Here is a 57,671-nt window from a genome sequence, read left to right as displayed (position 1 = left end):
CATAACCATGCGACGTCGGCATCACGATATCCGCGATCGCCGCGCAATCGGATACGACATGGCCCTTGAAGCCCCACCGTCCGCGCACCTGGCTGGCCAGCAGCGGGCTGGCACAGGCCGGCACGCCGTCGATGGCGTTATAGGCGCACATCAGTCCCTGCACCCCGCCCTCGACCACGGCGGCGCGAAATGCCGGCAGATACGTGTCCTCCAGATCGTGGGCGGAGGGATGGACGTCCTCGCGGTGGCGATCCGCCTCCGGGCCACTATGCACCGCGAAATGCTTCACCGCGGCGATCGTGCGGGGCCGGCCGGCGTCCGGCCCCTGCAAGCCGCGGATGAACGCGACGCCCATCCTGCCGGTCAGATACGGGTCCTCGCCGAACGTCTCCTGCCCCCGCCCCCAGCGCGGATCGCGGAAGATGTTGACGTTGGGCGACCAGACGGTGAGCCCGCGGTATTTGTCCGAACTGCCATCGGGATGGCGTGTCGCGAGGTACTTCGCGCGGAATTCGGTCGACACGGTGTCGGCGACCGCCTGCACCAGCGGCGCATCCCATGTCGCAGCCAGGCCGATCGCCTGCGGAAAGACGGTGGCATCGCCTGCCCGCGCGACACCGTGCAGCCCCTCGCTCCACCAGGCATAAGCGGGAATGCCGAGCCGCGGGATCGCCGGTGCATCGTCCTTCAGCTGCGCCGCCTTTTCCGCCAGCGTCAGCCGCGCGACGAGGTCGGCGGCGCGCTGCTCCGCCGGGCGGGCGGCATCCCGGAACGGCAGGTTCTGCGCGACGGCGACATCCGACAGCGCGAGCAGCAGCAGGATGGCGCGTCGTCTCATAGCGCGCGGAACCGGAAGTCGCGGAACCGCGCCTCGCCTGCCCCCGCCGAATACAGGCCGGGGCGCAGCATCAGGAAACCGCCGCGGACATTGTGGTGATAGCCCGACACCTCCATGCCGCGGTCGAAGCGCTGCCATGTCCGCCCGCCGTCGCCGGAGGTGTGGATGGCGACGATGTGCCGCTTGTTTGCGATGCGGATCGACATGCGCCGCCCGTGCGGGTTGGCGGGGCGGCCCCGTTCGATGCCGTATTGGTGGGTGACGAACCGCTTTTCATCGAAGCCGAGGCCGCAATACAATTTGTCGTCGTAGAACAGCACGAGACCGGCGGTGCCGCCGGGTGCGATCTCGACATCGCACTGGAATTCATACGCCTGGTCGCCCGCGATCAGCATTAACGGTGAGGAATCGACCGGTGCCGTGCCGCTCGCCCGCAACACCAGCGCACTCTTGTCGATGCGGACCCGATCGCGCTCGGCCGGGCCGGGGCGGAAGAAATTCCATTTCGCGCCGAGCTTCAGCGGGCTGCGGAAATCGTCGCTGAGCGGTTGGCCGTGCGGCCCTGCCTGCCCGCCCCTGGGTTTGGGCAGCGGCGTCGACAGATCGCCGCCGGTCATCCGGAACCAGCCGTCCGCAGTCCAGCGCACCGGATCGAGCAGCACCTGCCGGCCCAGCGTCCAGAACCCGTTCTCATAACCGTGATACACCGACCACCAGCTGTCGTCGGGCGCCTGCACCAGGCTGGCATGGCCGCGCGACCACCATTTTTCGTCGTTGGAAACGGTGCGGACGATCGGATTGCCGGGATCGTTGACCCATGGCCCGTGGATCGAGCGCGAGCGGGCGACGATCACCATGTGGCCGGTGGGCGGGCCGGCAGTGCCGCCGACCGCGGTGATCATGTAGAACCAGTCGCCGTGACGATGGATCTTGGGGCCTTCGGGGCTGAACCCCTCGACGTCCCAATCGTCGGGATAGCGCCACGGATCGTAGACGTGCTCGACCGCGCCGACCGTCTTCAGACCGTCGGCGGACAGGCGGATACGGTCGCCGCCCGACAGGAACAGCCAGCGCGACCCGTCCTCGCCGACCGCGTGGCACGGATCGATATGGCTGTGCAGGCCGAGGCTGACCGGGTCGGACCACGGACCGTCGATATGGTCGGCATGGATGACGTAGATGTCGTTCTTCGGACTGGCCTTGACCGGAATGTAGAGGAAATAGCGGCCATCGTGCTTTTCCAGGCTGACCGCCCAGACCGAGCCGATGTTGCGGGTCAGCGCCGCGGTGCGCGGCCGCCAGTTGACGAGGTCGCGGCTGTGCCAGATCGTCAGCCCCGGATAGCTGTCGAAGCTGGAAAAGGTCATGTAATAATCCGCGCCGTCCTTCAGAATGGCGGGATCGGGCCGGTCGCCGCCGATCAACGGGTTGAGGAAGCGCCCGTCGCCGAGGTCGGCGATACGCTGGCCGTCAAACCCCTTGCGCCAGCTGGCATCGAACGGGCGGATGCAGTCCTTGCCCGCCGCGGCGGCCTGCGCGGGCGCGCCGGGGATCAGCGCCGCCCCGCCGGCGAGCGCCAGCCCGAATGCGTCGCGCCTGTTGAATTCGGTCATGCTGGCTCCTGGATTCTGAAAGGCTGGTCGCGGTGGACGACGACATGGCCGCGCGCATCGAAATCGATGCGGACGATGCCGGGCTTTTCGCGAAAGTGGCTCGCCTCATCGTTGCCGAAGAAGGTCTGCCACCAGCGGCCCTGCCGGTCGCGGAAGATGTTGCCGCCGCCGCAGCACGGCGCGCCCTCGTGCGGTTCGCGCCATGGCCCGGTGGGCGCGTCGCTCATCCAGATGCGGAACGAATAGCGCCCCTCGTACCGGTCGACGACGCCGAGGTAATAGACGCCGTCGCGGCGGAACATCGTCGCGCCTTCATAACCGAACTTGCGGCACCCCTCCGGCCCGCACGGACTGCGGTGGTGGCGCGGATCATTGTCCCATTCGGTCGCGGTCATCGGCGTCCATGCGCCCGCCAGGCCGGACAGATCGTCCTTCAGCCGGACGATCTCGCTCGCCGAGCCATAGGTCAGCCACACCGCCTCGCCGTCGTCGAACAGCGTCGCATCGATGCTGCGGCGGATCGGCGCGCCTGGCGAAAAGGCGTGGACGTACGGCCCCTCCGCCTTGCCGCTGGTGCTCTTCAGGATGGCGAGGCCGGCGCGGCTGATCGAATGGCAGATATAATAATTGCCCCGGATGAAATGGATTTCCGGCGCCCACAGCGCGCGGAACGGCACGCCGGCGCGCATCCGCCACGCCTTCTCCCACACCCCGTCGCGCTCGATGCTCCAGACGAGGCCGCGATAGTCCCAGCTGTCGAGGTCCTTCGACCGCCACAGCTCGACCCCGTCGTTGACCGCCCAGATGTTGTCCCCGGTCGATCCGGTCATGTAATAATAGCCATCGCCGCCGGGGCAGACGATCGTGTCGCGAATGTGCACGTCGTGCAGGGGGCGGATGCGCGGCAGCAGCCCCGCCGTCACCGCGGTGCCGGCATCGGCGTCGTGCCACGGCGCGACCGGATACGCCGGCCGGCCCGGCCCCTTGTAGCGGACGTCGGGCATGCCGCTGGTCCAGCCGCCGCTCGCGCTCGCCGCCGTGGCGCGACGACCGGGACCGCTCGTTCCGCTGAACCGCCAATAGCCGCGCGGCGGCGGCGGCACGATCCGGCCGCTGTCGTCGGCGTCCACGGCGCGGGTCGTGCCGGGCAGCGGTGCGGGACCGTAAGCCGGTGCCGCCTGCACCAGCGCCCGCGCCACCGTATCGCCCGCCAATGCGAGTCCGCCGATCAGAACATGGCGTCGTTTCATGCCGATCACCCTTTCGAACAAAATAGCCCCGCGTCACGTCGCCGCCGCGCGGGGCCGGAGGAGCCCCCGGGGAGATGGAGGCAGCTAGAAGCTGAAGCGGGCACCGACGCGATAGACGCGCCCCGAACTGCCGTATTGAGACACCGCCTCCTGCCCGTCATAGGCGTAGCGGTTGCTGGTCTGGTTGGTGAGGTTGAGCCCTTCTGCGGAGATCGAGAGCCCCTTCATCAGGTTGACGTTGATCGAGGCATCGACGTTGGTGGTCGACCGGCTGAAGGCGAAATCGTTGATCAGCGGGCTATCGCAGCCGACCGTCTCTACCGTGCCGCTGCCGATCGTGGTGAGGCCGGGGCTGCACGACCCAGCCGCCAGCGGATAGGCCGTGCTGTAGCCGGTGCGCTGCGCTACCGACACGCGGGCGCGGAACGCCTTGTTCTCGTAGAACAGCGTCGCGTTGATCGCATCGGGCGACACGCCCAGGAACGGTCCCTTGCCCAGCACTTGCGGCCGCGTCTGCACGCCGGTGCCGCTGACCGCGCCGGGATCGAGGATGTAGTTCAGCTCCGACTTGATGTGGGTGTAGTTGAACAGCACGCCGAGGTTGCGGAACGCCCAGGGCAGGAAGGTGAGGTTCTGCTGGAAATTGAATTCCAGCCCCTTGATGTACCCGCCGGGCGCATCGCGATACTGGCGCGCGATGAAGGGGTTGTTCGCGTCCAGATACGCCAGCTGGTTGACGTTGGTATATTGCGCGCGGATCGCCTGGCGGGTGGCGTCGTCGACGAATTGCGACAGCGGCGCCGCGAACAGCACCGTCTGCGGGAAGTTGGCGATATCCTTCTTGAACGCGGCGACCGACAACAGGCTGCTGCGCGTGAAATACCATTCCGCGCTGAGGTCGATGTTGCTCGACCGGAACGGCGCCAGCTGCGGGTTGCCGATGGTGAACGAGGCGCCCTGATTGTCGCCGTTGCTGGGGATCGAGATCGAGGTGATCGTCGGCGACAGGTTGCCGAGCAACGGCCGTGCCATCACCTTGGACGCGCCGAGGCGCAGGATCAGGTTCGGGATAATCTCGTAATTGAGGTTCAGCGACGGCAGCCAGTCGGTATAGTCGTTCCTGCCGATGATCGGCCGCCCGGCCTGCGACGTGCCGGTCGACCGGACGCCGGTGAAGGCGACGCGCGTCCCCGCATTGCCGCGCAGCGACCTGCCGAAGATCTCGGTGTTGAAGTCGAACTGCAGGTACAGGCCCTTGTCATATTCATCGACGCCGAAATTCGCCGACCCGCCATTGCGCTTCGTGGTCAGGCGCCAGTCGCCGTATTTGTTGATGCAGTCGCACTGGAAGCCGAGCAGGTTGTTGAACTTGTCGAGGTCGGGGACGAGGAAGCTCGACACGGTGCCGGCGGGGGTTTGCAGCCCCTGCCCGAACGGCACGACCTTGCTGTTCGCCGCCGTGGTCGATCCCGCTTCCAGCAACGTCGGGTTGAGCGTGTCGATGTTGCGTTCGCCCTGCGACGTCGCGAAGCCGAAGCGGCGCAGCGTGCCGCCGAAGCCGATGTTGAACTGGTCGTTCACCCGCCAGTCGAAATCGGCGCGGATCGCCTCATAGGTGTTGCGGACGTAGCGTTCGTAGTGGCGGATCGCCGAAAAGCCCTTCACCGTCTGCCAGTTGGCGGGATCGGCGACGTCGAACCCGAAATCCATCAACGGCATCTGACCACCGGCGCGATCGTCGAAGGTAAAGGTCTGCGGCGAATCCATGCGATTGAATTCGACGAGCAGCCCGGTCGAGTAATTCACCGATTTCGACTGGCCATAGATTGCCGTCATTTTAAAATTGTCGGTGAATTCGTGATCGAGGCGCGCGGTCCCCTGCCAGAACTTGGTGGTGTATTCGCTATAGTCGACGGCAGAGCGCATATCGACGTTGCGCAGCTTCAGGTAATCGGCCAGCCCGTTGGTGACGTTGGCATCGAGCACGTCGACGCCGGGGCGCCCGATCAATTGCCCGCGATAGGCAAGGCCGTTGCTGGACGGGATGTACCCCACCGAATTGGGATTGTTGTAATAATCATAGGGATCGAGGTTGAACGGGTTGGTCGAGAAGATGTTGGCGTTGGTCGGGCTGACCGCGCCCGGGACGACCGCCGCCGACCCCAGCACCGACGACACCAGCCGGCCCTGCGCGTCGAACGCGGTGGCGAAGGCCGGCGTCGTGCCATAGGTCGCCTGTCCGCAATCCTGCGCCACGGTGATCGCGCTGCCGGCCGACGGCGTGCAGAGACCGGGATAGGCGGCCCGCGCCGCCGTCGGCGTCAGGCGGCCGTTGGCGGTGTTATAGGCAGCGTTGGTGTTGTTGCGGTTCAGCCCGACGGGCGACAGCTGGTTGTTCTCGCTTTCGTTGTGGAAGCGCGAATACAGGCCATCGATCGACAGCCGCGTCTTGTCGGTGACATCCCATTGATACGCGCCGGTCAGGCCCAGGCGCTGGTTGCGCACCACCTGGTGGGTAAGCGCTGGCAGCGCCGGAATGCGCACCGTCGAATCGTCGAACCGGCCGGGCGTGTTGTACGGCGCGCCGGGATACAGCTTGGCATAGGCGACCGGGTCTGACCCCGTCTGGAACGCAGTGGCATCTGGATTGGCATAATTGATCGTGCCGACCGGCGCCGAGAAACCGGCGCGCTGCGGCGTGCCTTCGCCGACGAACTGGCTGCTGCGATACAGGTAATCGGACGCCCCGACGCCGCGGTTATACTGGTCGATGACGTTGACCGTCTTGTTATACGCCCCCGAAAACAGGAACCCCATCCGCTTGTCCGCGCCGAAGCGGAACGAGGCGAGCCCGGCGAGGCGTGGATTCGTCTTCTTGCTGTTCTCGTTGTAGCTGGCGGTCGCCGATCCGCCGATCCGCGTCCCCTTGAAGTCGAACGGGCGGCCGGTCTCCAGGTCGATCGTCGCACCGAGCGACCCTTCGTCGGTCTCCGCCGATGGCGTCTTCTGCACCTTCAGCGAACTGAACAATTCCGATGCGAAGGTCGAATAGTCGAACGAGCGGCTGCGGTTGGGACTGGTGCCGGCGTCGTTGGACCCCGCCGTCGACAGCGCCTCGATCCCGTTGAGGCGCGTGCGGTTGAAGTCGCCGCCAAGGCCACGCACGGTGATGCCGCGCCCTTCGCCGTTGTCGCGGTCGATCGACACGCCCGGCAGGCGCTGGAGCGATTCGGCCAGGTTGGCATCGGGAAAGTCGGCGATGTCCTGCGCATTGATCGCATCGATCTGGACATCCGAATAGCGCTTGTCGTTGAGCGAGCTCTGGATCGACGCGCGAAAGCCGGTGACGACGATATCCTGCGCGGAATCCTCGCCATTCGCCTCACCCGCGGTCGCGGCGGTCTGCGTGGTGTCCGGGCCGGTATCGTTGGCGCGCGACGGTCCATCGGGTGCGGGCGTCAGGGTCGGGTTGCCGCTGGTATCCACCGCGGGGTCCGATCCTGGCACCACCGGCTGCTGCTGTTGCTGCGCCGGCACCGCGGCGGCCGGTGCCTGGACCTGCGCGCCCGCCGTGCCCGCGAACAGGCTCGCGAGCGCGATCGCCCCCAGCGAAGCGCCGACCCGTGTCAGCGCCGTCGTCTTGTACGTCATCCCCATCTCCCATGATGTGGCTGGAGAGCTCATGGAACCCAGCCTTGTAGAATTGCGTCGGGCGTGTAGCCGGCGGCCTCTGCATCGCTCAGCATCCGGCGGGTCGGTGCGGCCGGTGCCGCGCCGGGTCCGCGCGATCCCCATTCGAATAGTCGCGCCTCCTGCGGTGTCAGCATCCGGCGGACGCCTGCGGGATCGGTGAACCCCATCTCCGTCCACCCCGCCGCCTTGATATGCCCGTCCAGGCGACAGCGCAGGAAGGCGGCCGTGCCCAGGATCGCCATGTTCCCGCCGGCGCGCCACGGCCGCCCCAGCCAGGTCGATCCATCCGGCACGCCGGCTTCGCGCGTGACGTGGCAACGGTCGAACACCAGGCCGAACCGGTCCGTCGCCAGCGTGCTCGGCGCGGCGATGAAGCCGCTGTCGATCGCGTTCGGCACGTATCGCGTGACGATGTCGCAATGCCGGAACAGCGCCGCGGCATTGCCGAAGATGAAATCGACCCCGCCGACGATCCGGCAGCGCCGGAAGGCCGCACGCGCGTTGACGTACAGCGTGTCCTGATAGCCCTCGATACCGCAATTCTCGACCAGCACCCGGTCGGCCGTCCGCGCGATCATCAGGGCGACGGCCTGGGCGCCGCCGCTGGCCTGGCTGACGGTGTCGGCGATATAGTCGAAGTCGTTGCGGATGGTCAGGCCGCGCAGCGTGACGTCGGGCGCGTCGATCGTCAGCGTCGCCGTCCGCCCGGTGCCCCACGGCCGGCCGTCCGGTGATCGATGCCCCGCCGCCGCACCGTTGACGATCACCACGCCCGGCCGCGTCGCGACGAGCGTCACGCCGGGAACGGTCACGTGCAGCTTTTCGCGGTAGATGCCCGGTTCGACCGCGATCACCACCGGCGCGGGCAGCAACGATGCCTGTCGCAACGCCGCGTCGATTGTCATGATACCGGTATCATTTCCGGTGACATGGAGGCGTGCAGGCACCGCAGCCTCGGCCAGTCCGGGAACGATCGACATCCCTGCCGACATCGCGCCGCCCAGCATAAGTGCTCTGCGTGAAACGGTAACCCGTTGATGTGAGCTGTGGTTGCCTGCCATACCCCCTCCTGTGCACCGGTCCTGTAGGACTCTGATGTTAGCGATAAAGCTAATCGATTCGCCGGAACGCGCAAGCTTTTATTGATACCGGTGTCACCGGGTGTCAGGATGGTATCGCAACAATAACGAACAGAGAGGATCGAGCTATGAGGACCGCGTTCCTGGCATGCGTGATGGCGACCGTCGCGATGCCCGTCGCCGCCGCTGTGGTCGGCCATATGACGCCGCCGCCGTCACTGACCGCCGAACGGTTGAGCGGTCTGGCGCCGACCGCGCGCCGCACCTGGGCGGACTATATCGCACGATCGACCGCAGCGATGGCCCGCGACAAGGCGGCGCTGGCGGCCGAGCGGCGCGGTCTCGCGACGATCCCGCCGCCCCCGCCGGAGGGCAAGACGGCGTCGATGCCGCTCGATCGCGACGCCGGCTGGTACGCCGGCGATGCGGCACGGGAGATCGCCAATAATATCGTCAGCTTCCAGACGCCGACGGGCGGCTGGGGCAAGAATCAGGATCGCAGCGGCCCGTCCCGCGCGCCGGGCCAGATGTACCTGCCCTTCGACAGCAAGGCCGGCACCTACGCCGCCGCCGACCTCGCCGGCGGGTGGAGCTTCGTCGGCACGCTGGACAATGACGCGACCACCACCGAGATGGCGTTCCTGGCGCGTGCGCAGGCCGGCCGGCCGGGCGCCGGTGGCGACCGGTATCGCGCCGCCTTCCTGAAGGGCCTCGACTATCTGTTCGCGGCCGAATTTCCATCGGGCGGCTGGCCTCAGGTCTATCCGTTACAGGGCGGCTATCACGATGCGCTGACCCTCAACGACGATACGATGATCAAGGCGACCGCGCTGCTGCAGCGCGCCGCGGCGGGCACCGGCGACTATGGTTTCGTACCGGCGGCGGTGCGCGCCCGGGCCGGTGAGGCGGCGGCACGGGCGCTCGCGACGTTGCTCACCACACAGGTGATCGTCGATGGCCGGCGGACGATCTGGGCGCAGCAATATGATCCGCTGACCCGCCGCCCGGTGGCGGCGCGCAATTTCGAACCGATCGCCCTTGCGACCGCGGAAAGCGCCGCGGTGCTGCGGTTCCTGATGCAGCAACCCGATCCGTCGCCGGCGGTGCGCCAGGCGATCGTCGATGGTGCCGCCTGGTTCGCCGGCCACGCCGTGCACGATCGCGCGTGGACCGCCGCCAACGCCGCCGACGGGCGCCGCCTGGTCGAACAGCCGGGTGCGCCGCCGCTGTGGGCGCGCTTCTACGATCCGGTCCGGCAGACGCCGGTCTTCGGCGATCGCGACCGTTCGATCCAGGACGACGTCAACGCGGTCAGCCTGGAACGCCGCAACGGCTATTCCTGGTTCAGCGGCACGGGCGCGGGGGTCGCCACCGCTTATGCCAAATGGCGCCGCCGCGACGGCGGATGATCGCCGTCACAGCTCGACACGCACGGAGGCGCGCACGGTGCGCGGCGCACCGGGAAAGACCCAGAGGCGGCTGTACGAACTCGCGGCATAGCGGGCGTCGAACAGATTGTCCGCCTCCAGCCTGACGCGCAGCCGTTCCGTCACTGGCACCTCGATCGCCGCCTTGGCCTTGACGTACGCCGGCAGCACCAGCGGCCGCGCGTCGAGCGATCCGGCGCGATCGCCGACATAGGCGACGCCGCCGCTCACCTGCCAGATGTGCGCGCCGACCGGCAGGCGATGCACGACGAGGAGCGTGCCGGCATGGTCCGGCACGCCGAGCACCGCCGTCGTCGCAAAGCCGGTGTCGTCGTTGCGGGCACGCAGCCAGCTGCAATTGGCCACCACCTGCCACCGGCGGGCGAGGCGCAGCGACACGTCCGCCTCGATCCCGCGGCTGTCGAGCCGCCCGACCGGCGCGTTGAAGCCGGCATCGACGGGGTCCGTGGTCAGGATGTTGCTTTTCGCGATGTCGAACCAGGTGATCCCGACGTCCAGCCCGTCCCAGCGCCCGGCGACGCCCACCTCATAGCCGCGCGCCTCTTCCGGCGCGAAGCCTTCGCCGGTCCGGCCGGTACCCGAATTGAGGAGGAAGGATTCGCCCCAATTGGCGTGGACGGACACGTGGTCGTCCACCGCATAGCGCGCGCCGGCCCGGAACTTGACGGGTTCCTCGACGATGCGGCCGACCCCGCCCGTCGTGTTGTTGACGATCGTCTGGCGATACGGATCGATCCGCGCGCCGCCGACCAATGTCAGGCGATCGGTGACGCTCCACATGTCCTGCACGTACAGGGTGACGGCCCAGCGGCGTTCGTCGTTGTTGGTGAACGGCAGCAGCGGCGCCGCCACCGCGCCATAGCTCGATGCCGGATCGTACAGGTCGACGGCATAGGGCATCGCCGCGGTCGGGTTACGGCGCATCCAGCGTTCGCCGTAACGCAGCCGGTAGCCCTTGAGGCCGATGCTCAGCCGGTGGCGCCCGACCTGTCCGGCCAATTCGATCCGCGCCGCCAGATCGTCGACCGCAAAGTCGCGCGAACGACGCTGGCGCCACACCGAATTGCCGACGATCCGCGACTGATCCGCCGAAAAGCCCTTCAGCGAACCCGTCCGCCACACCACGCCGCCATTCACCGTCCAGCCCTGCCCCAGTTGCGCAAGGCCGTTCAGCTGGTGCCGGTCGTTGCGGAACCGGGTGATGCCGTTGGCCGGTTCGCCATAATAATTCGACCGCGGCAGCGCGTTGGCGTCGTCGCCCACCGCCGGGATGCCGCGATCGAACGGCGTGTCGAACCGCATAACCTCCCCGACATAGGTCAGGCGGACGGCGTCGCTTGGCCGCCAGGTCAGCGACGGCGAAACGATGCGCCGCTGCAACGTCACCGTGTCGCGCCACCCGTCGCTGTCCTCGGCCGCGACGACGATGCGCGCGGCGAGCGTATCCGTCAGCGGCCCGGTCGCGTCCATCTCGACCCGGCGGGTGCCGAACGATCCGACGGTCGCGGTGACACCGGCATAAGGGACGAAACGTGGCACCTTGGAAACGATGTTGACGCGGCCGCCGGGGTCGATGTCGCCGAACACCGCGCCGGCCGGCCCCTTCAGCACCTCGATCCGTTCGATCGTCGCCGGGTCGCGCGGCGGCGCCATGCCGCGATTGGTGACGAAGCCATCGACATAATATTCGGCGCCGCCGTCGGGCGTGCCTAGAAAGCCGCGGATCGCGAAATTGTCGAGCACCCCGCCGCGATTGTTCTGCTGGCTGAAGCCGCTGACCAGCTCCAGCGCGTCGCTGAGCCGATAGGTACCCGCCGCGCGCAGCACGTCCTGTTCCAGCGACCGGCTCGATTGCGACATGCGGGCGGTGACGGGGCCGGACGACAGGGTACGATCGATCGGATTGCTGGTGCCGAGCACGACGATCTCGGATCGTTCCTCGGTCTCCGTATTGGCCTCCGCCTCTTGCGCGTCGGCAGCGAACGGCATCGCGCCGATAGCGAGCGCCAGGCCGAACGCGGACGCGCGTCGACCGGGAAGGAAGGCAGCTTTGACGGACATCGTTACTCCACAGCGGCAATGCCGCAATCAGTTATGTTGCAACATATCATATCGGTTCTTTGCTGCGATGCAACGGGCGGCTGACCATCGACTGTGCCTGTGGATGCGGCACCCTTTCCCTGGGCGAACTACGGGCGCGGATATCGGCCGCCGACAGGCCGGTGGCATCGACCGTGTCAACGGCGATGCCGCGCGGTCACCTCGATCAACGGGAACTAACCGGGCAGGTGCCCCGCCATGCGCCGCATCGCCGCCACGACCTGCAGGCGATCGATGGGCTTGGCATAGAATTCCGATCGGACCGGCAGGTCCAGATCGGCTGCCACGAACGTCGCTGCGGTCAGCACGATTTCGATCGGTGGCCAACGGCTGCGGATCATCGCGGCGATCTCGATCCCCTTCACCCCGCGTGGCATGTCGAGGTCCATGTACAGGATGCGGATGTCGGGCCGCCGCTCCAGGATCACGATCGCATTCTCGACGCTCATCGCCTCGACCGCCTCGAACCCCGCCCGCTCGACCATCGCGATGGCGTCGATGCGCAGCACCGGCTCGTCTTCGATGATGAGCACCGGCAGGCGCGTGATCGGCTGTGACTGACCCATGTTCCCGTCGTCTCTTTCGCGCGTCAGGCCTGTTGCACCTGATCCAGCGGCGCGCTCATCTCGATCGTCAGGCCATGACGATCGTAATGCTGCTCAACGCCGCCCGACCCGATAAGACCCATGCGAATGATCCGGGCGCCGAACCCGCGACGGACCGGCTCGGCCGCGGGTGGCCCGCCGCGTTCGCGCCAGGTGACGTGCAGCACGTCGCCGCCCGGCCCGGGTCGCACCGCCCAGGTCATCGTGACGACACCGTCGGGATGGCTCAACGCCCCGTATTTCGCCGCGTTGGTCGCCAGTTCGTGCAGCAACAGCGATAGCGACATCGCCGCGCGCGAACTGATCCACAGGTCGGGACCGGACATCCGCATCCGGTCCCCGGCAAAGGTCGCGAGCGCCGATCGGGCGACGTCGTGCAGGGTCGCGGCGGACCAGCTGCGCGTCAGCAACACGTCGTGGGCCGACGCCAGCGCCTTCAGCCGGCTACCGAATTCGGCCACGGCGGCATCGTCCGCCTTGCCGGCGAGCGTCTGCGCCGCGATCGCCTGGACGACGCTCAGCGTGTTCTTGACCCGATGCGCCAGCTCGCCGTTCAATATCTCCTGCTGCTCGACCGCGCGCAGCTGCTCGACCGCCGATCGCAGCCGGTATGCGACGTCGCCGATGAACTGCAGCTCGTCCTCGGTCCATGACCGCGGCCGATCGCTGCTGACGTAGAGCAGCGCGACGAACGTCCCGCGCTCGACCACCGGCGTGTTGACGAACGCCCGCGCGCTGCGTGCCTCCAGCGCCGCGGCATGGTCGCGGGTGCGTGGATCGGCACGGCAGTCGCGCACCACGACCGTGCGCCCCGCCTGCAGATCGTCGACATAGGAACCGAAGTCGCGGAAGTGGAGCGTTCCTGCCAGCGTCGCAGCACCTTCGCTCGTCCAGTTGCTCTCGACCGTGATCGTCTCCGTCGCGGCATCGACATCGCCATAGCCGACGAGCTGCACGTCCAGCGCCCGGCCAAGGATCGTGCTGGCTGCCATCGTCATGCTGCGGGCGTCGGTTTCCTGCTGCAACCGGTCGGTCAGCGCGATGATCGCCGCCTGCCGCCGTTCGCGCAGCACGCGATCGGTGACCTCGGTGAAGATGATGGTGAAGCGATCGTCGCCGGCGGGCTGGATCACGCCGTCGTACCAGCGCCCCAGCGTGCCGACCTGCCGGGTGAAGCGCAGCGATTCGCCGGTAGCGACGACGCGGGCGGCCCCGTCCACCCAGGCATCCTCGATTCCCGGAAACACCGAACGGATGGTCCGCCCCAGCGCACAGCCGCGTTCGATGCCGACCAGATCGTACCAGGCGTTGTTGACCTCTTCATAGCGCCAGTCGATCACCGCGCCATCCGCCGACCGCACCAGCGCGCCGAGGATGAACCCTTCCGCCAGCGTTTCGAATATCCGCCGCCAGCCGGCCTCCGCCCGGCTGAGGCCGTCGACAGCCGCGTCGCGCTCGCGTTCCGCCTGCACGCGGCCGGTCGTTTCGAGCGTGACGTTCAGCAGGCCGGCGACCTCGCCCCGCTCGTCGCGCACCGGTGAATAGGAAAAGGTCCACCAGGTCCGTTCGGGATAGCCGTTCCGGGTCATCACCAGCGGCATGTCCTGGAACGTCGACGTCTCGCCGCAGAAGGTGGCATCGACCAGCGGCGCGATATCCGCCCAGACATCGGCCCAGACGTCCGCGAAACGCGCCCCGAACGCCTGCGGGTGGCGGGAACCCAGCATCGGCGCATAGGCGTCGTTGTAGAGGAACAGGCCCTCCGTCCCCCACGCCAGACACATGGCGTGCCCCGACGCCATCATCATGTCCACGGCCGTGCGCAGGCTCTGCGGCCAGCCGGCGCGATCCCCCAGGGCGGTCGTGCTCCAGTCGTGTGCACGCAACATCCCGGCGCAACCCTGCAGCGCCCCGTCGTCCGCCTGCCTTTCCCCTCGTGTCGCGCCTTCGGTCATGCTCGTCCGCGTCTTGCCAGCCCATCGAACCCGAACGTTCGAAGCGCCGCCACGCCTAGAACAGGATCGGATCGGCGAAAAGACCGCGGCGTCTTCACACCGGTCTGCATTTTCTTACGGCATCGCAAGAACATCGAAACCGGTGTGGCCGTCGATGCAGGATCGCCGCCGGCTCCGGATAACGGCAGCTGGCCATCGATCAGGACACATCGCCCCGCCCCCCCCCGCCCCCAACTACCTGCACCCGCCAGCGCGACCCGCCGAGGGACGCACGCGTCTTCCTCGACTTCCGCGCGCCGACCCGCCACACTCCGGCGATGGACACACCTCTCCGCACCGGCGGCCGCATTCTGGTCGACCAGCTGCTCGCACAGGGTTGCGAGCGTATCTTCACCGTTCCCGGCGAAAGCTTCCTCGCCGTGCTCGACGCGCTGCACGACACCGACCGGATCCAGATCGTCACCTGCCGGCAGGAAGGCGGCGCGGCGTTCATGGCCTGCGCGGACGGTACGCTGATGCACCGCCCCGGCGTCGCCTTCGTCACCCGTGGCCCGGGCGCGACCAATGCGTCGATCGGCGTCCATGTCGCGCGGCAGGATTCGCAGCCGATGATCCTGTTCATCGGCGACGTCGACCGCGGCACCCGCGACCGCGAGGCGTTTCAGGAGGTCGATTTCCAGGCGATGTTCGCGCCGCTGGCGAAATGGGCGGCGCGGATCGACGATGCCGCGCGCATCCCGGAATATATCGCGCGCGCCTACGCCGTGGCGATGAACGGTCGCCCCGGCCCGGTGGTGCTCGCCCTGCCCGAGGACATGCTGCTCGACCGGGTCGAGGCGGTCGACCGCCCCCGCGTCGAACGCCTGGCGCAGGGCTGCGACGAAGCCGCGATGGACCAGTTCGCCGATCTGCTCGCCACCGCCGAACGCCCGGTCGCGATCGTCGGCGGCGCCGGCTGGGACAATATCGCCGCGCAGGATTTCGCCGCCTGGGCCGATCGCACCGGCGTGCCCGTCGCCGCCGCCTTCCGCCGGCAGGATGCGATTCCCAACGCCTGCCCCAGCTATGCCGGCAATCTCGGCTATGGCCCCAACACCCGGCTCGTGGCCCGGATCAAGGCGGCCGACCTGCTGATCGTCGCCGGCCCGCGGCTGGGGGAGGCGAGCACGGACGGCTATACGCTGGTGACGCCGGATCACCCCGGCCAACGGCTGATCCACGTCCACCCGGACGCGAACGAACTCGGCATGACCTATCGCACCGACCTGTCGATCTGCGCCGGCATGGCCGATTTTGCCGAGGCGATCGCCGCGATCGACGGCCCGCCGCGCCCCGGCGGGGCGGAGGCGCATGCCGAATGGCTCGCCTGGTCCACGCCGGCAGCGCGCCCGGGCGTCGCGATGGACCTTGGTCCCTGCGTCGCGGCGATGCGCGATGTGCTGCCCGCGGACACCATCATCTGCAACGGCGCGGGCAATTACAGCGGCTGGTGGCACCGATACTGGCCCTATGCCGCCCCCGGCACGCAGCTGGCGCCGACCGCCGGCGCGATGGGCTACGGCCTGCCCGCCGCCGTCGCCGCCGCGCTGCGCTACCCCGACCGCCAGGTCGTGGCGCTCGCCGGCGACGGCTGTTTCCTGATGAACGGACAGGAACTCGCCACCGCGGTCCAGCATGACGCGCAATTGCTGGTGCTGGTGATCGACAATGGCGGCTACGGCACCATCCGCATGCATCAGGAGCGGGAATTCCCCGGCCGCGTGTCGGCAACGGCGCTGGCCAACCCCGACTTCGTCGCGCTCGCCCGCGCCTATGGCTGCTGGGCGGAAACGGTCGACCGCACCGCAGATTTCGCGCCGGCATTGTCGCGGGCGCAGGCGCAGCGCGGCGTGCGCCTGCTGCACCTCAAGACCGATATCGAGGTCATCACCGCCGGCACCACGCTCGCCGCGATCAGGGACCGCTAGCAGCATCGCCCCCGGCAAGGGCCGGGGGCACCATCCGTCGCAAGGCACAGCGCAAGTCCGAACACCTCATCCGACCCCGCCGCGGCAGCGCCGGCAACAGGGGCGGAGGCATTCCCGCCCCCGCCCCGGCATCGTCAGCGCAGCTTTTCCGACCCGTTGATCAATGCGGCCTTCTGCTCGTCGGGCATCGCCTGCGCATTGATATCGGCATCGTCGATCGCATCGGCCTGCTGGTCGCCGCTCGCGCGCACCGCCTTCGCCTGGTCTTCCATATTGTCGGCGGCGGCTTCCAGTGCATCGGCGCGGTTGTCCGCCGCGGCCTCGACCTGGCTGCCGAGCTTGTCGTCGCCCTTGCCGCCACAGGCGGCGAGCGACAATGCCATGGCGCCAAGGCCCAGCGCGATCATCGTCTTCTTCATGTCATGTCCCCTTTCAAATGGATCAGTCTGACGTGAAAAAGCCGCCCCGCGATCGGGACGGCCTCTCCAATACGCTTACGCGATGCTCAGGTCAGATATCGTCGCCGAGCGCGCCCTTGACGCTGCCCTTGACCTTCTCGCCCTTGCCTTCGACCTGCTGCGCCTGACCTTCGGCGACCAGCTTGTCGTTATCGGTGTGCTTGCCGATGGCTTCCTTGGCGTTGCCGATGGCTTCGTTGACCGTGCCTTTGACCTTGTCGGCGAACTCGCCCATAAAAACCTCCTGCGAAATCTGCGTCCCGCCAGCCGGGCCGCTTGATCTGACGCAAGAATAACGGGCTCAACTCGGACCGGTTCCGTGACAATTTCGTCAGGATACAACTCTACTAGCGCAATCCGGCCCTGTTAGATCAATCCAGCCAGGGGACTGGACGGATCGGCATAGCGCCGCTGCCCCATCCGCCCGGCACGATAGGCAAGCCGCCCCGCCTCCACCGCCGATCGCATCGCCGCCGCCATCATCACCGGGTCCTTCGCCTCGGCGATCGCGGTGTTCATCAATACGCCGTCGCAACCCAGTTCCATCGCCACCGCCGCGTCGGATGCGGTGCCGACGCCCGCATCGACCAGCACCGGCACGCCCGCGCCCTCGACGATCAGCCGGATGGTGATGCGGTTCTGGATGCCCAGCCCCGATCCGATCGGCGCGCCCAGCGGCATGATCGCCACCGCGCCGGCATTCTCCAGCCGCTTCGCCGCGATCGGATCGTCGACGCAATAGACCATCGGCTTGAACCCCTCGTTGGCCAGCACTTCCGTCGCGCGCAGCGTCTCGTGCATGTCGGGGTACAGCGTCTTCGCCTCGCCCAGCACCTCCAGCTTGACGAGGTCCCAGCCGCCCGCCTCACGCGCCAGCCGCAGCGTGCGGATCGCGCTCTCCGCGTCGAAACAGCCCGCGGTATTGGGCAGATAGGTGACCTTTTTCGGATCGATATAGTCCATCAGCAACGGCTGGTTGCGATCGGAGATGTTGACCCGCCGCACCGCAACGGTGACGATTTCCGCCCCGGACGCTGCCAGCGCAGCGGCGTTCTGCGCGAAATCCTTATACTTGCCCGTGCCGACGATCAGCCGCGACCGGAACGTCCGCCCCGCCACCGTCCAGCTGTCGTCCGCGACCGGCTTCAGATGGTCGCCACCACCGACGCCCGCGGCCGCATGGTCGCCACCACCCACGAACGTCACGATCTCCAGATCGTCGCCATCCTCGACGCACACGTCGGCCAGCGTCGATCGCGGCACGATCTCGAGGTTCCGCTCCACCGCGACCTTCTCGGGCACCAGCCCCAGTTCGCTTGCGAGATCGGCGAGGGTCAATCCGGCGGTAACCCGCTTGTGCTCGCCGTTGACGGTGATCGATACGGTGCCATCGCTATGGGGCATGACGCGCAAAACTCCTTGATCCGCCCCATCTAGGCGCGTGGTCGTTCGTGTCCACCTTTGGAAGGATGATTCACGCGAAGACGCGAAGACGCAAAGAAGAATGGTTCACGCGGAGACGCGGAGGCGCGGAGAGATGTCCCGTGCGGCCCGCTCACTCCTTCCCGCGCAGCGGCCCATATCCTCACACGGAAATGATGATGAGAGCCCGCTACCGCGGGTGAGTCCCTCTCCGCGCCTCCGCGCCTCCGCGTGAACCAAACCTTGTTCCTTCACTTCGCGTCCTGGCGTCTTCGCGCGAAAACCACCGTCTTTGCACCGCCCGCCAAACAGCGATAAGCCCACGCCATGACCGACACGATCTACGTCCTCAACGGCCCCAACCTGAACCTCCTCGGCACCCGCGAGCCGGAGATCTACGGCAGCGACACGCTCGACGACATCGCCGGCCAGCTCGAGGATCGCGCCCGCGAACTCGATCTCGACATCGACATGCGCCAGTCCAACCACGAAGGCCATCTGGTCGACTGGCTGCACGAGGCGCAGGCGCGCGGCGCAAAGGCGGTGATCCTCAACGCCGGCGCCTTCACCCACACCTCGATCGCCGTCCACGATGCGATAAAGGGCATCAGGACGCCGGTGATCGAGGTCCACCTCTCCAACCCGCACACCCGTGAGGACTTCCGCCATATCAGCTACGTGGGGCGCGCGGCGAAGGGAACCATCGCCGGCTTCGGTGCGCTCTCGTACACCCTTGCGCTTGAAGCGGCGGCGCGCTTCTGACAGGAGGCCTCCCCATGACTGAACAGACCAACAATGGTGCCCCCACCCAGTCGATGCAGGTCGACGTCAACCTCGTGCGCCAGCTCGCCGAACTGCTCGACGCCACCCACCTCACCGAAATCGAGGTAGAGGAAGGCGACCGCAAGATTCGCGTCGCGCGCAAGGCCGCGGCACAGGCAGCACCGGTATATGCGGCGCCGCAGCCGATGGCATCCGCGCCGGTCGCCGCATCGGCTCCGCCCGCCGCGGAAGCGGGCGCGATGGCCCCGACGCTCGCCAGCGCGAACGCCGTGAAATCGCCGATGGTCGGCACCTGCTACCTGTCCGCCGAACCCGGCGCCAAGCCATTCGTCAGCGTCGGCCAGACCGTCGCCGCCGGCGATACGCTGCTGATCGTCGAGGCGATGAAGGTCATGAACCCGATCACTGCGCCATCGGCGGGCGTCGTGCGCCAGATCCTGATCGAAAACGGCCAGCCGGTCGAATTCGACCAGCCGCTCGTGGTGGTCGAGTAACCGCCCCGTGGCTTCCACCCCAACGCGCCAGATCAAGAAACTGCTGATCGCCAATCGCGGCGAGATCGCCCTGCGCATTCACCGCGCCTGCCATGAAATGGGCATCAAGACGGTGGCGGTGCATTCCACCGCCGATGCCGACGCGATGCACGTCCGGCTCGCGGATGAGGCGATCTGCATCGGCCCGCCTGCCGCCGCCGACAGCTATCTCAACATTCCCAACATCATTTCGGCGGCAGAGATCAGCGGCGCCGACGCGATCCATCCGGGCTATGGCTTCCTCAGCGAAAACGCGCGCTTCGCGGAAATCGTCGAGCTGCATAACCTGATCTTCGTCGGGCCCAAGCCCGAACATATCCGCACGATGGGCGACAAGATCGAGGCGAAGCGTACCGCAGGCGCGCTCGGCCTGCCGCTCGTCCCCGGCAGCGACGGTGCGATCGGCGACCTCGCCGAGGCCAAGGCGATCGCGGCGAAGGCCGGCTATCCCGTCATCATCAAGGCGGCGTCGGGCGGCGGTGGCCGCGGCATGAAGGTCTGCAATTCCGAGGATGAACTCGAAACGCTGATGCAGCAGGCCGGCAGCGAGGCGAAGGCCGCGTTCGGCGATGCCACCGTCTATCTCGAAAAGTATCTCGGCAATCCCCGCCATATCGAGATCCAGGTCTTCGGCGACGGCAACGGCAATGCGATCCATCTCGGCGAACGCGATTGCTCGCTGCAACGCCGCCACCAGAAGGTGCTGGAGGAGGCCCCCTCGCCCGTGCTGGGCAAGGACGACCGCGAACGGATCGGCGGCATCTGCGCGCGCGCGATGGCCGACATGGGTTATCGCGGTGCCGGGACGATCGAATTCCTGTGGGAAGACGGCGAATTCTACTTCATCGAGATGAACACCCGGCTGCAGGTCGAGCATCCGGTGACCGAGATGATCACCGGCCTCGACCTCGTCCGCGAACAGATCCGCATCGCCGAGGGGCATCCGCTCACCCTGCGCCAGCAGGACGTGCAGTTCCGCGGCCACGCGATCGAATGCCGTATCAACGCCGAGGATCCGCGCACCTTCGCCCCCTCGCCCGGCCTCGTGAAGCAGTTCCACGCCCCCGGCGGCATGCACGTGCGCGTCGATAGCGGCCTGTACGCCGGCTATAAGGTCCCGCCCTATTACGACAGCATGATCGCCAAGCTGATCGTCTACGGCACGACCCGCGAAGGCGCGCTCCGCCGCCTCCGCCGCGCGCTGGAGGAATTCGTGATCGAGGGGCCGACGACGACGATCCCGCTCCACCAGGCGCTGCTCGACGATCCGGAATTCCAGGAAGGCCGGTACACGATCAAGTGGCTCGAAGAATGGCTGGCGAAACAGGCCTGACGACAATCCCTCTCCTTCCAGGAGAGGGAGGGAGCGGTGCGCAGCACCGCGGAAGGGTGAGGACAAGCGCGATGCGGCAACCGACGAGCACTCACCCACACCCCGCGCCACCCCTCCCGCCGAGACCCGGCAAGTGAACGCCACCATCTACCACAACCCGCGCTGCGGCACCTCGCGCAGCACGCTCGCCCTGCTCACCGAAGCCGGCGCCGACGTCACCATCGTCGAATACCTCCGGCACCCGCCGACGGTCGCCGAACTCGCCCGCATTTACGCCCGCGCTGGGCTCTCCCCACGCGAAGGCCTGCGCATGACCGAACCGGCGGCCAGGGCACTGGTCGATGCCAGCGACGCCGACGTGCTCAAGGCCATGGCGATCGACCCGATCCTGATCCAGCGCCCGCTCGTCGAAACCCCCAAGGGCGTCGTCCTCGCCCGCCCGCCCGAACGCGTCCTCGCCATCCTCTGACGATGCTCTCCGGTGAAGGCAGGATCGCGGCGACGGCCGCGAATATCGCTGTCCTACATGATCGCGCACCCTTATCCTGCCGCCATGGCCCACCCTCGCCCCTGCCCGAACCATCACCGCAGGGTGTCGGCGGGGAAGCGATTTCGACGCGCACGTAGTGTCAACTTCGGCAACTTCCGCGCCTCCGACTCGAAAATCGGCTCGATGCCCAATCGCCGGGCAGCAGGCGCCGAACTGCCCGTTTCGAAGGCAGTAAATCCGTCCGAATCCGTGTTGCCCCGCGGGGCGCGGGCTGGCACGTTTGGTGCAACACCCGCGCTCGGGGCGAGGGTTCAATCTAGGGGCGTGTGCCGGTGAAGAAGGTCGAAGCCATCATCAAGCCATTCAAGCTGGATGAGGTGAAGGAAGCGCTGCATGAGATCGGCGTCAGCGGCATCACCGTGACCGAGGCCAAGGGCTTCGGGCGCCAGAAGGGCCATACCGAACTCTATCGCGGCGCCGAATATGTCGTCGATTTCCTCCCCAAGGTGAAGCTCGAGGTCGTCGTCGAGGATGCGTTGACGGACCGCGTGGTGGAGGCGATCGCCGCTGCCGCGCAGACCGGTCGCATCGGCGACGGCAAGATTTTCGTCATCCCCGTCGAGACCGCCTTGCGCATCCGCACCGGCGAACGCGACGAAGCCGCGATCTGACTTTTCTCACTATCGTCACTACGAAAGAGACACGCACATGGCTGCCACCGCCAACGACATCCTGAACAAGATCAAGGAAGAAGAGATCGAATGGGTCGATCTGCGCTTCACCGACCCCAAGGGCAAGTGGCAGCATCTGACCATGGTCGCGAGCGTCATGGGCGAGGACGAGTTCACCGACGGCCTGATGTTCGACGGTTCGTCGATCGAAGGCTGGAAGGCGATCAACGAATCCGACATGGTGCTGAAGCCCGATCTGGACGCGGTCTACACCGATCCGTTCTCGGCCACCCCGATGCTGATCGTGTTCTGCGACGTCGTCGAACCGTCGACCGGTGAACTCTACGCCCGCGATCCTCGCTCGACCGCCAAGCGCGCCGAGGCATATCTCAAGACCACCGGCATCGGCGACACCGTCTACGTCGGCCCCGAAGCCGAATTCTTCATGTTCGACAACGTGCAGTTCGACACGAACTACGCCGAATCCTACTTCAAGATCGACGATATCGAACTGCCGACCAACACCGGTCGCGAATATGAAGGCGGCAACCTCGGCCACCGTCCGCGCGCCAAGGGCGGCTATTTCCCGGTCGCGCCGGTCGATTCCGCGGTCGATATCCGCGGCGAGATGGTCTCGACCATGCTCGAAATGGGCCTGCCCTGCGACAAGCACCACCACGAGGTCGCGGCCGCGCAGCACGAACTCGGCATGACCTTCGGCACGCTCACCACCACCGCCGACCGCATGCAGATCTACAAGTACGTCGTCCATCAGGTCGCGCATGCCTATGGCAAGTCGGCGACCTTCATGCCCAAGCCGATCAAGGAAGATAACGGTTCGGGCATGCACACCCACTTTTCGATCTGGGACGGCAAGACCCCGCTGTTCGCGGGCGAGAAGTACGCCGGCCTGTCGGACATGTGCCTGTATTTCATCGGTGGCATCATCAAGCATGCCAAGGCGATCAACGCCTTCACCAATCCGACCACCAACAGCTACAAGCGCCTGGTGCCGGGCTACGAAGCGCCGGTGCTGCTCGCCTATTCCGCGCGCAACCGTTCGGCGTCGTGCCGCATCCCCTACGGCACCGGCCCCAAGGCGAAGCGCGTCGAAGTCCGCTTCCCCGATGCGATGGCCAACCCCTATCTTGCCTATGCGGCGCTGATGATGGCGGGCCTCGATGGCATCCAGAACAAGATCCACCCGGGTGAGGCAATGGACAAGAACCTGTACGACCTGCCCCCGGCAGAGCTCGCCCAGGTCCCGACCGTCTGTTCCTCGCTGCGCGAGGCGCTGGAATGCCTGACCGCCGACCATGATTTCCTGCTCAAGGGCGACGTCTTCTCGAAGGACCAGATCGAAGCCTATGTCGAGATAAAGTGGGCCGAAGTCGCGCGGTGGGAAATGACCCCTTCGCCGGTCGAATACGACATGTACTACAGCGCCTGAGGCGACCGGGCCGGGCGCGCGGTGCGGCCCGGCCCAACCACGGGTCTGCCAAAGGGGGCGTCCGGCCGGGCCGGGCGCCCCTCGCTGGTCCCGACAGCCCGCTACCATTCGAGCGCGCACGAAAAGGGGGCACCGATCTCCCGACCGGCGCCCCCTTTGGATGATATCGAAGCGTTACTTCTGGCAGGCGACGATAGCGGTCACCACCGAGATGGTCTCTTCCGGATCGCGCACCCGCACCGTATCAAGCCCCAGCTCCTTCGCCGGATAGTCGTTGCCGCCGGGGAAGATCGCATCGCCGATGAACATCATCTTATCGAGCGCGATGCCACTTTCGTCGCGCAGCTTCTTGAGGCCATAGGCCTTGTCGACGCCCTCCTGCGTGATGTCGATCGAGGTGGCGCCGCCCATATTGATCGACAGGCCCGGCAACCGCTGCTTGAGATCCGCCTGGATCACCTTGCGCTTCTCGAACTTGGGGTCCCAATGCTCCTTTTCGGCGACGGGCGCTTCCTGGCCCAACGCCGAGAATGTGATCTGGCTGCCACGATCCTCGATCCGCTCGCCCCACGTCCTTTCGGGCACGAAACCCGTCGCTTCCAGCGATTCGTCGAAGGCCTTCAGGATTTTCGCCTTGGTCGCATCGTCAAACAGCTCGGCATAGACGGCGCCCCATTCGCCATCGCGATAGGTGTACAGCTTGGTGCCCGTCGTCGGCATCAGCCACAGCTTCGACAGATCGGCCCGCGCCGGCAGGCGGCTGGCGACCTGTTTCTGGAACTGCGGCCAGTCTCCGCCCGAAATCACCGCGACATGCGCGACGCCCAGCAAATCGGCCAACGCTTCACCCATCGGCTCCTGCAAGGGCTGCTTGCTCTCGGCCAGCGTTCCATCGAGGTCGAAGGCAATCAGGTCTTTCATGCAGATACTCCGATACGGGGAAAGATCATCGTGTCGATGGCGTGGGCCACGCCATCGGCGTCATTGCCGGTGGTGACGGCGTGCGCAACCGCCTTCACGCCGTCGGGCGCGTTGCCCATCGCGATGGCGAGGCCCGCGCGCGTCAGCATCGGCACGTCGTTGAACTGGTCGCCAAGGACCGCGACGGCCTGCAGCGGCTCATCGAACGTCGCGGCCAGCGCGACCAGCCCGTCACCTTTGTTGGCGGCGAGCGCGGTGACGTCGAGGTAATAGACCTGGCTCTGCGCGATCGTCGCGTCTGCGCCATGCGCCGCCTTGCACCGCTCCGCGAGGTCGGCGAGCATCGCGTGGTCGTCGCTGACGAAGGTCACCTTGTCGGCATGGTTGAGCAGTTCGGCAAAGTCGCTGGTGACGACCGGCGCCTGGTTCGATGCCAGCCGTTCGCTGCCGACATGCGCGCCCTGGTCATCCGAAGCGTACCAGATGTTGTCGGCGAACACCCAGATATCAACCGGGCTGTCGGCGGCGATTCCCATCACGCCTTTCGCCACGGCCGCGTCGATGACGTGATGCTCGCTCACCTCGCCCTTGCGATTGAAGATGATGCCGCCGTTGAACGCCGCCATCGGCGCATCGATCGCAAGCGTCTCGGCGATCGGCATGATGCCTGACATCGGCCGCGCACTGATGACGGTGAAGCCGATGCCCGCATCCTCCAGCCGCCGTACCGCCGCGACCGTCGCGGGCGTCAGCTGTTTCTTCTTGTCGACCAACGTGCCGTCGATGTCCGACACGACGAGGCGCAGGGTCGCTTCGTCAGCGCTCACTGCGGCATCTCGACATGTCCGCCGAAGCCGTAGCGCATGGCGGACAACAGCTTGTCGCCGAAGGTGTGTTCGATCCGGCTGCGATAGCGCGCGAACAGCGCCGCGGTGAGGACGTTGGCCGGGACCTTTTCCTCCATCGCCGCATCGATCGTCCATTGCCCCTCGCCCGAATCGGCGACGCTGCCGCTGAACTGGACGAGCATCTCGTCCTTCGCCAGGGCGATCGCCGAGAGATCGAGCAACCACGACGATATCACGCTGCCGCGCCGCCACACTTCGGCGATGTCGGTCAGGTTGAGGTCGAAGCGTTCGTCCTCGGGCAGCTTGTCGCTCGCCTTCGACTTCAGGATGTCGAAACCCTCGGCATAGGCCTGCATCAGGCCGTATTCGATGCCGTTATGCACCATCTTGACGAAATGGCCGGCGCCCGGGGGACCTGCGTGGATGAAGCCCTTTTCGGCGCGCCAGTCCTCGCCATCGGGGCGGTCGTACGGCGTGCGCGTGATGTCGCCCATGCCGGGCGCCAGCGTTTCGAAGATCGGGTCGAGCCGGGTCAGCACCTCCTCGCGCCCGCCAATCATCATGCAATAGCCGCGCTCGCGTCCCCAGACGCCGCCCGACGTGCCGACGTCGACATAGTCGATGCCCTGTTCCGCCAACGCCTTGGCGCGTCGGATGTCGTCCTTGTAGAAGCTGTTGCCGCCGTCGATCACGACGTCGCCCTTCGCGGCCTTGGCGGCGATCGCCTCGATCGTCTGTTCGGTGATCGCGCCGGCGGGCAGCATGATCCACCAGATCGCGCCCTCGCCCAGCTTTTCGCGCACATCGTCCAGCGAGGTGGCTGCGATCGCGCCATCGTCGGCAAGCTTGCGGACAGCCTCCTCATCGCGGTCATAGGCAACGATCTCATGTCCGCCCGTCATCAGCCGGCGCGCCATGTTCCCGCCCATGCGGCCAAGGCCGATCATTCCGATCTTCATATCTGCTGTCCTGCGGAGGTTTATGGGGAATGACCGTTCAACCCGGCAGCGACCGAGTTGTTGCGTCGCCGAAGGTCACGAAAGTCCCACTCGTGCGAGGAGCCGCGCCGCGCCGACGCCGCTCCTCCACGATACGTCAGGCAGCCGCCGGCTGCTTCGCCGCGATCGAGCCCAGCAGATCGTCGAACGCCTTGGCGAACGACGCGACGCCCTCTGCCACCAGCGTGTCGGTGACGCCGGTCAGGTTCAGCCCCAGCCGGTCTGCCTCCGCCATCACCTGCCGCGCTTCGTCCACGCCCTCGTTCAGCGTGTCCGCCACGGTGCCGCGCTCCCGGAACGCATCCATCGTCGCCGGCGGCATCGTATTGACGGTGTCGCGACCGATCAGCGTGTCGACGTACAGCGTATCGCGATACGCCTTGTCCTTCACGCCGGTCGACGCCCACAGCAACCGCTGCGGCTGCGCGCCCTTGGCGGCCAACGCCTGCCACCGGTCCGACTTCTCGAACTCCAGGAACCATTGATAGGCCATCTTGGCGTTGGCGATCGCCACCTTGCCGCGCAGGCGCTTCAGTGCCTCGGCATCGGCATCGCCCTCACCCACGCGGCGATCGATCTCCTTGTCGACCATCGTGTCGATGCGACTGACGAAGAAGCTGGCGACGCTGGCGATCCGGTCGATCGGCTGGCCTTGCCGCACGCGTTCTTCGAGGCCCGTGGCATAGGCTTCGGCGACGCGGATGTAGGCGTCGAGCGCGAACAGCAAGGTCACGTTGACGTTGATGCCCTTCGCGATCGTCGCGCTGATCGCCGGTCCGCCCGCCAGCGTGCCGGGGATCTTGATCATCAGGTTCGGGCGGTCGACGGCATGCCACAGCTTTTCCGCTTCCGCGATCGTCGCATCGGTGTCGTCGGCGATGTAGGGCGATACCTCGAGGCTGACATAGCCGTCCTTGCCGTCGAGCCGGTCGTAGACGGGACGCAGCGTCTCCGCAGCAGCCTTGATGTCCTGGATCGCCAGCGCCTCATAACGGTCGATCGTCGCCGCGTCGGGGTTCGTCCGATCGAACTCGGCGAGACTGGAATCATAGGCGTCGCCATGGCCCATCGCCTTTTCGAAGATCGACGGGTTGGAGGTGACTCCGGTCAATCCGTCCTCGTTCACCAGCTTTTCCAGACCCTTGGCCTCGAGGAACTTGCGATCCACGAAGTCGAGCCAAACCGCGGTTCCCGCAGCCGAGAGGTCGTTGAGCTTACCCATCACTTCGTCTCCAGCATCTCGCGCGCCACCTTCACGACATTGTCGAGGGTGAAGCCGTATTTGTCCTGCAGCTTGGATATGGGGGCGGAGGCACCGAACGTCGACATGGTGATCGTGCTCCCCTTCAACCCGACATAGCGATGCCAGCCCATCTCGCCGGCCTGTTCGACCGCGAGGCGCAACGGCACGGCCGATGGCAGCACGCTTTCCTTGTAATCGTCGGATTGCAGTTCGTAGCGATACCAGCTCGGCAGGCTGACGACGCGGCTCTTCACCCCGTCGGCGGCCAGCTTTTCGTGCGCATCGACGACCAGCGATAATTCGCTGCCCGTCGCGATCAGGATCACGTCCGGCGTACCGTCGCAATCGGCCAGCACATAGCCGCCCTTCATCACGCCCTCGGCAGCCGCATATTTGCCGCGGTCGAGCGTCGGCAGCGCCTGGCGCGAAAAGATCAGCGCGGTCGGACGGCTGGCATCCTCCAGCGCCGCACGCCACGCATAGGCGACCTCGTTCGCATCGCCGGGACGGATCGTGTCGAGACCGGGGATCGCGCGCAGCGTCGCCAGATGCTCGATCGGCTGGTGGGTCGGACCGTCTTCGCCGACGCCGATCGAATCGTGCGTGAACACCCAGACGCTGGCGAGCTCCATGATCGCCGACAGGCGGATCGGCGCACGCATATAGTCGGCAAACACCAGGAAGGTGGAACCGTAGCTGCGCAGATGCGACAGCGTCATGCCGTTGACCACGCCGCCCATGCCATGTTCGCGCACGCCAAAGTGGAAGTTCTGGCCGCCGTAATTGTCCGCCTCGAACGACGCCTTGCCCTTGATGTCGGTCTTGGTGGATGGCGCCAGATCGGCGGACCCGCCGATCAGCCATGGCACCCTGGCCGCCAGCGCGTTCAGCACCTTGCCACCGGAATCGCGGCTGGCGAGACCCTTCGCATCGGCCGGGAATTCGGGGATGTCGGCATCCCAGCCCTCGGGCAGCTTGTCCTTGAGCATCAGGTCGAGTTCGGCGCCGAGGTCGGGATAGGCCTCGCCATATTTGGCCAGCATCGCCTCCCATGCATGGCGCAGCGGCTCGCTGCGATCGGCGATGGCGCTACGGAAACGCTCCGCCACGCCCTCGGGGATGTAGAAGCTCTTGTCCTCCGGCCAGCCATATGCCTTCTTGGTGGCGCGGACATTGTCTTCGCCCAGCGGCTCGCCATGTGCCTTTTCGCTGCCCGCCTTGGGGCTCCCATAGCCGATCACCGAATGGACGACGATGAAGGTCGGCCGATCGTCGGTGGCCTTGAACGTTTCGATCGCCCTGGCGAACGCCTTGGTGTCGTTGGCGTCGTCGAGGTGGATGACGTTCCAGCCATAGGCCTGGAAGCGCAGGCCGACGTCCTCGTCGAACGCCAGGTCGGTGCCACCCTCGATCGAGATGTGGTTGCTGTCGTAGATCCAGCAGAGGTTGCTGAGCTTGAGATGCCCGGCAAGGCTCGCCGCCTCGGCCGCGACGCCCTCCATCATGTCGCCGTCGCCGCACAGCGTGTAGACGTCATGATCGAACAGCGTGAAGTCAGGGCGGTTGTAGCGCGCGGCGAGCCAGCGTTCGGCAATGGCCATGCCGACCGAATTGGAACAGCCCGCGCCCAGCGGCCCCGTCGTCGTCTCGACCCCGGTGGTGTGGCGATATTCGGGGTGGCCCGGGGTACGCGAGGCGAGCTGGCGGAAACCCTTGAGGTCGTCGAGGGTCAGCGCCGCGCGGCCGGTCTTGTTGCCGTCCGCATCGATCTCTTCGATCCCGGCGAGGTGGATGAGGCTGTAGAGCAGCATCGAGGCGTGGCCGACCGACAGCACGAAGCGGTCGCGGTTGGGCCAGTCGGCACGCGACGGATCGTAGCGAAGGAACTGCGACCACAGGGTATAGCCGACCGGCGCCAGCGCCATCGGCGTGCCGGGGTGGCCGGAATTCGCCTTCTGCACCGCGTCCATCGACAGGGTGCGGATCGTATCGATGGTCAGGCGCGACAGCGAGCCATCCTCGTGCAGCATCGGATCGGTCGCGCCGGTGGCGGCGGTCTTGGTATCGGTCATGGGAATGAATGCCCTCGCTCTAACCCTGCGTCGAACGCCTGCACGCCCGATCTGTTGCGGTTGCGGACGCCTTTAACGAGACGGGCCGTCCCGTTCCAGCCGCGAAACGACCCCGGCGTCGGCGATATAGGCGCCATCGACCTCGGTCAGGAACAGGCCGTGACCCAGCACGCCGGGGATAGTGTCCAGCCAGGCCGCTGTTTCGACCGGATCGTGCAAGTCGAACCGGCCGTCCGCGATCCAGTTTCCATTGTCCGTCAGATAGGGCGCGTTCGCCTGCATGCGCAGCACCGCGCCCTCGCCCAGCGCCGCCATCAGCGATGCGTGCGCGAACGGCAGGATTTCGACCGGCACCCTGGCCGCGCCGATCGTCGCCACCCGCTTCGACCCGTCGGCGATCACCACCATCCGGTCCGATGCCGCCGCCACCACCTTCTCGCGCAGCATCGCGCCGCCAGCGCCCTTGACCGCATACAGCCGGTCGTCGATCTCGTCCGCGCCGTCGATGGTCAGGTCGACCCGCGGCACGTCGGCGAAATCCAGCATGACGATGCCGAGCTGCCGCGCCAGCGCCTCGCTCGCCCGCGACGTCGCGACCGCCCGCACCGCCAGCCCCTGCGCCACCCGCGCGCCCAGCGCCCGGATCGCCTGCGTCGCGGTCGATCCGGTGCCGAGGCCAACGAGCATGCCGTCCTGCACCTCTGCCACCGCCGCCCGGCCGGCGGCCGCCTTGTCGAAATCGGCGGGATCTGCCGGGTCGGTCATGACGGGTTCCTATCTGTATTGCTACATTTTGCGACATTAATAACCGGGCGACAACGCCGGTCCGGGTTGCTTTTCCGCAACGAACCCCGCCATTAGGGCAGCAAGAGCAACCGATCGCCGTAGCCGCGCATTGTCGCGCAGCAGCGGCTGTGCAAGCCGAGACACGAGCCGGGTGACCCATTTGACCATTGCTTCGACCCGGACCCACCGGTTGTTCACCGGCGTCACCATGACTGCGATCGCCCTGTTGCTGGCCGGATGCGGCAACAGCGAATCGCAGGACAAGGGGGCCGGCAAGGGCGGTGCAGGCGGCGCCGGGCGCGGCCCCACCACCGTCGGCTATGTCGTCGTCCAGCCGACCAGCGCGGCGATGGTCACCGAACTCGCCGCGCGTACCAGCGCCTACGAAAGCTCGGACGTCCGCCCGCAGGTCAACGGCATCATCCGCCGCCGCTTCTTCACCGAAGGATCGCTGGTGAAGCGCGGCCAGCCGCTCTACGAAATCGATCCGCGCCTGTACCGGGCTGCGGCGAACGAGGCGCAGGCGAACCTGCAAAGCGCCCGCGCCAATCAGGAGGCCTTGCGGATCCAGGCCGAACGCTATCGCCCGCTCGCCGCGATCGAGGCGGTGTCGAAGCAGGAATATACGAACGCGATCGCCTCCGCGCGTCAGGCCACCGCATCGGTCGCGCAGACCAGCGCGGCGCTGGAAACGGCACGGATCAACCTCAAGTTCACCACCGTCCCCGCGCCGATCACCGGGCGGATCGGCCGGTCGCTGTTCACCGTTGGCGCACTCGTATCGGCCAGCCAGACCGACCCGCTGGCGCAGATCCAGCGGCTCGACCCGATGTTCGTCGACATCCAGCAGTCCGCCGCCGACATGCTCTCGCTGCGCCGCAGCCTGTCGCAAAACGGCATCGTGCCGACGACGGCGCAGGTCCGGCTGAAGCTGGAGGACGGCAGCGATTATGGCCAGACCGGCAGCGTCGAATTCTCCGAAGCGCTGGTGAATACCGAAACCGGCACGGTGACGCTGCGCGCGCGCATCCCCAATCCGCAAGGCATCCTGCTGCCGGGCATGTTCGTGCGGGCAAGCTTCGCTCAGGCGATCAACGAACGCGCATTCCTGGTGCCGCAAGAAGCGCTGAGCCGCGATGCCAAGGGCAATGCGACGGTGATGCTGGTCGGCCAGAACGGCAAGACGGTGCAGAAGCCCGTCACCGCCGCGCGCACGCAGGGCCGCTATTGGGTGGTGACCACCGGCCTCAACCCCGGTGACAAGATCATCACGCAGGGCCTCAACAACCTGCGCCCCGGTGCGCAGGTCAAGGCGGTGCCGGCGAACAGCCCGCAGGTGGTGAAGCCACCGCAACAGGGCAAGGACGGGCAGCAACAGGGCGCCTCGCAAAGCAAGGCCGGCTAAGCCGCCATGATCAGTCGCATCTTCATCGATCGCCCCATCTTCGCATGGGTGCTCGCCATCATCGTCATGCTCGCCGGCGTCGGCGCGATTATGAGCCTGCCGATCGCGCAATATCCCGACGTCGCGCCGCCGCAGGTGTCGATACGCGCCACCTTCCCCGGCGCATCGGCGCAGACGCTGCAAAATTCGGTGACGCAGGTCATCGAACAGCAGCTGACCGGCATCGACGGCCTGCTCTATTTCAGCTCGTCCTCGTCGAGCCGCGGCGCGGTGACGATCACCGCGACCTTCGACAAGGGTACCGACCCCGACATCGCCCAGGTGCAGGTGCAGAACCAGGTGCAGCAGGCGGTCGCGCGTCTGCCGCAACAGGTGCAGCAGCAGGGCCTCGTCGTCCGCAAGTCGAACCCCGACTTCCTGCTGATCGCCGGCGTCTATGACGAGACGGATACCAAGACCAACCAGGACGTCAGCGACTATCTCGTCTCCAACCTCCAGGACCCGCTCGGCCGTGTGCAGGGCGTCGGCGACACCAACGTGTTCGGGTCGCAATATGCGATGCGCATCTGGCTGAACCCGGAACGGCTCGCCAGCTATTCGCTGATCCCATCGGACATCACGACCGCGATCCAGAACCAGAATACCGAAGTCGCGGCGGGTGAGGTCGGCGGCCTGCCGTCCGGCCCCGAACAGATGCTGAACGCGACCGTCACCGCCCAGTCGCGCCTCCAGACGCCCGAGCAATTCCGCGCCATCATCATCAAGACGCTGCCGTCCGGCGCCACCGTGCGCCTGTCCGACGTCGGTCGCATCGAACTCGGCGCAGAGAGCTATGCCGCGGTCAGCCGCATCAACCGCCATCCCGGCGCCGGCATCGCCGTGCTGCTCGCCCCCGGCGCCGACGCGCTGGAGACGGCCGAGCTGGTAAAGGCGGAGATCACGCGCGTCGCCAAGACCTTCCCGCCCGGCCTCAAGGTCGCCTACGCCAACGACACCACCGCCTTCATCAAATTGTCGATCGAGGAAGTCGTCAAGACGCTGATCGAGGCGGTGATCCTCGTCGTCATCGTCATGTTCGTCTTCCTGCAAAGCTGGCGCGCCACGCTGGTGCCGACGATCGCGGTGCCGGTCGTGCTGCTCGGCACCTTCGCGGTCTTTTATCTCGCGGGTTTCTCGATCAACACGCTGACGCTGTTCGGTCTCGTCCTCGCCATCGGCCTGCTCGTCGACGACGCCATCGTCGTCGTCGAGAACGTCGAGCGGCTGATGGAGGAAAATCCCGACATGAGCCCGCGTGAGGCGACGATCGAATCGATGAACGAGATCACCGTCGCGCTGATCGCCATTGCCCTCGTCCTGTCGGCGGTGTTCCTGCCGATGGCGTTCTTCGGCGGATCGACCGGCGTCATCTATCGCCAGTTCTCGCTCACCATCGTCGCGGCGATGGTCCTGTCCGTGCTCGTCGCGCTGATCCTCAGTCCCGCGCTCACCGCCTCGCTGCTGAAGCAGAAGTCGAAGGAGGCAGAGGAGAACCAGGGTTTCAAGCGCCGCTTCCCCAGGATCGCCGGATGGGGCACCAAGGCGGCCGACTGGTTCAACCGCACCTTCGATCGCGGCGTCGAACGCTACACCGCCGCGGTGATGGCGGTGGTCAATCGCAAATGGCTGTTCCTGCTCCTCTACCTCGGCTTCGTCGCCCTGCTCGCCGGGCTGTTCCTGCGCCTGCCGACGGGCTTCCTGCCGACCGAGGACCAGGGTTCGGCGATTGTGCAGTTCCGCCTGCCGCCGGGTGCGACACAGGCGCGCACGTTGCAGGTGCAACGGCAGGTCGAGCAATATTTCGCGAACAACGAGGGCAAGAACACCTCCGTCCTGTTCACCGTCGCGGGCGGCGGCGGTGGCGGCGTCAGTGGCCAGAACACCGGCCAGGGCTTCCTGAACTTCGTCGACTGGTCGCAGCGCAAGGGCAAGGAGAACACGGCGGATGCGATTACCGGCCGTGCATCCGGCGCGTTCCGCGGCCTGCGCGATGCACAGGTGTTTGCGCTGGTGCCGCCGGCGGTACGCGGCCTCGGCCAGTCCGACGGCTTCACCATGGAATTGCAGAACACCGGCGGCCTCAGCCAGGACCAGTTCGCCGCCGCGCGCGACAAGCTGCTCGCCGCCGCGAATGCGGATCCGTTGCTTGCCTCCGTCCGCCTGACCGAACTGCCCGACATCGCGACGTTGCGCGTCGACATGGACCAGCAGAAACTGGCCGCTTTGGGCCTGACCCAGACCAATGCCAATTCGACGCTTACGACCGCCTGGGGTGGCCAGTACGTCAACGACTTCATCGACCGCGGCCGCGTCAAGCGGGTGTATGTGCAGGGCGATGCCCCCTATCGGTCCGCGCCCGACGATCTGAAGAAATGGTTCGTGCGCGGCTCCAGCGGCCAGATGGTGCCCTTCTCGTCCTTCGCCACCACCGGCTGGGCGACCGCCCCGACGACGCTGTCGCGGTTCAACGGCATCTCGTCCTACGAATTCCAGGGCTCTGCCGCGTCCGGCAAGAGTTCGGGCGATGCGATGGCCCGCATGACGGAACTGGCGGCGCAAATCCCCGGCACCTCGGTCGCCTGGGCGGGCCTGTCCTATCAGGAACGCCTGTCCTCGGGTCAGGCGCCCTTGCTCTACGGCCTGTCGATCCTGGTCGTCTTCCTGTGCCTTGCGGCGCTGTACGAAAGCTGGTCGATCCCGTTCGCCGTGCTGCTCGTCATCCCGCTCGGGCTGATCGGCGCCATCGCCTTCGTGACGCTGCGCGGCCTCACCAACGATGTCTACCTCCAGATCGGGCTGCTGACGACGATGGGGCTGGCGGCGAAGAACGCGATCCTGATGATCGAATTCGCCGAACAGGCCGAACGCAAAGGCGCGCGCGTCATCGATGCCGCGCTGGAAGCCGCCAAGATCCGCCTTCGCCCGATCCTGATGACGTCGTTCGCCTTCATCTTCGGCGTGCTGCCGCTGGCGATCTCGACCGGCGCGGGCGCGAACAGCCGCATTGCAATCGGTACCGCGGTGATCGGCGGCATGCTGTCGGCGACCTTCCTTGCGATCTTCTACATCCCGCTGTTCTTCGTGCTGGTCCGCCGCGGCGTGCGCGACGGCATCGCCAAGCTGCGTGGCCGCCCCACCGGACACCAGGGCGGGCAGGACGATCACCCCCCTGCGCCCCCGATGCCGCCCGCGAATCCGGCAACAACGCCCCCCGCCCCCAAGCCCCCCGCCCCCAAGCCGGAGCCTGCATGATGCCCGGGATCCATGCTCGCCTGATCCTCGCCCTCGCCCTTGGCGGCAGCGCCCTCGCCGGCTGTTCGATGGAGCCGAAATACGTTCGCTCCGAACTGCCGGTCCCCGCGTCATGGCCGGTCGGCGACGCCTACCTCCGCCAGAGCGAGGCGGCGTTGCCGGCGATCACCTATCGCGACGTGTTCAGGGACCGGCGCCTGCAAACTCTGATCGACCGCGCGTTGGTCAACAACCGCGACCTGCGCGTGTCCGCGGCCAATATCGCCGCCGCCCGCGCGCAATATCGCATCCAGCGTGCCGACCTGTTCCCGGCGGTCGATGCCTCGGGCCGCTACACCTATTCGGGCGGCGGCATTGGCGCACGCAGCGTGGCGGGCAGCGGCAGTACCGGCGGTACGGGAACGGGCGGGACCGGGACCGGCGGCACAGGTACGGGCACTGGCACGGGTACGGGCACCGGGGGCACAGGTACGGGGGGCACCGGCACCAATACGGGCACCATCACCACCAGCAGCGCCGGCAACAGCGCCTTTTCCGCATCGGTCGGCACCACCGCTTTCGAACTCGACCTGTTCGGCCGTATCCGGTCGCTGTCCCGCGCCGCGCTCGATCGCTATTTCGCTACGGAGGCTGGCGCGCGCGCCACCCGCCTGACGCTGGTCGGCGACATCGCCGACGCGTGGCTCACCTATGCCGCGGACCAGAGCCTGCTCAAGATCGCGCGCGACACGGCGACCAGCGCGCAGAAGAGCGTCCGCCTTACCCGCGCCCGGCTGGAAGGGGGGATCAGCGCCCGCACCGACCTGCGCCAGGCCGAACAGATCCTCGAAACCGCCAACGCCGACCTTGCGCAGCAGACCACGCTGGTGGCGCAGGATGCCAACGCGCTGCAATTGCTGGTCGGCGCGCCGGTCGATGCCGCGCTGCTCCCCGCCTCGATCGACGAGGCGCAGACGACGATCGCCACATTGCCGGCCGGTCTCGACAGCGGCATCCTGCTGCGCCGCCCCGACGTGGTGCAATCCGAATACGAACTGCGCGCCTACAATGCCGAAATCGGTGCGGCGCGCGCCGCGCTGTTCCCGCGTATCTCGCTGACCGGGCTGGTCGGTTTCGCCAGCACGGCGCTGTCGTCGCTCTTTTCGGGCGGCGCGTTCAACTATTCGGTGGCGCCATCGGTCAGCTATCCGATCTTCCAGGCCGGCGCTGCCCGCAACAACGTGCGCTATACCGAGGCGCAGCGCGACGCCGCGCTCGCCACCTACGAAAAGACGATCCAGACCGCATTCCAGGAAACCGCCGACGCGCTCGCCCGCCAGGGTACGCTCGCGGCGCAGTTGCGCGCACAAACCAACTTCCAGACCGCCGCAGCGGATACGCTGCGGCTGGTCAACGCGCGCTATCAGGGCGGCATCGACACGTTCCTGTCCAGCCTCGATGCGCAGCGTTCGTTCTACACTGCGCAGCGCACCCTGGTGTCGACCACATTGATCGGTGCCAGCAATCGCGTGACGCTATACCGTGTGCTCGGTGGCGATTCGTCGCTGGAGGCGACACCGCAAGGTCCGCAGCCGGTCGCGCCGGGTGGCACGCCCCGCCCGGCGTAAGCCCCGATCCATGACAGGCCCGATCCATGACAGGAGCGTCCGCATGAGCCACACGATCCGCCGTTTCCGCCCGACCGACGATGCGGCGATGCTGGCCTTTGCTGCGACTTTGCCCGAACACGATCTGCTGTTCCTCGGCCGCGACCTGCGCCATGCCCGCGTGATCGAGGCATGGCAGCAGGCGATCGGCGAAGGCTGGATCGACAGCCTCGTCGCCGAGGATAGCGGCGCGATCGTCGCCACCGCGGCGCTAGTTCGCGACCCGCTCGGCTGGAGCGGCCATGTCGGCGAGGTTCGCCTGCTGGTGGCACCGGACCGGCGCGGCGCCGGACTGGGACGCGACCTGCTCGAGGCACTGCTCGCCATCGCGCATGCCCATGGCCTGGCGAAACTCACCGCGTCGATGACGCCCGATCAGGCCGCTTCGATCGCCCTGTTCGAAGGGCTGGGCTTTCGCCGCGAGGCGACGCTCACCGGTCATGTCCGCGCCAGCGACGGCGTCGCGCACGACCTGCTGGTGCTGGCCCGCCCGATGCCGTCGATCTGATTTGCTGGCCGGTCGGGCCGGCCGTATCGCCGGTCCAGCCGGCGTATCCGCCACGTCGTAAGGCGAACGACGCGGCGGTCGACCCGTCAGTCGTTGCTGCCGCCGGGCCGCAGCGGCGACACGGCGTCGCGGCCGAATTGCATGATGAGTTCGCCGATCTCACGCGCCTGGTTCATCGAACGCTGGCCCTGCTCGCGCAGATACTCGCCCTGGATCCGCATCACCTCGCTCAGGTCCTTGGCCTGCGCCGCCTCGCGCATCGCCTCGAACGCCTGATGGGAATTGCGTTCGGCCTGTTCGATGATCTTGAGACCGATCGTCGCGCTGCCATCCGCCACCTTCTGGCCAGAGGCGCGCATAGCCTCTCCCGCGCGGCGGGCGGGGTCCATCACATGGTCCGTGAAACCGGCGCGCACCTTGTCGGCCGCATCGCGCATCGCCTCGCCGGCGGCTCCACCCATGGGGCCTGCGCCATCCTGACCGCCGCCATTCTCATCCGCCATCATCGCTCTCCTGTCATCGTGCCGCCAACGGGGTCCCCCTCCGCAACGGCCTGTCGCATCGATCAACGTGCGTTGTCCCGCTTTGCTCCACCCGCCCCGTGCGACCGCCGCGCATGAAGCGATTCCAGCCGTTGCGTCGCGCCGCGTCGCGGGTAAAACCCGCCGCGATGACGATTCCCGATCACGACCCCGCTACCCGCAGGATTCGGGCCGAATTGCTGCTGCGCGCGGTCGCGCTTGGCGAGGAATTAATGCGACTTGCCGACGATCTCGACCTGGCGGTGGCGGGTCTGCACGTCTGCCAGGGTGTCGAGATCATGCGTGAAGAGGCCGATCGCCTGATCGACGGCTGACGCCGTTTCAGGCCTTGCCGATGCAGCGCAGCGCGAGCGCCACGCCGGCATCGGTCAACGACACCACATCCGGCATGGCCTGCCCGTCGTGGGACGATGTCCAGATCAGGTCGCGCGATGCCAGCACCTTCAGCCAGCGCATCAGCACGGCGGGCCGGATCGGGATCGACTCGACGATGGCGGCGGGCGCCATCGTCCGCCCCTCCTCCAGGGCGACGAACAGCGTCAGCAGGATGTCCCAGCCCGGCTCCCCGAACAATTCCGCCAACGGCCCGGCCGCCGCATCGCGATACCGGCGATAATCGAGCAGCGCCTGCGCCCGCTCGACGTCGTCGGGCTCCTCAGGGCCGGTCGGCACGGTCGCGACGATCTCGCCGCGCCCCCGCGCCGCCACCCGCGCGACGCGTTCGATGGCGGCGGCAAGGCGTTCGTAATCGTCGCGGTCGCGCTCGGGCCAGCGCAGCAACCGGATGTCGGCACTCATGATCGGTCATATTCCGGCTTGCGCAGGGGCGACCAGTCGCGGTCGCTCCCGAAACGGTTCAGTCGATGGCGATGCCGCCACGCGCCGATCGCCAGCAGCATCAGCATCGGATAGGCGATCTTGCTGCTCGCGCCCGCATACATCCAAGGCACCAGGTCCGGCTGGAACGCCTTCACGCCGTGGATCGCGATCGTGATGAGGTGCAGCGCGCTGACGTACAGCGGCCAGAAGCGGTTCGCCCGCAACGCGATCCCGATCAGGACGACCAGCATCGCCGCATCGACGCTCAGCAGTGGCCAGAACACCGAATGGTAGCTCAGGCGCTGCTGGAACGGCAGCACCGACGTCGCGATCCCGCCCAGCACGAACACCGCCGCGGTCCACCGTTCGGGCGCGCCACCTGCCCAGAAGGCATAGCCGCACGCGCCGAACAGCAGCAGGTTGAACAGCATGACGTGTGTCATGGCTTGGCCGGCCAAAGGAGCAATCTGGAGGCCAGGCCATGACACCTAGGCAGCGACGCGCAGATGACTGACGTCGGCACCCGTCGGGGCGAATTCCGGCTTCGGCAATTCATCGCCGAAGCTTTTCTCGATCCCGATCTGCTTGCCAAGCTTTTCGATGACGCGGTGGCCGGCGACGGTGTGACCGCGCGCCGCACCGATCGCCATGATCGCCTGGCCGAGAACTTCGAAGGCCTGCTGCCCGGCGATCGCCGGCAGGTTGGCGGCGGTGCGCGCCCGGGGCAGCGCGGCGAGCAATTCGCCACCGGTGGCGAAGGCTTCGTCGAGCTGGACCTCGAGACGCCACAGCAACTGCGACACGGCATCGGCCGCAGCTTGGGTATTCGCGTAGGACATGGCCACCTTTCCATCCCGTGACGGGATGCTCGCGCTGGAGTCAGGGAAGGCGTTGGGCGACGTTTTCGATCAGGCCGGTCAATACCTGCAGGCCGGTCATGAGCATCCCGAACGCAATGGCGATGCCCAACGTAATGGCCTGTATCCAGATCAACCGGTCACCGACCGTCTGGTCGTTGTCCCTCTGTCCTTCCCGCCGGAAGGGCAACCGGATTCCCGGGGAACGCGGCCTGGAAGGCGCCTCCCCGGAAACCCCCGGTGCCCCGACGATCACCTCGTCCGGCGAAGCAGCGGATGGCAGGGGAAAAGGGGAAACGGATAGCCGTGTAAAATCACCCCCCATTTTATCGGGGGTCGCATCGATGGCCTTTTCGGTCGGCCCGGCGGCATCCGCCACCTGCTCGCGGGCGTCGTGATCGGCCAGCAGCAAGGCGGCCTCGCGCCGGTTGCGGGCGCCCAGCACCTTCACCGCCTCGGTCAGATATTTGTCGACAGTCGATTTTTCGATGCCGAGCGCATCGGCGATTTCCTTCGAACCCTTGAGTTCGCGCACCCCGCGCAGGCATTCGCGGTGGCGTCGGGTCAGCCGGTCGAATCGGTTGGGGTCGGTCACCACACCGCTGTCTCGCCGGACGCGCGACGATGCAAGCGCATCATGCCAGCCGGCCACCCGCTGCCTGTTACCCTGATTTCTCCAACCACCCGTCGTCGGCCATCCGTTCGTTACTGGTAGTATCGTGTAACACGGATCGGCCATGCCGCCACGAAAACCACCACAATGGACCGATGGGCGACGCAGAGTGCCGATCGCCGGGCGGGATCAGGCGTTGGCGGCCTTGCCGGCCTTGGGTTTGCGCGCCGTCTTGCCCGCCGGCTTGCGCGGCGTCGCCTTCTTGCCGCGGCGGGTCGGCACCGGGGTGGCACGGGCGCGCAGCAACGGCACCGCGATCGCCGCGGCGGCACCCGCCAGCAACGTGCCGCCGATCGCGATCCATGCCCCGGTGCCGATGCCGGCCGCCGCTCCGGAGTCCGCACCGGCCTCCTGCGCTGCGGTCGGCGCGGGCGGCGCGGCGTCCTCGTGGTGGACGGGGCCGGCGTGCTTCATCGCGGAACTGGGGATGTGGGACATGTGGAGGATCCTTTCAGGCCCATCCAACCCCGGTTCGCAGGGCAATGTTCCGCCCGGTCGCCGGCGTGCCCGTCCCCGGCCTAGCCTCTCCACAGCCGCAGCGCCCGTGCATAGGCCTCCGCCGCACGTTCCCGTGCCGCCTCCAGCCGGGCCCGTTCGTCCTGCTGGTCGCGCTCCATCGTCCGCCGCCGTTTGGCCAGCGCCGCCTCCTCGGCCCGCAACGCGCGATCGTCGCTGCGATGCCGCGCCACGGCATCCGCCAGCGCATGGTCGGCATCGGAAAGCGCACCGCGATCGGGCTTGGGCTTGGGCTTGGGCTTGGGCTTGGGCTTGGGCGGGGATTTGGGTTCGGGGTCGGAGGCAACGTCGGGTGTCTCGTCGACCGGCTTCCGCTGTGCCTTGCGCGTCGGCGGCAACGCGGCGATCTGCTCGGCGGCACTGCCGCGCGACCGCTTGATGACCGTCCCCGGTTGCGCCAGCGCCGCGCCGGTCAGCGCCGGGTCGGTCACCACCTCTGCCATGCCGCGCGCGAACAGGTCGCGCGTGCTGCCCCAGGCCTGCAACGCCGCCTTCTGGCTTGGCGCCGCGACATAGGCATCGTGAAACCCGATCGGGGTGCGATAGACCTTCAGCTTCGCCATCGCGCCGATGCTATCGCGCGCCGCCGCCGCGCGCCAGCACGTCACCCGATCGTTGACGCGGCCGCCATCTGTCTCGCGACGGGACGGCGCGATCCCGCGGCTAGCCTGGCGCGCGAATCTGGCGCATCCTCGCCGCCTCGCCATCCCGGGAGCATCGTTTGGCCGACCGTCGCCAGGCCATCGCGGCCAAGCTGATCCTCGCCGTCGCGGCGCTCGGCATCGCCGCTGCGGCGGCCGTCGGCGTCGATCGCCGCGCCCCGGCGGTCGTGCCGCACCCGCCGGCATCGTCCGCGCTCGCCGCCCCGACCGCGGCCCCGGCCGCCGCATTGCCTGTCCGGCGACAGGCGATGCCAGCACCCGGCCCGCTGTCCACGCCGACGTCCGCCCCGACCCCCGACCCGCTCGTCGTCAAGCGCGTGCTCGACATCGGTCCGATCAAGTTCGGCGATTACGCCTGGGATACCAAGGGTATTCCCGACGGCCCGGTCATCATCACCGTCGATCTCGCCGCGCAGGTGCTGTCGGTGTTCCGCGGCGGGTATGAGATCGGCGCCGCCGCGATCCTGTACGGCACCGACGACAAGCCGACCCCGCTCGGCAGCTTCCCGATCACGATGAAGGACGCGCACCACGTCTCCAGCATCTATGGCGCGCCGATGCCCTATACGTTGCGGCTGACCGACGACGGCGTCTCGGTCCATGGCACCGAGGTCGCCTGGGGCTATGCCACCCACGGCTGCATCGGCGTCCCCACCGCCTTCGCCAAGTTGCTGTTCGCCGAGGCGAAGCTCGGCGACCGCGTCATCATCACCCGCGGCAAGACTTTGGCCACCGGCGAGGCGATCGTCGGCCACGACGACAAATTATGATCTGGATCAGTCAAGTTTCTTAACGCACCGTTAGGAATATAGTGGAGTCCGTTTTCGCCGCTGCTACGTTGCCGCGCAGGGACGAGGCGGGGATGATCATGGCGAACGAGACGGACGGCAACGCGGATCGTTACGGATTGCACGAACCGCTGGCGGATCACCAATATGATGCGCTGGTCGCCGCTGCGGCGCAGCAACTGGGCACGCCGATCTCGACCATCTCGATCGTCGAGGCGCGCCGGCAATGGTTCAAGGCGCGTATCGGCCTCGACGTCGTCGAAACCCCGATCGAGGAATCCTTCTGCGCCAGGGTGGTCGAGCAGGACGGCGTCATGGTCGTCCCCGATGCCACCGTCGATCCCCGCTTCCACGACTATCCCAACGTCACCGGCGGCACCGGCATCCGCTTCTACGCCGGCGCGCCGCTGACCATGCGCGATGGCACCCGCATCGGCACGATCTGCGTCATCGACACCAAGCCGCGCGACGGCCTCGATGCGCAGGAGCAGGCGACGCTCGTCGATCTCGCCCGCCGCACCGTTGCCGCGATCGAGATGCGGGTCGACCTGCGCGCCGCCGGCCGCCAGCCGACCGAACGCGCGCAGTGGCTGGATCAGGCCGGCGATCACCTGATGAAGGCGTGGGTGGCGCTCGACCTGCTCGGCGCCACCGCCGAACTCGCCCGGTTGGAACAGGTGATCGTCGAAGTCGACGCGCTGCGCTCTACCTGACGCCGCGACACCGTTTCACGCAGGCGCAGCATATGCGCTTCCCCCGCCGGAAACCCCTTGCTAAGGCCGCGGAGACATACGCTTTTGCTGAAGCGCTCTCGCGCGCGCGCGGCTGACCCGCCGCCTCCCCGTGCGCCCTGGGCATAACGAAGGAACCACGATGACCGCCATCGGCCAGGACAGCCTGAATACCCGCACGACCCTGACGGTTGGCGGCAAGACCTACGACTATTACAGCCTGGAAAAGGCCGCAGCGAAATTCGGCGACATCAGCCGCCTGCCCTTCTCGATGAAGGTGCTGCTCGAGAACATGCTCCGCTTCGAGGACGGCAAGACCGTGACCGAGGCCGACGTGCAGGCGATCGTGGACTGGCAGCAGGAACGCCGTTCGGACCGCGAGATCCAGTATCGCCCGGCGCGCGTGCTGATGCAGGATTTCACCGGCGTGCCGTGCGTCGTCGACCTCGCCGCGATGCGCGATGCGATCACCAAGCTGGGCGGCGACGCGGCCAAGATCAATCCGCAGGTTCCCGTCCACCTCGTCATCGACCATTCGGTCATGGTCGACGAATTCGGCACGCCGCAGGCGTTCGACGATAACGTCGAACTGGAATATCAGCGCAACGGCGAACGCTACGAATTCCTGAAATGGGGTTCGGCCGCGCTCGACAATTTCAAGGTGGTGCCGCCGGGCACCGGCATCTGCCATCAGGTGAACCTCGAATATATCGGCCAGGCGGTGTGGTCGTCGGACAGCGTCGGCGATCATGGCGACGGCACGGCGATCGCCTATCCCGACACGCTCGTCGGCACCGACAGCCACACCACGATGATCAACGGCCTGGGCGTGCTCGGCTGGGGCGTCGGCGGGATCGAGGCGGAGGCGGCGATGCTCGGCCAGCCCGTCTCGATGCTGATCCCCGAAGTCGTCGGCTTCAAGCTGACCGGCGCATTGCGCGAAGGCATCACGGCGACCGACCTCGTGCTCACCGTTACCCAGATGCTGCGCGCCAAGGGCGTCGTCGGCCGCTTCGTCGAATTCTACGGCCCCGGCCTCTCCTCCATGACGCTCGCCGACCGTGCGACCATCGCCAACATGGCGCCAGAATATGGCGCCACCTGCGGCTTCTTCCCGATCGACGACAAGACGATGGACTATATGCGCCTCACCGCGCGGTCCGACGAGAACATCGCGCTGGTCGAGGCCTATGCGAAGGCGAACGGCTTCTGGCGCTTCGACGATGCGCCCGAACCGGTGTTCACCGACACGCTCGAACTCGACATGGGCAGCGTCACCGCCAGCCTCGCCGGCCCGAAGCGCCCGCAGGACCGCGTCAGCCTGGGCAAGGTCGACGAGGTGTTCAACGGCGACCTGTTCAAGATCTATCACAAGGAGCGCCCGACCCGCGTCGACGTGCCCGAGCGTGGCCATGACATCGGCGACGGCGACGTGGTGATCGCCGCGATCACGTCGTGCACCAACACCTCGAACCCGTCGGTGCTGGTCGCCGCCGGCCTCGTCGCGCGCAAGGCGAACGCCCTGGGCCTCAAGCCCAAGCCGTGGGTCAAGACCAGCCTCGCCCCCGGTTCGCAGGTCGTCACCGACTATCTCGACAAGGCCGGCCTCACCACCGACCTCAACGCGATCGGCTTCAACCTGGTCGGCTATGGCTGCACCACCTGCATCGGCAATTCGGGACCGCTGCCGGGCCCGATCTCGGCCGCGATCAACGAAAACGATCTCGTCGCCGCCTCGGTCCTGTCGGGCAACCGCAACTTCGAAGGGCGCGTGTCGCCCGACGTTCGCGCCAACTTCCTCGCCTCGCCGCCGCTCGTCGTCGCCTATGCGCTGAAGGGAACGGTCACGCTCGACATGACCGAAACGCCGCTCGGCCAGGGGACCGACGGTCAGGACGTGTTCCTGAAGGACGTGTGGCCGACCAACCAGGAAATCGCCGACGTGATGGCGGCGAACATCGACGATACGATGTTCCGGTCGCGCTACGGCAACGTCTATGCCGGCGACAGCAAGTGGCAGGCGATCGACATCACCCAGTCGGACACCTACGCGTGGCCGTCGGGGTCGACCTATGTCGCCAACCCGCCGTATTTCGACGGTCTGGAAATGACGCCGCGCCCGATCACCGACATCATCGAGGCAAAGCCGCTCGCGATCCTCGGCGATTCGATCACCACCGACCACATCTCGCCGGCAGGGTCGATCAAGGCGGACAGCCCGGCGGGCAAGTGGCTGATGGAGCGGCAGGTCAGCCGTGCCGACTTCAACAGCTATGGCGCACGTCGCGGCAACGACCATGTCATGGTCCGCGGCACCTTCGCCAACATCCGCATCCGGAACGAGATGGTGCCGGGCGTCGAGGGTGGCATGACGCGATATAACGGCGAAACGATGCCGATCTATGACGCCGCGATGCGTCACAAGGCGGACGGCACGCCGCTCGTCATCGTCGCGGGCAAGGAATATGGCACCGGCTCGTCGCGCGACTGGGCGGCGAAGGGCACCAACCTACTCGGCGTGCGCGCGGTCATCACCGAAAGCTTCGAACGCATCCACCGCTCGAATCTCGTCGGCATGGGCGTCCTGCCGCTCCAGTTCGCAGACGGCGTGACCCGCGAGACGCTGAAGCTCGACGGATCGGAAACCTTCACGATCACCGGCGTCGCCGACCTGCGTCCGCGCCAGACGGTCACCGTCACGCTCGCCCGCGCCGACGGCACGACCGAGACGTTCGAGACGCGCTGCCGCATCGATACCGTCAACGAGCTGGAATATTTCCTCAACGGCGGCATCCTCCAATACGTGCTGCGCAAGCTCGCCGCATAAACGGCGCGCTCACCGCACCATCGAAGGGGGAGGCACCGCAAGGCGCCTCCCCTTTTTTGTCAGAATGCCTGATCCGCCCCATTCCCCTCCCACCGGGGGGAGGGAAGAGACGCCGAAAGGCGGCGATAGGGCGAGGGTAAGCGCGGTGCGCCAGTCACCAATATCGCGCCCGTCTATCGCTACGCGCCGCCGTCCCTCTCCCATCGGGAGAGGGAAAGACGCCGAAGGCGGCGCAGGGTGAGGGCGGGTGCGCCACGCCTGTAGGACGCCACTGTCTGCAACCTCGTGAACAGCAACGATAAACCACGACCCGCTGTCCTACACCCCCGACAGCCGTTAAATCGCCACCCCCAAAGCCAAGCCCACCCACATCGCTGCAAAAGCAGAAACGATAGCCCCCGATCGTTTCCTCACGAGTGCCCACTTGTTCGTGTTGTTCCGCTTCGCCGCCACCGCGACGACACATGCTCGCCACATCGACCGCTATAATCGCGGCCTATGATCCGTTTGCTCGTCCCCTTCGCCATGCTCGCGTCGATGCCCGTGCCGGCCGCGGCCCAGGGCACCACCACCGGCTGCACCGCGGCCACTCCGCATCGCCTGATCGTCGACATCCGCGGTCTGCGCGCCAGCACCGGCGACGTCCGCGTCCAGCTTTACGACGAGGGCGGATTTCTGGAAAAGGGGCGCTGGCTCGCCCGGATCGAGGCGCCCGCCAGCGGCCGCCGCGCGGTCGAGGTGTGCGTGCCTGTCCCCCGCCCCGGCACCTACGGCATCGCCGTCCGCCACGACGCTAACGCCAACGGCAAGTCCGACAGCGGCGATGGCGGTGCCTTCTCCCGCGATCCCAGGCTGTCGATCCTGCGCCTGAAGCCCAGCTTCACCCAGGTCGCGATCCCCGTCGGTGCCGGCACCACCCGCGTCGCCGTGACGATGAACTATCGCCACGGCTTCAGCATCGGTCCGGAACGCTAACGGAGCGCCCTGCCGGCGACGGCGTCCAGCTTCGCCATCAGAGCCGCATCCCGCGCCGGCCCGGCGGTGATGATCGCGCTATCCAGACAGGTGTCGATCGGCGACGGCGTCCGCGCCGCGGGCAGCGACCGGAGAAACCGCACCACCATCGCGCGCGCCTTGGCGGCGTTGGCGGACAGTTGCGCGATCACCTGCGCCACGTCCACCGCCGCCTCTCCCTCGCGCCAGCAGTCATAATCGGTGACCATCCCGACCAGCGCATAGGGCAGCTCCGCCTCGCGCGCCAATTTGGCCTCCGGCATCGCCGTCATGCCGATGACGTGGCAGCCCCATTGCCGGTACAGCATGCTCTCCGCCCGCGTCGAGAATTGCGGCCCCTCCATCGCCAGATAGGTGCCGCCCCGGTCCGCGTCCCCCGCCGCCTCGGCGATGAGGGCGCTCAGCCGCGGACACACCGGATCGGCCATCGAGACATGCGCGACCAGGCCGGTGCCGAAGAAGCTCGACGGCCGTCCCCTGGTCCGGTCGATGAACTGGTCGACGACCGTGAAGCTGCCGGGCGGCCGGTCCTCGACCAGCGATCCGACCGACGAGACCGCCAGCACGTCGGTAACGCCCAGCCGCTTCAGGCAATCGATGTTGGCGCGGGCATTCAGCGCGTCGGGGCTGATCCGATGCCCCCGCCCGTGCCGCGGCAGGAACGACACCGCGACCGGCCCGACCCGGCCGGTGAAGATCGCATCGGACGGCGCACCCCACGGGCTGGCGATATCGACCCAGCGGCCATCCTCGATCCCCTCGACATCGTAGAGTCCCGACCCGCCGATGATGCCGACATGCCAGCCCGGCATCAGTGCGCGACCTGCGCCCGGCTTCGGGCGTAGAGGAAATACACCAGCAGCCCGAACGCATTCCACCCGACGAATGCCACCTGCGTCACCACCTGCAGGCTGGTGAAGAGGTAGAGGCATCCGGCGATCGCCAGCGGCGCGACCACCCATGCCAGCGGCGTCCGGAACGGCCGCCGCGCACCCGGATCGCGCCGCCGCGACACCAGCACGCACGCCGATACCGCGACGAATGCGCACAGCGTCCCCGCATTGGCGAGGCTGGCGATGACGTCCAGCGGCGCCAGCCCGGCGATAATCGCGACGAACACCGCGGTCATCAGCGTGATCCGCACCGGCGTGCCGCGCTTGCTCACCCTGGCAAGGCTCGCGGGCAGGAACCCGTCGCGCGCCATGACGAGGAAGATTCGGCTCTGCCCGTACAGGAACGCCAGCAGCACCGTCGGCAGCGCGACGGCCGCCGCCGCCGCGACGATCGTCGCCACCCGGCCCTGGTTCAGTTCGCGCAGGATCAGCGCCAGCGGCTCCGGGCTGTCGCCGAAACGGGTATAGCTGACCGCGCCGACCGCGGTCGCCGCGACGATCATGTAGATCGCGGTGCACGCCAACATCGATCCGACGATCCCGATCGCCAGATCGCGCTCCGGATTCTTCGCCTCTTCCGCCGCGGTCGAGATCGCGTCGAAGCCGTAGAAGGCGAAGAAGATGATCGCCGCCGCGCCCATTACGCCGTATTTCACGCCGCCCTCGCCGGTCGGGCTGCCATAGCCGTACGGGGTGAAGGGATGCAGGTTGGCGACGTCGAAATGCGGCAGCGCGACGCCGACGAACAGCGCCAGCGTCACGATCTTCAGCACGACCAGCGCAGTATTGATCCGCGCGCTTTCCCGCGTCCCCAGCATCAGCAGGCCGGCGATCACGGCGATGATCCCCACCGCGGGCAGGTTGACCACCCCGCCCAGCCCCGGCCCGTTGGCCAGCGCGGTCGGCACGACGATCCCCAACCCCTTCAGGAATCCGACCGCATAGCCCGACCAGCCGACCGCCACGGTCGACACCACCAGCGAATATTCGAGGATCAGGCTCCACCCCACCACCCAGGCGATCACCTCGCCCAGCACGGCGTAGCTGTAGGTATAGGCCGATCCCGACGCGGGGATCATCGTCGCCATCTCGGCATAGCAGAGCGCCGCGCAGGCGCAGATCGCCCCCGCCACGACGAACGACACGATCACCGCCGGCCCGGCCCGATCGGCACCGACCCCGATCAGCGTCAGAATACCGGTGCCGACGATCGCGCCGACGCCCAGCGCCACCAGATGCGGCCAGCCCAGCGTCCGCGCCAGCTGCTGCCCCGGCGGCTGCGCCACGATCGTCTTGCGGCGTAACAGACTCATGCCAATCCCCTGTTGCTTTGGCAGGGGTATAGGACGTCGCGCCGGGGGTGGGTAGCGGGGTCCGCGGTTACCAGACCTGCACGCGCTTGTCCGGCGCAAGGTACAGCGCATCGCCGGGCTTCACCCCGAACGCCGCATACCAGCCATCGAGGTTGCGCACCGTCTGCGCGCGGAACCGTGCCGGCGCATGCACGTCGCCCTGCACCCGCGCGCGCAGCGCCTTGTCGCGGAACTTCGATGCCCAGGTCTGCGCGAACGACAGGAACAATCGCTGGTCGCCGGTCATCCCGCCGATCACCGGCGCCGGCTTGCCGCCGAGCGACGCGTGATAGGCATCCAGCGCCGCGGTCAGCCCGGCGACGTCGGCGATATTCTCACCCAGCGTCTGCTTGCCGTTGACGTGCAGGCCCGGCAGCGCCTCGTACGCGTCATATTGCGCGACGAGCGCCTGCCCCTGCGCCTCGAACCGCGCCAGATCCTCCGGCGTCCACCAGTTGCGCAGGCGGCCCGCCGCGTCGAAATCGGCCCCCAGATTGTCGAAGCCGTGGCTGATCTCATGCCCGATCACCGCGCCGATCGCGCCGTAATTGGCCGCCGCGTCGCGCTTGGGGTCATAGAACGGCGCCTCCAGGATCGCCGCCGGGAAATTCAGCGCATTCTGCATCGGCAGGTTCAGCGCATTCACCGTCTGCGGCGTCAGCCACCATTCGTTGCGATCGACCGGCCGGCCGATCTTGGCGAGCTGGCGCTCGGTTTTGGCAAGCTCCGCCCGTTCGGCGTTGCCCACCGGATCGTCGGCGCGGATCGTCAGTCCCCCGTAATCCGCCCAGCGCTCGGGGTAACCGATGCCGACGATCATCGTCTCGATCTTCTTGCGCGCCTCCGCCTTGGTCGCGGGCTTCATCCAGTCGAGCCCGGCGACGCGGCGGTCGAACGCCTTCAGCATGCCCGCCACCATCTGCTGGATGTCCGCCTTGGACGATGCCGGGAAATACCGCTGGACATAGATGCGGCCGATCCCGTCGCCCAGCGCGCCGCTCACCGCATCCAGCCCGCGCTTCGCCCGCGGCTGCTGCTGCGGCGTCCCGCTCAGCGCCTTGCCGTAGAAGGCGAAGCTCGCCTCGTCGAAGCTGCGCGGCAGCACCGCGGTCACGGTATCGATGCGATGGAACCGCAACCAGTCCTGCCACGCCGCCAGCGGCTCGCTCGCGACCAGCGCCGACAGGCCGGTGATGGCGCTCGGTTGCCAGACGACGAAGTCCTGCTGCTTGCCCAGCCGCGCGGCCGGCCAGAACGCGCCCCAGTCGATCCCGGGCGCCTTGCCGGCGAAATCGGCCGCCTCCCACGGATTATCCGCCTTGTGCGCGTCCTGGCTGGTGACCAGGTCGACCTGCGCCCGCGCGATCTTGGTTTCCAGGTCGATCACCCGTCCGGCCCGCATCTCGGGCTGGTCGAACCCGGCAAGGCGGAACACGGATGCGACATAGACGCGATAGGCGTCGCGCACGTCCTTCATCGCTGCGGTATCGGACAGATAGTAATCGCGGTCGGGCATGCCCAGCCCGCCTTGCAGGACATAGGGCACGGTCTGCGTCGGCTGGTCGAACGCCTGCGTCACGAACAGGCCGAACAGGTTGCCGGTCTGGAAATCCGTCGCGTTGAGCGGATCGACGTCGACGCGGGTGTTGGCGCCCAGCAGCCGCGACAATGCGGTCTTGTCGCGCAGGCCCGCGATCTCTGCGAATGCGGGGCGCAGCGGCGCGATGCCCCGCGCCTCGATGCCGGCCGTGTCCATATAGCCGGCGTAATAATCCGCGATCCGACGCTGGTCGCTGCCCGCAGGGGCCTTGGCCGCCGCGGCGACGATGGCGGCGGTGCGCTCGTCGGCGATCTTGGACACGGTCAGGAAGATGCCGACCGACGAACGATCCGCGGGGATTTCGGTGCGGGCGCGCCATGCGCCATTGGCATATTGTTCGAAATCGTCACCCGGCTTGACGCTCTTGTCGATCGCGGTTGGGTCGATGCCGGCGGGCTTGTCCTGGGCCACGGCAGCGGTGCCGGTGAGCAGGGCGGCGGCGAACAGCGCGTTGCGGATCATGATGGAAACCGTCTCCGAATGTCTATGGCGACGGCGATACATCCGCCGCCGCCGCCGATCCAGAGCGGGGCGTCATAAGCGGGGCGTCAGAACCGCCGCGAGATACCTGCCGACAGTTCGACATCGGGCGCATCGTGGTTGAGGCCGGCGACGCCGAAGACGTCGAACTGCCAGTCGTCCTGCGGCTGCCAGGCAACCGACAGGGCGGCAAGCGCCTGCGTCGTACGGCCGTCGGGATCGACGTCGCGGATCACCTGCCCCTCCGCAGCGAGGGACACGGCCTTGCCCAGCTTGAACGTCGCGCCGCCGGCCGCGCTGTAATGCAGATGCCGGCCATCGCGGTCTTCGTTCGGCTGCGCATCGATCTCCGGTGTCGCATCCAGCTGCACGGCTTCGGACAATGCATAGGTGATCGGCAGCAGGAACCCCGCGCCGACCGCACCGTCACCGATGCGGCTGCCGCCGACCGGCACCGTGACGAACGGCAACGCAGCGACGGCAAGGCCGCTGCCGTCGGGGTGCAGCAACGACGCCTTCAGCCCCAGCGATACATCGCCGCTCTGCCCGACGCGCTCGATGGTTCCCGTCTGGCGATCGCGAACGCGCTCATGGCCATATGGGGTCCAGCCCACCCGTGCCTCGACGGTGTCGGTAACGCCTACCCGCACCAGCGTGTCACCAATCAGGATCGTGTCGGTGCGACTATCCGGCTGCTTGTCGAGCGTCCAGTCCACCATTCCGGTTTCGACCAGCACATGACCGCGATCGACGATACAGGCCGGGGTATCGAGACCCGGCCGCTCCGGGCAAAGGTCGCGCTGCTCGGCCCAGGCGGGCGATGCCACCAGCGTCAGGAGCGCCGCCGCGATCCGCTTCATGCCAGGCGAACCCAGGTCGGGGCGTGATCGCTCGCCTTCTCCCGGCCGCGATACGCCTTGTCGACACCGGCATCGACCAGTCGATCCGCCGCCTGCGGGCTGAGCAGCAGATGGTCGATGCGGAATCCCGCGTCGCGCTGCCACGCCCCGGCCTGATAGTCCCAGAAGGTCCACACGCCGCCCTTCGGCTGGCGGGTGCGCAGCGCATCGGTCCACCCCTGCGCCAGCAGCCGGCGATAGGCCGCGCGGCTTTCGGGCTGCATCAGCGCATCGTCCGCCATGGCGCGAACGGAAAAGGTGTCGTCGTCGTTGGGGATCACGTTGTAATCGCCCATCAGGACCACCGGCACCTCCTCGTCGAGCAATGCCTGTGCCCGCGCGCCGAGCCGCTCCATCCAGCGCAGCTTATAGTCGAACTTGGGTCCCGGTTGCGGATTGCCGTTGGGCAGGTAGATCGACGCGACGACCAGCCCGTCGACCTCGCATTCCAGGTACCGGCTGTGCTCGTCCTCCGGCTCGCCGGCAAGGCCACGCTGCCGTTCCACCGGCTCCGTACCCTTCGCCAGCACCGCGACGCCGTTGAACCCCTTCTGCCCGTGCCAGACGACACCATAGCCGGCGCCTTCGATATCGGCGGCCGGAAAGGTGTCGTCGCTGCACTTGATCTCCTGCAGGCAGACGACGTCCGGCTGCTGCTCGTCCAGATACTCAATCAGCCGCGGTAGCCGCGCCTTGATCCCGTTGACGTTGTAGGTGACGAGCTTCAAGCGTCAGATCGCGAAGCTGGAGCCGCAACCGCAGCCCGATGCCGCGTTGGGGTTTTCCACCCGAAACGCGGCGCCGCCCAGCGATTCGACATAATCGACCTGGCATCCGCGGACGAGGTCCAGGCTGACGCTGTCGACCACCAGCCGCACGCCATCCGTTTCGGCGATGGTATCGTCGCTGTCCGGCGCATCGGCAAAGCCGAACTTGTATTGGAACCCCGAACATCCACCGCCGTCGACGGACAGGCGCAGGATGGCCGGCTTGTTCTGCTTGCCGGCGATCGCCGCGACACGCGCGGCCGCGGCGGAAGTGAGCATGATGTCGGGGGCGAGTGTAGCCATGGCGAAGAGATAGGCGCGGTGCCGGGGCGGGGCAACCGATTGCTCGATCGATCGTCACGCCGACCGGTGACCATCCGCCGCTCCCGCTTCATGGCGCCACGGCATACGGGTTCGCGCCTGCCTTCCCCGCGTGCCTCCTCCGCGTGCCTCTCCCGCGCGGCATCACCGGCGGAGGGGGCGTATCGCAGCAGCAGCGATCCCGGACGCAGAAACGGGCGAAGGTCACCCTCCGCCCGTTTCGCGACATCCATCGGTAAGGATCAATCCTGCGCGGCAGGGCCGTCGGTCGACACCGGGATCGCGTGGACCGCACGATCCTGCGCCGCCAGCAAATAGTCGGCGGTGGTCAGGAACGGGATCGGGTTCACCGCGTGACCGTCGATGCGGACCTCGTAATGCAGATGCGGCCCGGTCGAACGGCCGGTCGATCCCATCAGCGCGATCAGCTGGCCACGCGTGACGCGCGCGCCGTCCGCGACGAGGATCTTCGACAGATGGCCGTAGCGGGTCGCGATGCCCTTGCCGTGGTTGATCTCGACCATGTTGCCATAGCCGCCCTGGCGCGCGGCATGGTCGACGATACCGTCGGCGGTGGCGTAGATCGGCGTGCCGACCGGACCGGGAATGTCGACGCCGGCGTGCATCGCCGCGGTACCGCGGAACGGGTCGGACCGGATGCCGAAGTTGCTGGTGAATTGCAGGCGCTGTACCGGCTGGACCGACGGGATCGCGATCGCGCCCTGTTGCAGCGTGTCGAGCTTCTTCCAGCTCTGGAACAGCGTGCGGAACTGCGCATCCGCCTTCAGGTCGGCCTGCGCCTCGGCACCGTTGGCATCGATCATCGGGCCGCCCATGGCGCTCGTGGCGACACGGCCGGCGACACCCAGTTTCTTTAGCGTCGCGTTGGTGCGTGCCAGACGGCGGTCGAGCACGTCCTGCGCGGCATCGGCCAGCTCGGCCTGACGCCCTTCGACCTTGACCAGCGGCTTGACGACGTCGGCGGCAAGGCGATCGGCGGTGGGATCGATCGCCAGCGTCGCCAGCGCGAGCTTCGCCTCGTCGCCCTTGCCGGTCAGCGCGGCGGTGATGAGCGCCTGCCGCTGCTCGACCCGCTCGGCATGGACCTTGGCGACCTGGCGGATGGTCGACACGCGCGCCTGCATTGCATCGATCTGGCGTTCCATATGCGTGATGCGGCTGTCGGTCGGCTGGCCGACGACCTGTGCCGCCTGCGCCGCGCCATAGCCGGAAAATCCGATGGTAATCGCGCTGACGGCGGCGATGGCGGCTTGCCGGCGGCCGGTGATGCTGATCCGGCGCAACGACGTTCCGTCGTGGATCAGGACATCGCGCGTGGTGAACAGAGCGCGGACACGCGAACGAAGTGCAACGGCAGTACGGGCGAAAGTGATCATCGGACCCCAGCATCATGCGCCGCCCCCGCATCGATCGGGTCCGGCCTATTCAGATCGTACTGACTCGCAGCCCCACCGCGCCCCAGACACGCAGTGTGTGCCTGCAAGACACCGTTGACCACAAGGGCGCGGATACCGCTACCGCGATCAACCGGCAGCGGCCCGCGCCGAAGCGATGGGACGCGGTGGCATGGCGGCCCGGATCGCACCGAATCGCGGCCGGCTGCCGGCGCTGGAACTTGCGCATGACGGCGCGCGTCGGGCGGACTATAACCGCCGCTTCATCAAACGGATGGCCCTTATGCTCGACTCCCCTTCCGCCCAGGTTCCCACTCTCAGCCTCGCCGATCAGGAACGCGATCCCGACGGCTTCGCCGCCGCGTTCGGCGAATCGTTCGAACGGTTCGGCTTCGCGATCGTCGCCGACCATGGCGTGCCGCAGGATTTGATCGACCGGGCATGGCGCGAGACCGAACAGCTCTTCGCGCTGCCGGAAGCCGAGAAGCGCGGCTATTTCGTCGAGGGCGGCGGCGGCGCGCGCGGTTACACGCCGTTCAAGACCGAGATCGCGAAGGACGCAAAGCACGTCGACCTCAAGGAATTCTGGCATATCGGCCGCGAACTGCCCGCCGGCCACCGCTTCGCCGATACGATGTCGCCGAACATCTGGCCGACCCGGCCGGAGGGGTTCAAGGACACGTTCCTCGAACTGTTCACCGCCTTCGATCGTGCCGGCGACCGCCTGCTGTCCGCCATCGCGCGCCACCTGAAGCTCGATCCGCACTGGTTCGATCCGGCCGTGAAGGACGGCAATTCGGTCCTCCGCCTGCTCCACTATCCCCCGATCCCGGCGGATGCGGAGGGCGTGCGCGCCGGTGCGCACGAGGATATCAACCTCATCACGCTGCTGCTCGGCGCCGAGGAGGCCGGGCTGGAACTGCTCGATCGCGCCAACGGCCGCTGGCTGGCGATCAAGCCACCGGAGGGCGCGATGGTCGTCAACGTCGGCGACATGCTGCAACGGCTGACCAACCACGTGCTGCCGTCCACCACCCACCGCGTGGTCAACCCCCCGCCCGAGCGGCGCGGCCATTCGCGCTATTCGATGCCGTTCTTCCTGCATCCCGCGCCCGATTTCCTGATCGAGACGCTGCCGCAGACGATCAGCGCGGAACACCCCGACCGCTATCCGCAGCCGATCACCGCGCACGACTATCTGCATCAGCGGCTGGTGGAGATCGGCCTGATCAAGGCCTGAGGATCGGGGCTCCCGGCCAGGCGGGAGCCCGCAAGGTCAGTCGAACCCACGCTCCAGATAGCGGGTCGCGATCGCGCAATGCATCGCTACCCCCTTCGCCATCACCGATTCCTCGATCGTCATCCGGGTGTTGTGGAGCGGCGGGTTGGTCGCGGGATCGCTGCCGGCGGGCGCGACGCCCAGGAATGCGAAGGCGCCGGGATAGCGCTTCAGCACATAGGAAAAGTCCTCCGCCCCCATCATCGGCTGCGGCATGGTCGCGAAGTCGGCGCCCAGTTCGCCCGCGATCGCCTCGATCAGCGCGGCGCCGCGGGGATCGTTGACGGTGACCGGGTAACCGGTGTCGATCCAGGCCTCCGCCGTCGCGCCATGCGCGGCGGCGATGTTCTCGACGATCCGCCGGAACGCGGCCTGCATCGTGTCGCGCGTCGCCTCCGACAGGGTCCTGAGCGTGCCGAGCAACCGCACTTCGCCGGGAATGACGTTGTGCGCCGATCCGGCCTCGATCTTGGTGATCGACAGCACCGCCGGGTCGGTCACCGCGATCCGCCGCGCGATGAAGGTCTGCAGCGCCGTCACGATCTCGCACGCGACCGGCACCGGATCGATACAATCGTGCGGCATCGCCGCATGGCCGCCCGCGCCGCGGATCACCGCATGCACGGTGTCGGCCGACGCCATGATCGATCCGCCGCGCGTCACCACCAGGCCCGCGGGCGCGTTCGGCGTGATGTGCAGGGCAAAGGCGGCGTCGGGCGCGGCGATGTCGAGCAGGCCGTCCTCGATCATGAAGCGCGCGCCGTGATGCCCCTCTTCGCCGGGCTGGAACATGAAGATGACGGTACCGGGCAACCGGTCGCGCCGCGCGGACAGCGCCCGCGCCGCGCCGACCAGCATCGCGGTATGCGAATCGTGACCGCAGGCATGCATCCGCCCGTCGATCGTGCTGGCGAACGGCAGCCCGGTCTCCTCCTGCATCGGCAGCGCATCCATGTCGCCGCGCAGCAGCACGGTGCGGCCGTTGTCGCCGCCCTGCCCGCGCAGGATGGCGACGAAGCCGGTGGTGGACGATCCCTCATGCAGTTCGAGCGGCAGGCCGGTCAGCGCCGCCTTGATCTTCTCGACCGTCAACGGACAATGCAGCCCGATTTCCGGTTCGGCGTGGATCGCCCGGCGCAGCGTCACGATGTCGTCGAGTTCGGCCTCGCCGGCCGCGGTCCAGTCGCTGATGCTATGGTCGTCCAGGGACATGCTGTCGCTCCATGTTACCGACGCGTTGTGCGCCCGTCCCTGCGGCTTGTCGAGGCTGGCGCGGCCGGCGATCACCGCCCGCGCATGAGGTTGCCGAGCACGCTGCGCAACACCGTACCGACCAGCCCGCCGCTCGACGACTTGCGCGATCCCGATCCGAACACCTGCTTGCCCAGCTCGTTCGCCACCTGCCGGCCGATCGACGAACTCGCCGCCCGCGTTGCCGATGTCACCGCCTTCGACCATGGCGAATTGGCCGCCTCGCGCTCTGCGGCACGTTGCGCCGCCGCATCCAACCTCGCCTGCGCGGCCTCCGCCCGCACCGCGTCCTTCGCGGCCTTGGCATCCGCCTTCGCCTGCACGGCGGCGGCCTTTTCCGCATCGTCGGCGGCGCGCGCCGCTGCGGCCGATGCGGCTGCCTCCTGCGTCTTCGCCGCCAGCATCTCTTCCGCCGATTCGCGATCGACGGCGGTGTCGTATTTGTCGCCGACCGCATCGGTCTGGATCATCACCGCGCGTTCCTGTGGACTGACCGGCCCGACGCGGCTGGCCGGCGGGGTGATGAGCGTGCGCTGGACCGGCGCGGGCGATCCGTCCGGCTGGAGCAGCGACACCAGG

Annotated in this window: 51 protein-coding genes (2 of these 51 running past the window's edge); 18 read left to right on the top strand and 33 right to left on the bottom strand. The window is 67.4% G+C overall.

Annotation, left to right across the window (positions count from 1 at the left end; genetic code table 11):
• From GTH33_RS08110 to GTH33_RS08090, 5 genes are all read right to left on the bottom strand, one after another.
• Positions 1 to 838: the 5' end (the start) of a glycoside hydrolase family 3 C-terminal domain-containing protein gene (locus GTH33_RS08110; RefSeq protein WP_163957985.1), read on the bottom strand. Its footprint begins 1,784 nt before the window's first position; 838 of the gene's 2,622 nt are visible here — the first part of the coding sequence; its start codon is at positions 836 to 838; the stop codon falls past the left edge of the window.
• Positions 835 to 2,451: a family 43 glycosylhydrolase gene (locus GTH33_RS08105; RefSeq protein WP_163957984.1), complete on the bottom strand. Its 1,617-nt coding sequence runs from the start codon at positions 2,449 to 2,451 to the stop codon at positions 835 to 837. The genes GTH33_RS08110 and GTH33_RS08105 overlap by 4 nt, the downstream gene beginning before the upstream one ends.
• Positions 2,448 to 3,701 (bottom strand): family 43 glycosylhydrolase, encoded by a 1,254-nt coding sequence (locus GTH33_RS08100; RefSeq protein ID WP_163957983.1) that lies wholly within the window; start codon positions 3,699 to 3,701, stop codon positions 2,448 to 2,450. Before GTH33_RS08100 ends, GTH33_RS08105 begins: the two co-directional genes overlap by 4 nt.
• Before the next feature lie 84 nt (positions 3,702 to 3,785).
• Positions 3,786 to 7,352, bottom strand: coding sequence for a TonB-dependent receptor domain-containing protein (locus GTH33_RS08095; protein ID WP_163957982.1), 3,567 nt, complete (start codon positions 7,350 to 7,352; stop codon positions 3,786 to 3,788).
• Between the two features lie 29 nt (positions 7,353 to 7,381).
• Complete coding sequence (locus GTH33_RS08090; RefSeq protein WP_163957981.1) at positions 7,382 to 8,299, bottom strand: pectinesterase family protein; 918 nt, start codon at positions 8,297 to 8,299, stop codon at positions 7,382 to 7,384.
• Positions 8,300 to 8,601: 302 nt separating this feature from the next.
• On the opposite strand from GTH33_RS08090, the gene pelA reads away from it, so the two are divergent.
• Positions 8,602 to 9,882 carry a pectate lyase gene (gene pelA, locus GTH33_RS08085; RefSeq protein ID WP_243848390.1) on the top strand — a complete coding sequence of 427 codons (1,281 nt, stop codon included), beginning with the start codon at positions 8,602 to 8,604 and terminating at the stop codon, positions 9,880 to 9,882.
• Between the two features lie 6 nt (positions 9,883 to 9,888).
• Here pelA and GTH33_RS08080 read toward each other — a convergent pair whose 3' ends face one another.
• The 3 genes from GTH33_RS08080 to GTH33_RS08070 form a co-directional block, all read right to left on the bottom strand.
• Entirely contained in the window at positions 9,889 to 11,982 is a 2,094-nt protein-coding gene (locus tag GTH33_RS08080; RefSeq protein WP_208404160.1) for a TonB-dependent siderophore receptor, read from the bottom strand.
• A gap of 215 nt (positions 11,983 to 12,197) precedes the next feature.
• Entirely contained in the window at positions 12,198 to 12,587 is a 390-nt protein-coding gene (locus GTH33_RS08075; protein ID WP_163957980.1) for a response regulator, read from the bottom strand.
• Positions 12,588 to 12,610: 23 nt separating this feature from the next.
• A complete protein-coding gene (locus GTH33_RS08070) occupies positions 12,611 to 14,515 on the bottom strand; it encodes a PAS domain-containing sensor histidine kinase (protein ID WP_163957979.1) in 1,905 nt (634 codons plus the stop codon).
• 383 nt (positions 14,516 to 14,898) lie between these two features.
• Here GTH33_RS08070 and GTH33_RS08065 point away from each other — a divergent pair, with 383 nt between their 5' ends.
• Positions 14,899 to 16,548: a thiamine pyrophosphate-binding protein gene (locus GTH33_RS08065; RefSeq protein ID WP_163957978.1), complete on the top strand. Its 1,650-nt coding sequence runs from the start codon at positions 14,899 to 14,901 to the stop codon at positions 16,546 to 16,548.
• A gap of 134 nt (positions 16,549 to 16,682) precedes the next feature.
• On the opposite strand, the gene GTH33_RS08060 is transcribed toward GTH33_RS08065, so the two are convergent.
• The 3 genes from GTH33_RS08060 to thiS all read right to left on the bottom strand — a co-directional run bounded on the left by GTH33_RS08060 (position 16,683) and on the right by thiS (position 18,410).
• Positions 16,683 to 16,967 (bottom strand): hypothetical protein, encoded by a 285-nt coding sequence (locus GTH33_RS08060; RefSeq protein WP_163957977.1) that lies wholly within the window; start codon positions 16,965 to 16,967, stop codon positions 16,683 to 16,685.
• A 91-nt stretch (positions 16,968 to 17,058) separates the two neighbouring features.
• Positions 17,059 to 17,241: a CsbD family protein gene (locus tag GTH33_RS08055; protein ID WP_163957976.1), complete on the bottom strand. Its 183-nt coding sequence runs from the start codon at positions 17,239 to 17,241 to the stop codon at positions 17,059 to 17,061.
• A gap of 131 nt (positions 17,242 to 17,372) precedes the next feature.
• Positions 17,373 to 18,410, bottom strand: coding sequence for a sulfur carrier protein ThiS (gene thiS / locus GTH33_RS08050; protein WP_163957975.1), 1,038 nt, complete (start codon positions 18,408 to 18,410; stop codon positions 17,373 to 17,375).
• Positions 18,411 to 18,755: 345 nt separating this feature from the next.
• Here thiS and aroQ point away from each other — a divergent pair, with 345 nt between their 5' ends.
• The 6 genes from aroQ to glnA all read left to right on the top strand — a co-directional run bounded on the left by aroQ (position 18,756) and on the right by glnA (position 23,688).
• Positions 18,756 to 19,190, top strand: a complete 435-nt coding sequence (gene aroQ, locus GTH33_RS08045; RefSeq protein WP_163957974.1) for a type II 3-dehydroquinate dehydratase — start codon at positions 18,756 to 18,758, stop codon at positions 19,188 to 19,190.
• 14 nt (positions 19,191 to 19,204) lie between these two features.
• The gene (gene accB, locus GTH33_RS08040; protein WP_163957973.1) at positions 19,205 to 19,705 is read left to right on the top strand and encodes an acetyl-CoA carboxylase biotin carboxyl carrier protein; all 501 of its coding nucleotides are present in this window, start codon (positions 19,205 to 19,207) and stop codon (positions 19,703 to 19,705) included.
• Between the two features lie 7 nt (positions 19,706 to 19,712).
• Complete coding sequence (gene accC, locus GTH33_RS08035) at positions 19,713 to 21,077, top strand: acetyl-CoA carboxylase biotin carboxylase subunit (protein ID WP_163957972.1); 1,365 nt, start codon at positions 19,713 to 19,715, stop codon at positions 21,075 to 21,077.
• A gap of 133 nt (positions 21,078 to 21,210) precedes the next feature.
• Positions 21,211 to 21,546 carry an arsenate reductase family protein gene (locus GTH33_RS08030; protein WP_163957971.1) on the top strand — a complete coding sequence of 112 codons (336 nt, stop codon included), beginning with the start codon at positions 21,211 to 21,213 and terminating at the stop codon, positions 21,544 to 21,546.
• 353 nt (positions 21,547 to 21,899) lie between these two features.
• The gene (locus tag GTH33_RS08025; RefSeq protein ID WP_163957970.1) at positions 21,900 to 22,238 is read left to right on the top strand and encodes a P-II family nitrogen regulator; all 339 of its coding nucleotides are present in this window, start codon (positions 21,900 to 21,902) and stop codon (positions 22,236 to 22,238) included.
• Between the two features lie 37 nt (positions 22,239 to 22,275).
• Positions 22,276 to 23,688, top strand: a complete 1,413-nt coding sequence (gene glnA, locus GTH33_RS08020; protein ID WP_163957969.1) for a type I glutamate--ammonia ligase — start codon at positions 22,276 to 22,278, stop codon at positions 23,686 to 23,688.
• 174 nt (positions 23,689 to 23,862) lie between these two features.
• Here glnA and GTH33_RS08015 read toward each other — a convergent pair whose 3' ends face one another.
• The 6 genes from GTH33_RS08015 to rpiA all read right to left on the bottom strand — a co-directional run bounded on the left by GTH33_RS08015 (position 23,863) and on the right by rpiA (position 30,535).
• On the bottom strand, positions 23,863 to 24,609 hold the full coding sequence (locus tag GTH33_RS08015; RefSeq protein ID WP_163957968.1) for an HAD-IIB family hydrolase: 747 nt from the start codon (positions 24,607 to 24,609) through the stop codon (positions 23,863 to 23,865).
• On the bottom strand, positions 24,606 to 25,436 hold the full coding sequence (locus GTH33_RS08010) for a Cof-type HAD-IIB family hydrolase (RefSeq protein ID WP_163957967.1): 831 nt from the start codon (positions 25,434 to 25,436) through the stop codon (positions 24,606 to 24,608). The genes GTH33_RS08015 and GTH33_RS08010 overlap by 4 nt, the downstream gene beginning before the upstream one ends.
• Positions 25,433 to 26,416, bottom strand: a complete 984-nt coding sequence (gnd, locus tag GTH33_RS08005; RefSeq protein ID WP_163957966.1) for a phosphogluconate dehydrogenase (NAD(+)-dependent, decarboxylating) — start codon at positions 26,414 to 26,416, stop codon at positions 25,433 to 25,435. The genes GTH33_RS08010 and gnd overlap by 4 nt, the downstream gene beginning before the upstream one ends.
• Positions 26,417 to 26,552: 136 nt before the next feature.
• The gene (tal, locus tag GTH33_RS08000; RefSeq protein WP_163957965.1) at positions 26,553 to 27,677 is read right to left on the bottom strand and encodes a transaldolase; all 1,125 of its coding nucleotides are present in this window, start codon (positions 27,675 to 27,677) and stop codon (positions 26,553 to 26,555) included.
• A complete protein-coding gene (gene tkt, locus GTH33_RS07995; RefSeq protein WP_163957964.1) occupies positions 27,677 to 29,770 on the bottom strand; it encodes a transketolase in 2,094 nt (697 codons plus the stop codon). The genes tal and tkt overlap by 1 nt, the downstream gene beginning before the upstream one ends.
• Before the next feature lie 72 nt (positions 29,771 to 29,842).
• On the bottom strand, positions 29,843 to 30,535 hold the full coding sequence (gene rpiA, locus GTH33_RS07990) for a ribose-5-phosphate isomerase RpiA (RefSeq protein ID WP_163957963.1): 693 nt from the start codon (positions 30,533 to 30,535) through the stop codon (positions 29,843 to 29,845).
• Positions 30,536 to 30,764: 229 nt separating this feature from the next.
• Between rpiA and GTH33_RS07985 the strand changes: the two genes are divergently transcribed.
• The 4 genes from GTH33_RS07985 to GTH33_RS07970 are packed head-to-tail and all read left to right on the top strand — an operon-like array spanning position 30,765 to position 37,406.
• Positions 30,765 to 31,961, top strand: a complete 1,197-nt coding sequence (locus GTH33_RS07985; protein ID WP_163959752.1) for an efflux RND transporter periplasmic adaptor subunit — start codon at positions 30,765 to 30,767, stop codon at positions 31,959 to 31,961.
• 6 nt (positions 31,962 to 31,967) lie between these two features.
• A complete protein-coding gene (locus GTH33_RS07980; RefSeq protein ID WP_163957962.1) occupies positions 31,968 to 35,252 on the top strand; it encodes an efflux RND transporter permease subunit in 3,285 nt (1,094 codons plus the stop codon).
• Positions 35,249 to 36,859, top strand: a complete 1,611-nt coding sequence (locus tag GTH33_RS07975; RefSeq protein ID WP_243848391.1) for an efflux transporter outer membrane subunit — start codon at positions 35,249 to 35,251, stop codon at positions 36,857 to 36,859. The genes GTH33_RS07980 and GTH33_RS07975 overlap by 4 nt, the downstream gene beginning before the upstream one ends.
• Positions 36,860 to 36,902: 43 nt before the next feature.
• Positions 36,903 to 37,406 carry a GNAT family N-acetyltransferase gene (locus GTH33_RS07970; RefSeq protein ID WP_163957961.1) on the top strand — a complete coding sequence of 168 codons (504 nt, stop codon included), beginning with the start codon at positions 36,903 to 36,905 and terminating at the stop codon, positions 37,404 to 37,406.
• An 86-nt stretch (positions 37,407 to 37,492) separates the two neighbouring features.
• Here GTH33_RS07970 and GTH33_RS07965 read toward each other — a convergent pair whose 3' ends face one another.
• Entirely contained in the window at positions 37,493 to 37,912 is a 420-nt protein-coding gene (locus tag GTH33_RS07965; protein ID WP_163957960.1) for a phasin family protein, read from the bottom strand.
• A 110-nt stretch (positions 37,913 to 38,022) separates the two neighbouring features.
• On the opposite strand from GTH33_RS07965, the gene GTH33_RS07960 reads away from it, so the two are divergent.
• Positions 38,023 to 38,262, top strand: coding sequence for a hypothetical protein (locus tag GTH33_RS07960; RefSeq protein ID WP_243848392.1), 240 nt, complete (start codon positions 38,023 to 38,025; stop codon positions 38,260 to 38,262).
• Between the two features lie 7 nt (positions 38,263 to 38,269).
• Here GTH33_RS07960 and GTH33_RS07955 read toward each other — a convergent pair whose 3' ends face one another.
• The 6 genes from GTH33_RS07955 to GTH33_RS07930 form a co-directional block, all read right to left on the bottom strand.
• Positions 38,270 to 38,746, bottom strand: a complete 477-nt coding sequence (locus GTH33_RS07955) for a hypothetical protein (RefSeq protein WP_243848393.1) — start codon at positions 38,744 to 38,746, stop codon at positions 38,270 to 38,272.
• Complete coding sequence (locus tag GTH33_RS07950; RefSeq protein ID WP_163957959.1) at positions 38,743 to 39,210, bottom strand: hypothetical protein; 468 nt, start codon at positions 39,208 to 39,210, stop codon at positions 38,743 to 38,745. Before GTH33_RS07950 ends, GTH33_RS07955 begins: the two co-directional genes overlap by 4 nt.
• Before the next feature lie 45 nt (positions 39,211 to 39,255).
• Complete coding sequence (locus GTH33_RS07945) at positions 39,256 to 39,606, bottom strand: hypothetical protein (RefSeq protein WP_163957958.1); 351 nt, start codon at positions 39,604 to 39,606, stop codon at positions 39,256 to 39,258.
• Positions 39,607 to 39,646: 40 nt separating this feature from the next.
• On the bottom strand, positions 39,647 to 40,219 hold the full coding sequence (locus GTH33_RS07940) for a helix-turn-helix domain-containing protein (RefSeq protein ID WP_249055048.1): 573 nt from the start codon (positions 40,217 to 40,219) through the stop codon (positions 39,647 to 39,649).
• Positions 40,220 to 40,426: 207 nt separating this feature from the next.
• Positions 40,427 to 40,735, bottom strand: coding sequence for a hypothetical protein (locus tag GTH33_RS07935; protein ID WP_243848395.1), 309 nt, complete (start codon positions 40,733 to 40,735; stop codon positions 40,427 to 40,429).
• Between the two features lie 80 nt (positions 40,736 to 40,815).
• Complete coding sequence (locus GTH33_RS07930) at positions 40,816 to 41,421, bottom strand: hypothetical protein (RefSeq protein ID WP_249055046.1); 606 nt, start codon at positions 41,419 to 41,421, stop codon at positions 40,816 to 40,818.
• Between the two features lie 113 nt (positions 41,422 to 41,534).
• On the opposite strand from GTH33_RS07930, the gene GTH33_RS07925 reads away from it, so the two are divergent.
• From GTH33_RS07925 to GTH33_RS07910, 4 genes are all read left to right on the top strand, one after another.
• On the top strand, positions 41,535 to 42,245 hold the full coding sequence (locus GTH33_RS07925; RefSeq protein ID WP_243848396.1) for a L,D-transpeptidase family protein: 711 nt from the start codon (positions 41,535 to 41,537) through the stop codon (positions 42,243 to 42,245).
• A 98-nt stretch (positions 42,246 to 42,343) separates the two neighbouring features.
• Positions 42,344 to 42,976 carry a GAF domain-containing protein gene (locus GTH33_RS07920; RefSeq protein ID WP_163957956.1) on the top strand — a complete coding sequence of 211 codons (633 nt, stop codon included), beginning with the start codon at positions 42,344 to 42,346 and terminating at the stop codon, positions 42,974 to 42,976.
• 160 nt (positions 42,977 to 43,136) lie between these two features.
• Positions 43,137 to 45,821, top strand: a complete 2,685-nt coding sequence (gene acnA, locus GTH33_RS07915; protein WP_163957955.1) for an aconitate hydratase AcnA — start codon at positions 43,137 to 43,139, stop codon at positions 45,819 to 45,821.
• Positions 45,822 to 46,319: 498 nt separating this feature from the next.
• A complete protein-coding gene (locus GTH33_RS07910; RefSeq protein WP_163957954.1) occupies positions 46,320 to 46,796 on the top strand; it encodes a DUF2141 domain-containing protein in 477 nt (158 codons plus the stop codon).
• Here GTH33_RS07910 and mtnP read toward each other — a convergent pair.
• From mtnP to GTH33_RS07875, 7 genes are all read right to left on the bottom strand, one after another.
• Positions 46,793 to 47,647, bottom strand: a complete 855-nt coding sequence (gene mtnP / locus GTH33_RS07905; protein ID WP_163957953.1) for an S-methyl-5'-thioadenosine phosphorylase — start codon at positions 47,645 to 47,647, stop codon at positions 46,793 to 46,795. The genes GTH33_RS07910 and mtnP overlap by 4 nt on opposite strands.
• Positions 47,647 to 49,041, bottom strand: a complete 1,395-nt coding sequence (locus GTH33_RS07900) for an amino acid permease (protein ID WP_163957952.1) — start codon at positions 49,039 to 49,041, stop codon at positions 47,647 to 47,649. Before GTH33_RS07900 ends, mtnP begins: the two co-directional genes overlap by 1 nt.
• 67 nt (positions 49,042 to 49,108) lie before the next feature.
• Positions 49,109 to 51,142 (bottom strand): M13 family metallopeptidase, encoded by a 2,034-nt coding sequence (locus GTH33_RS07895; RefSeq protein ID WP_163957951.1) that lies wholly within the window; start codon positions 51,140 to 51,142, stop codon positions 49,109 to 49,111.
• A gap of 86 nt (positions 51,143 to 51,228) precedes the next feature.
• Positions 51,229 to 52,020, bottom strand: coding sequence for a transporter (locus tag GTH33_RS07890; RefSeq protein ID WP_163957950.1), 792 nt, complete (start codon positions 52,018 to 52,020; stop codon positions 51,229 to 51,231).
• Entirely contained in the window at positions 52,017 to 52,787 is a 771-nt protein-coding gene (xth, locus tag GTH33_RS07885) for an exodeoxyribonuclease III (protein WP_163957949.1), read from the bottom strand. Before xth ends, GTH33_RS07890 begins: the two co-directional genes overlap by 4 nt.
• 3 nt (positions 52,788 to 52,790) lie before the next feature.
• Entirely contained in the window at positions 52,791 to 53,129 is a 339-nt protein-coding gene (gene erpA / locus GTH33_RS07880) for an iron-sulfur cluster insertion protein ErpA (RefSeq protein ID WP_163957948.1), read from the bottom strand.
• 260 nt (positions 53,130 to 53,389) lie between these two features.
• The gene (locus GTH33_RS07875; protein ID WP_163957947.1) at positions 53,390 to 54,544 is read right to left on the bottom strand and encodes a M23 family metallopeptidase; all 1,155 of its coding nucleotides are present in this window, start codon (positions 54,542 to 54,544) and stop codon (positions 53,390 to 53,392) included.
• Between the two features lie 301 nt (positions 54,545 to 54,845).
• On the opposite strand from GTH33_RS07875, the gene GTH33_RS07870 reads away from it, so the two are divergent.
• Complete coding sequence (locus GTH33_RS07870; protein ID WP_163959736.1) at positions 54,846 to 55,802, top strand: isopenicillin N synthase family dioxygenase; 957 nt, start codon at positions 54,846 to 54,848, stop codon at positions 55,800 to 55,802.
• A gap of 36 nt (positions 55,803 to 55,838) precedes the next feature.
• Here GTH33_RS07870 and GTH33_RS07865 read toward each other — a convergent pair whose 3' ends face one another.
• Positions 55,839 to 57,053 (bottom strand): M20 metallopeptidase family protein, encoded by a 1,215-nt coding sequence (locus tag GTH33_RS07865; protein WP_163957946.1) that lies wholly within the window; start codon positions 57,051 to 57,053, stop codon positions 55,839 to 55,841.
• Between the two features lie 71 nt (positions 57,054 to 57,124).
• Positions 57,125 to 57,671: the final stretch of a helicase HerA-like domain-containing protein gene (locus tag GTH33_RS07860; protein WP_163957945.1), read on the bottom strand. The gene runs 1,118 nt beyond the window's last position; only the last 547 of its 1,665 coding nucleotides appear in the window; its start codon lies off the right edge, out of view; the stop codon is at positions 57,125 to 57,127.

The organism is Sphingomonas insulae, from assembly GCF_010450875.1.
Lineage (GTDB): Bacteria > Pseudomonadota > Alphaproteobacteria > Sphingomonadales > Sphingomonadaceae > Sphingomonas > Sphingomonas insulae.
This window is presented reverse-complemented; position numbering and strand designations above follow the sequence as displayed.

Excerpts from the sequence above, each read along its gene's own strand:
- GTH33_RS07970 (WP_163957961.1), top strand. The coding sequence starts at position 36,903 with ATGAGCCACACGATCCGCCGTTTCCGCCCGACCGACGATGCGGCGATG.
- GTH33_RS07985 (WP_163959752.1), top strand. The coding sequence starts at position 30,765 with ATGACTGCGATCGCCCTGTTGCTGGCCGGATGCGGCAACAGCGAATCG.
- GTH33_RS07895 (WP_163957951.1), bottom strand. The coding sequence starts at position 51,142 with ATGATCCGCAACGCGCTGTTCGCCGCCGCCCTGCTCACCGGCACCGCT.
- GTH33_RS08055 (WP_163957976.1), bottom strand. The coding sequence starts at position 17,241 with ATGGGCGAGTTCGCCGACAAGGTCAAAGGCACGGTCAACGAAGCCATC.
- GTH33_RS07980 (WP_163957962.1), top strand. The coding sequence starts at position 31,968 with ATGATCAGTCGCATCTTCATCGATCGCCCCATCTTCGCATGGGTGCTC.
- GTH33_RS07960 (WP_243848392.1), top strand. The coding sequence starts at position 38,023 with ATGAAGCGATTCCAGCCGTTGCGTCGCGCCGCGTCGCGGGTAAAACCC.
- tal (WP_163957965.1), bottom strand. The coding sequence starts at position 27,677 with ATGGGTAAGCTCAACGACCTCTCGGCTGCGGGAACCGCGGTTTGGCTC.
- accB (WP_163957973.1), top strand. The coding sequence starts at position 19,205 with ATGACTGAACAGACCAACAATGGTGCCCCCACCCAGTCGATGCAGGTC.
- GTH33_RS08095 (WP_163957982.1), bottom strand. The coding sequence starts at position 7,352 with ATGACGTACAAGACGACGGCGCTGACACGGGTCGGCGCTTCGCTGGGG.
- GTH33_RS08070 (WP_163957979.1), bottom strand. The coding sequence starts at position 14,515 with ATGTTGCGTGCACACGACTGGAGCACGACCGCCCTGGGGGATCGCGCC.
- GTH33_RS07900 (WP_163957952.1), bottom strand. The coding sequence starts at position 49,041 with ATGAGTCTGTTACGCCGCAAGACGATCGTGGCGCAGCCGCCGGGGCAG.
- GTH33_RS08015 (WP_163957968.1), bottom strand. The coding sequence starts at position 24,609 with ATGAAAGACCTGATTGCCTTCGACCTCGATGGAACGCTGGCCGAGAGC.
- GTH33_RS07955 (WP_243848393.1), bottom strand. The coding sequence starts at position 38,746 with ATGAGTGCCGACATCCGGTTGCTGCGCTGGCCCGAGCGCGACCGCGAC.
- GTH33_RS08090 (WP_163957981.1), bottom strand. The coding sequence starts at position 8,299 with ATGACAATCGACGCGGCGTTGCGACAGGCATCGTTGCTGCCCGCGCCG.
- mtnP (WP_163957953.1), bottom strand. The coding sequence starts at position 47,647 with ATGCCGGGCTGGCATGTCGGCATCATCGGCGGGTCGGGACTCTACGAT.
- aroQ (WP_163957974.1), top strand. The coding sequence starts at position 18,756 with ATGACCGACACGATCTACGTCCTCAACGGCCCCAACCTGAACCTCCTC.
- GTH33_RS08060 (WP_163957977.1), bottom strand. The coding sequence starts at position 16,967 with ATGAAGAAGACGATGATCGCGCTGGGCCTTGGCGCCATGGCATTGTCG.
- GTH33_RS07975 (WP_243848391.1), top strand. The coding sequence starts at position 35,249 with ATGATGCCCGGGATCCATGCTCGCCTGATCCTCGCCCTCGCCCTTGGC.
- GTH33_RS08075 (WP_163957980.1), bottom strand. The coding sequence starts at position 12,587 with ATGGGTCAGTCACAGCCGATCACGCGCCTGCCGGTGCTCATCATCGAA.
- erpA (WP_163957948.1), bottom strand. The coding sequence starts at position 53,129 with ATGGCTACACTCGCCCCCGACATCATGCTCACTTCCGCCGCGGCCGCG.
- GTH33_RS07945 (WP_163957958.1), bottom strand. The coding sequence starts at position 39,606 with ATGTCCTACGCGAATACCCAAGCTGCGGCCGATGCCGTGTCGCAGTTG.
- pelA (WP_243848390.1), top strand. The coding sequence starts at position 8,602 with ATGAGGACCGCGTTCCTGGCATGCGTGATGGCGACCGTCGCGATGCCC.
- GTH33_RS08065 (WP_163957978.1), top strand. The coding sequence starts at position 14,899 with ATGGACACACCTCTCCGCACCGGCGGCCGCATTCTGGTCGACCAGCTG.
- GTH33_RS07890 (WP_163957950.1), bottom strand. The coding sequence starts at position 52,020 with ATGAAGCGGATCGCGGCGGCGCTCCTGACGCTGGTGGCATCGCCCGCC.
- thiS (WP_163957975.1), bottom strand. The coding sequence starts at position 18,410 with ATGCCCCATAGCGATGGCACCGTATCGATCACCGTCAACGGCGAGCAC.
- GTH33_RS07875 (WP_163957947.1), bottom strand. The coding sequence starts at position 54,544 with ATGATCACTTTCGCCCGTACTGCCGTTGCACTTCGTTCGCGTGTCCGC.
- acnA (WP_163957955.1), top strand. The coding sequence starts at position 43,137 with ATGACCGCCATCGGCCAGGACAGCCTGAATACCCGCACGACCCTGACG.
- GTH33_RS07865 (WP_163957946.1), bottom strand. The coding sequence starts at position 57,053 with ATGTCCCTGGACGACCATAGCATCAGCGACTGGACCGCGGCCGGCGAG.
- GTH33_RS07935 (WP_243848395.1), bottom strand. The coding sequence starts at position 40,735 with ATGTCCCACATCCCCAGTTCCGCGATGAAGCACGCCGGCCCCGTCCAC.
- GTH33_RS08080 (WP_208404160.1), bottom strand. The coding sequence starts at position 11,982 with ATGTCCGTCAAAGCTGCCTTCCTTCCCGGTCGACGCGCGTCCGCGTTC.
- GTH33_RS07910 (WP_163957954.1), top strand. The coding sequence starts at position 46,320 with ATGATCCGTTTGCTCGTCCCCTTCGCCATGCTCGCGTCGATGCCCGTG.
- tkt (WP_163957964.1), bottom strand. The coding sequence starts at position 29,770 with ATGACCGATACCAAGACCGCCGCCACCGGCGCGACCGATCCGATGCTG.
- GTH33_RS07950 (WP_163957959.1), bottom strand. The coding sequence starts at position 39,210 with ATGACACACGTCATGCTGTTCAACCTGCTGCTGTTCGGCGCGTGCGGC.
- GTH33_RS08105 (WP_163957984.1), bottom strand. The coding sequence starts at position 2,451 with ATGACCGAATTCAACAGGCGCGACGCATTCGGGCTGGCGCTCGCCGGC.
- gnd (WP_163957966.1), bottom strand. The coding sequence starts at position 26,416 with ATGAAGATCGGAATGATCGGCCTTGGCCGCATGGGCGGGAACATGGCG.
- glnA (WP_163957969.1), top strand. The coding sequence starts at position 22,276 with ATGGCTGCCACCGCCAACGACATCCTGAACAAGATCAAGGAAGAAGAG.
- GTH33_RS07965 (WP_163957960.1), bottom strand. The coding sequence starts at position 37,912 with ATGATGGCGGATGAGAATGGCGGCGGTCAGGATGGCGCAGGCCCCATG.
- GTH33_RS08100 (WP_163957983.1), bottom strand. The coding sequence starts at position 3,701 with ATGAAACGACGCCATGTTCTGATCGGCGGACTCGCATTGGCGGGCGAT.
- GTH33_RS07870 (WP_163959736.1), top strand. The coding sequence starts at position 54,846 with ATGCTCGACTCCCCTTCCGCCCAGGTTCCCACTCTCAGCCTCGCCGAT.
- rpiA (WP_163957963.1), bottom strand. The coding sequence starts at position 30,535 with ATGACCGACCCGGCAGATCCCGCCGATTTCGACAAGGCGGCCGCCGGC.
- GTH33_RS07920 (WP_163957956.1), top strand. The coding sequence starts at position 42,344 with ATGGCGAACGAGACGGACGGCAACGCGGATCGTTACGGATTGCACGAA.